Source organism: Caulobacter sp. DWR1-3-2b1, assembly GCF_049895765.1.
Classification (GTDB): Bacteria; Pseudomonadota; Alphaproteobacteria; order Caulobacterales; family Caulobacteraceae; genus Caulobacter.
The window spans coordinates 1-54,413 of sequence record NZ_JAFCSZ010000025.1; the positions used below are offsets into that span (position 1 = coordinate 1).

Annotated in this window: 57 protein-coding genes, 2 tRNA genes and 2 pseudogenes; 37 read left to right on the forward strand and 24 right to left on the reverse strand. The window is 65.8% G+C overall.

The window, feature by feature from the left end; all coding sequences use genetic code 11:
- Positions 1-118 (forward strand): annotated as a pseudogene (locus tag ACP69S_RS17560) (IS481 family transposase); the annotation flags it as partial.
- On the opposite strand, the gene ACP69S_RS17565 reads toward ACP69S_RS17560, so the two are convergent.
- The 3 genes from ACP69S_RS17565 to ACP69S_RS17575 form a co-directional block, all read right to left on the reverse strand.
- The gene (locus ACP69S_RS17565; RefSeq protein WP_425999438.1) at positions 115-657 is read right to left on the reverse strand and encodes a lipocalin family protein; all 543 of its coding nucleotides are present in this window, start codon (positions 655-657) and stop codon (positions 115-117) included. The pseudogene ACP69S_RS17560 and the gene ACP69S_RS17565 overlap by 4 nt on opposite strands.
- Before the next feature lie 86 nt (positions 658-743).
- On the reverse strand, positions 744-1,043 hold the full coding sequence (locus ACP69S_RS17570; protein ID WP_425999439.1) for a TonB family protein: 300 nt from the start codon (positions 1,041-1,043) through the stop codon (positions 744-746).
- A gap of 114 nt (positions 1,044-1,157) precedes the next feature.
- Positions 1,158-2,531 (reverse strand): hypothetical protein, encoded by a 1,374-nt coding sequence (locus ACP69S_RS17575; protein WP_425999441.1) that lies wholly within the window; start codon positions 2,529-2,531, stop codon positions 1,158-1,160.
- A 439-nt stretch (positions 2,532-2,970) separates the two neighbouring features.
- Between ACP69S_RS17575 and ACP69S_RS17580 the strand changes: the two genes are divergently transcribed.
- Complete coding sequence (locus ACP69S_RS17580; protein WP_425999443.1) at positions 2,971-3,447, forward strand: ribonuclease H; 477 nt, start codon at positions 2,971-2,973, stop codon at positions 3,445-3,447.
- A gap of 224 nt (positions 3,448-3,671) precedes the next feature.
- Positions 3,672-4,439 carry a class I SAM-dependent methyltransferase gene (locus ACP69S_RS17585; RefSeq protein ID WP_425999445.1) on the forward strand — a complete coding sequence of 256 codons (768 nt, stop codon included), beginning with the start codon at positions 3,672-3,674 and terminating at the stop codon, positions 4,437-4,439.
- Positions 4,440-4,543: 104 nt separating this feature from the next.
- On the opposite strand, the gene ACP69S_RS17590 is transcribed toward ACP69S_RS17585, so the two are convergent.
- Positions 4,544-6,163 carry a peptide chain release factor 3 gene (locus tag ACP69S_RS17590; RefSeq protein WP_425999447.1) on the reverse strand — a complete coding sequence of 540 codons (1,620 nt, stop codon included), beginning with the start codon at positions 6,161-6,163 and terminating at the stop codon, positions 4,544-4,546.
- A 153-nt stretch (positions 6,164-6,316) separates the two neighbouring features.
- On the opposite strand from ACP69S_RS17590, the gene ACP69S_RS17595 reads away from it, so the two are divergent.
- Complete coding sequence (locus tag ACP69S_RS17595) at positions 6,317-6,448, forward strand: hypothetical protein (protein ID WP_425999449.1); 132 nt, start codon at positions 6,317-6,319, stop codon at positions 6,446-6,448.
- A gap of 9 nt (positions 6,449-6,457) precedes the next feature.
- Here the strand turns inward: ACP69S_RS17595 and ACP69S_RS17600 are convergent, their stop codons facing one another.
- The gene (locus tag ACP69S_RS17600) at positions 6,458-6,838 is read right to left on the reverse strand and encodes a hypothetical protein (protein WP_425999451.1); all 381 of its coding nucleotides are present in this window, start codon (positions 6,836-6,838) and stop codon (positions 6,458-6,460) included.
- A 142-nt stretch (positions 6,839-6,980) separates the two neighbouring features.
- Positions 6,981-7,310 carry a DUF1491 family protein gene (locus tag ACP69S_RS17605; RefSeq protein WP_425999453.1) on the reverse strand — a complete coding sequence of 110 codons (330 nt, stop codon included), beginning with the start codon at positions 7,308-7,310 and terminating at the stop codon, positions 6,981-6,983.
- A 123-nt stretch (positions 7,311-7,433) separates the two neighbouring features.
- Here ACP69S_RS17605 and ACP69S_RS17610 point away from each other — a divergent pair, with 123 nt between their 5' ends.
- Positions 7,434-8,360, forward strand: coding sequence for a hypothetical protein (locus ACP69S_RS17610; RefSeq protein ID WP_425999455.1), 927 nt, complete (start codon positions 7,434-7,436; stop codon positions 8,358-8,360).
- Between the two features lie 262 nt (positions 8,361-8,622).
- Here ACP69S_RS17610 and ACP69S_RS17615 read toward each other — a convergent pair whose 3' ends face one another.
- Positions 8,623-10,383 carry a sensor histidine kinase gene (locus tag ACP69S_RS17615; protein WP_425999457.1) on the reverse strand — a complete coding sequence of 587 codons (1,761 nt, stop codon included), beginning with the start codon at positions 10,381-10,383 and terminating at the stop codon, positions 8,623-8,625.
- A gap of 199 nt (positions 10,384-10,582) precedes the next feature.
- On the opposite strand from ACP69S_RS17615, the gene ACP69S_RS17620 reads away from it, so the two are divergent.
- On the forward strand, positions 10,583-11,368 hold the full coding sequence (locus ACP69S_RS17620) for a sensor histidine kinase (RefSeq protein ID WP_425999458.1): 786 nt from the start codon (positions 10,583-10,585) through the stop codon (positions 11,366-11,368).
- A 38-nt stretch (positions 11,369-11,406) separates the two neighbouring features.
- A complete protein-coding gene (locus ACP69S_RS17625; RefSeq protein WP_425999460.1) occupies positions 11,407-11,832 on the forward strand; it encodes a SufE family protein in 426 nt (141 codons plus the stop codon).
- 29 nt (positions 11,833-11,861) lie between these two features.
- Here ACP69S_RS17625 and ACP69S_RS17630 read toward each other — a convergent pair whose 3' ends face one another.
- On the reverse strand, positions 11,862-12,023 hold the full coding sequence (locus ACP69S_RS17630) for a hypothetical protein (RefSeq protein ID WP_425999462.1): 162 nt from the start codon (positions 12,021-12,023) through the stop codon (positions 11,862-11,864).
- Between the two features lie 103 nt (positions 12,024-12,126).
- On the opposite strand from ACP69S_RS17630, the gene ACP69S_RS17635 reads away from it, so the two are divergent.
- The 3 genes from ACP69S_RS17635 (at position 12,127) to ACP69S_RS17645 (ending at position 13,969) form a co-directional block, all read left to right on the forward strand.
- The gene (locus ACP69S_RS17635; RefSeq protein ID WP_425999538.1) at positions 12,127-13,080 is read left to right on the forward strand and encodes a rhodanese-related sulfurtransferase; all 954 of its coding nucleotides are present in this window, start codon (positions 12,127-12,129) and stop codon (positions 13,078-13,080) included.
- Between the two features lie 66 nt (positions 13,081-13,146).
- Complete coding sequence (locus tag ACP69S_RS17640) at positions 13,147-13,461, forward strand: hypothetical protein (protein WP_425999464.1); 315 nt, start codon at positions 13,147-13,149, stop codon at positions 13,459-13,461.
- 55 nt (positions 13,462-13,516) lie between these two features.
- The gene (locus ACP69S_RS17645; RefSeq protein WP_425999466.1) at positions 13,517-13,969 is read left to right on the forward strand and encodes a PA2169 family four-helix-bundle protein; all 453 of its coding nucleotides are present in this window, start codon (positions 13,517-13,519) and stop codon (positions 13,967-13,969) included.
- A gap of 54 nt (positions 13,970-14,023) precedes the next feature.
- On the opposite strand, the gene ACP69S_RS17650 is transcribed toward ACP69S_RS17645, so the two are convergent.
- The 3 genes from ACP69S_RS17650 to ACP69S_RS17660 all read right to left on the reverse strand — a co-directional run bounded on the left by ACP69S_RS17650 (position 14,024) and on the right by ACP69S_RS17660 (position 16,193).
- Positions 14,024-14,758 (reverse strand): DUF6456 domain-containing protein, encoded by a 735-nt coding sequence (locus ACP69S_RS17650; RefSeq protein WP_425999468.1) that lies wholly within the window; start codon positions 14,756-14,758, stop codon positions 14,024-14,026.
- Complete coding sequence (locus ACP69S_RS17655; protein WP_425999470.1) at positions 14,755-15,126, reverse strand: helix-turn-helix domain-containing protein; 372 nt, start codon at positions 15,124-15,126, stop codon at positions 14,755-14,757. The genes ACP69S_RS17650 and ACP69S_RS17655 overlap by 4 nt, the downstream gene beginning before the upstream one ends.
- A gap of 134 nt (positions 15,127-15,260) precedes the next feature.
- Entirely contained in the window at positions 15,261-16,193 is a 933-nt protein-coding gene (locus ACP69S_RS17660; RefSeq protein WP_425999472.1) for a sugar kinase, read from the reverse strand.
- A 196-nt stretch (positions 16,194-16,389) separates the two neighbouring features.
- Here ACP69S_RS17660 and ACP69S_RS17665 point away from each other — a divergent pair, with 196 nt between their 5' ends.
- Complete coding sequence (locus ACP69S_RS17665) at positions 16,390-16,815, forward strand: VOC family protein (RefSeq protein ID WP_425999473.1); 426 nt, start codon at positions 16,390-16,392, stop codon at positions 16,813-16,815.
- A gap of 138 nt (positions 16,816-16,953) precedes the next feature.
- Here the strand turns inward: ACP69S_RS17665 and ACP69S_RS17670 are convergent, their stop codons facing one another.
- From ACP69S_RS17670 to ACP69S_RS17680, 3 genes are all read right to left on the reverse strand, one after another.
- Entirely contained in the window at positions 16,954-18,720 is a 1,767-nt protein-coding gene (locus ACP69S_RS17670; RefSeq protein WP_425999475.1) for a DUF885 domain-containing protein, read from the reverse strand.
- A gap of 119 nt (positions 18,721-18,839) precedes the next feature.
- Positions 18,840-18,914 (reverse strand) — tRNA-Gly (locus tag ACP69S_RS17675).
- A gap of 45 nt (positions 18,915-18,959) precedes the next feature.
- Positions 18,960-19,034, reverse strand: a tRNA-Gly gene (locus tag ACP69S_RS17680).
- 148 nt (positions 19,035-19,182) lie between these two features.
- Here ACP69S_RS17680 and ACP69S_RS17685 point away from each other — a divergent pair.
- Positions 19,183-20,043, forward strand: a complete 861-nt coding sequence (locus ACP69S_RS17685; RefSeq protein ID WP_425999477.1) for an SDR family oxidoreductase — start codon at positions 19,183-19,185, stop codon at positions 20,041-20,043.
- Here the strand turns inward: ACP69S_RS17685 and ACP69S_RS17690 are convergent.
- Positions 20,040-21,134, reverse strand: coding sequence for an extracellular catalytic domain type 1 short-chain-length polyhydroxyalkanoate depolymerase (locus ACP69S_RS17690; RefSeq protein WP_425999479.1), 1,095 nt, complete (start codon positions 21,132-21,134; stop codon positions 20,040-20,042). The two genes, ACP69S_RS17685 and ACP69S_RS17690, sit on opposite strands and share 4 nt — an antisense overlap.
- A gap of 343 nt (positions 21,135-21,477) precedes the next feature.
- Between ACP69S_RS17690 and ACP69S_RS17695 the strand changes: the two genes are divergently transcribed.
- Entirely contained in the window at positions 21,478-21,873 is a 396-nt protein-coding gene (locus tag ACP69S_RS17695; protein ID WP_425999481.1) for a winged helix-turn-helix transcriptional regulator, read from the forward strand.
- Positions 21,874-21,958: 85 nt separating this feature from the next.
- On the opposite strand, the gene ACP69S_RS17700 is transcribed toward ACP69S_RS17695, so the two are convergent.
- Positions 21,959-22,828, reverse strand: coding sequence for an alpha/beta fold hydrolase (locus tag ACP69S_RS17700; protein ID WP_425999483.1), 870 nt, complete (start codon positions 22,826-22,828; stop codon positions 21,959-21,961).
- A 54-nt stretch (positions 22,829-22,882) separates the two neighbouring features.
- Here ACP69S_RS17700 and ACP69S_RS17705 point away from each other — a divergent pair, with 54 nt between their 5' ends.
- The 15 genes from ACP69S_RS17705 (at position 22,883) to msrA (ending at position 38,064) form a co-directional block, all read left to right on the forward strand.
- Positions 22,883-24,064: a glycosyltransferase family 4 protein gene (locus ACP69S_RS17705; protein WP_425999485.1), complete on the forward strand. Its 1,182-nt coding sequence runs from the start codon at positions 22,883-22,885 to the stop codon at positions 24,062-24,064.
- A complete protein-coding gene (locus ACP69S_RS17710) occupies positions 24,061-25,029 on the forward strand; it encodes a glycosyltransferase family 9 protein (protein ID WP_425999487.1) in 969 nt (322 codons plus the stop codon). Before ACP69S_RS17705 ends, ACP69S_RS17710 begins: the two co-directional genes overlap by 4 nt.
- Positions 25,030-25,157: 128 nt before the next feature.
- Complete coding sequence (locus ACP69S_RS17715) at positions 25,158-25,517, forward strand: GIY-YIG nuclease family protein (RefSeq protein WP_425999489.1); 360 nt, start codon at positions 25,158-25,160, stop codon at positions 25,515-25,517.
- Between the two features lie 177 nt (positions 25,518-25,694).
- On the forward strand, positions 25,695-26,216 hold the full coding sequence (infC, locus tag ACP69S_RS17720) for a translation initiation factor IF-3 (RefSeq protein WP_425999491.1): 522 nt from the start codon (positions 25,695-25,697) through the stop codon (positions 26,214-26,216).
- Positions 26,217-26,367: 151 nt separating this feature from the next.
- Positions 26,368-28,305, forward strand: coding sequence for an alpha/beta hydrolase family protein (locus ACP69S_RS17725; RefSeq protein WP_425999493.1), 1,938 nt, complete (start codon positions 26,368-26,370; stop codon positions 28,303-28,305).
- A gap of 95 nt (positions 28,306-28,400) precedes the next feature.
- Positions 28,401-29,612, forward strand: a complete 1,212-nt coding sequence (locus ACP69S_RS17730) for an MFS transporter (RefSeq protein ID WP_425999494.1) — start codon at positions 28,401-28,403, stop codon at positions 29,610-29,612.
- Between the two features lie 67 nt (positions 29,613-29,679).
- Positions 29,680-29,859 (forward strand): hypothetical protein, encoded by a 180-nt coding sequence (locus ACP69S_RS17735; RefSeq protein ID WP_425999496.1) that lies wholly within the window; start codon positions 29,680-29,682, stop codon positions 29,857-29,859.
- Between the two features lie 33 nt (positions 29,860-29,892).
- Entirely contained in the window at positions 29,893-31,698 is a 1,806-nt protein-coding gene (locus ACP69S_RS17740; RefSeq protein WP_425999498.1) for an alpha/beta hydrolase family protein, read from the forward strand.
- Positions 31,699-31,760: 62 nt separating this feature from the next.
- Positions 31,761-31,961: a 50S ribosomal protein L35 gene (rpmI, locus tag ACP69S_RS17745; RefSeq protein WP_012285249.1), complete on the forward strand. Its 201-nt coding sequence runs from the start codon at positions 31,761-31,763 to the stop codon at positions 31,959-31,961.
- A 15-nt stretch (positions 31,962-31,976) separates the two neighbouring features.
- Positions 31,977-32,336: a 50S ribosomal protein L20 gene (rplT, locus tag ACP69S_RS17750; protein ID WP_425999500.1), complete on the forward strand. Its 360-nt coding sequence runs from the start codon at positions 31,977-31,979 to the stop codon at positions 32,334-32,336.
- Between the two features lie 278 nt (positions 32,337-32,614).
- Positions 32,615-33,703: a phenylalanine--tRNA ligase subunit alpha gene (gene pheS / locus ACP69S_RS17755; RefSeq protein ID WP_425999502.1), complete on the forward strand. Its 1,089-nt coding sequence runs from the start codon at positions 32,615-32,617 to the stop codon at positions 33,701-33,703.
- A gap of 166 nt (positions 33,704-33,869) precedes the next feature.
- Complete coding sequence (gene pheT / locus ACP69S_RS17760; protein WP_425999504.1) at positions 33,870-36,305, forward strand: phenylalanine--tRNA ligase subunit beta; 2,436 nt, start codon at positions 33,870-33,872, stop codon at positions 36,303-36,305.
- A gap of 506 nt (positions 36,306-36,811) precedes the next feature.
- Positions 36,812-37,108 carry a hypothetical protein gene (locus ACP69S_RS17765; protein ID WP_425999505.1) on the forward strand — a complete coding sequence of 99 codons (297 nt, stop codon included), beginning with the start codon at positions 36,812-36,814 and terminating at the stop codon, positions 37,106-37,108.
- On the forward strand, positions 37,105-37,386 hold the full coding sequence (locus tag ACP69S_RS17770; RefSeq protein WP_425999507.1) for a hypothetical protein: 282 nt from the start codon (positions 37,105-37,107) through the stop codon (positions 37,384-37,386). The genes ACP69S_RS17765 and ACP69S_RS17770 overlap by 4 nt, the downstream gene beginning before the upstream one ends.
- A 66-nt stretch (positions 37,387-37,452) precedes the next feature.
- On the forward strand, positions 37,453-38,064 hold the full coding sequence (gene msrA / locus ACP69S_RS17775; protein ID WP_425999509.1) for a peptide-methionine (S)-S-oxide reductase MsrA: 612 nt from the start codon (positions 37,453-37,455) through the stop codon (positions 38,062-38,064).
- 42 nt (positions 38,065-38,106) lie between these two features.
- Here msrA and ACP69S_RS17780 read toward each other — a convergent pair.
- Positions 38,107-38,243, reverse strand: a pseudogene (locus ACP69S_RS17780) (hypothetical protein).
- Positions 38,244-38,302: 59 nt separating this feature from the next.
- Between ACP69S_RS17780 and ACP69S_RS17785 the strand changes: the two are divergent.
- Positions 38,303-39,676 (forward strand): DUF4139 domain-containing protein, encoded by a 1,374-nt coding sequence (locus ACP69S_RS17785; protein ID WP_425999511.1) that lies wholly within the window; start codon positions 38,303-38,305, stop codon positions 39,674-39,676.
- A 140-nt stretch (positions 39,677-39,816) separates the two neighbouring features.
- Positions 39,817-41,364, forward strand: a complete 1,548-nt coding sequence (locus tag ACP69S_RS17790) for a DUF4139 domain-containing protein (RefSeq protein ID WP_425999513.1) — start codon at positions 39,817-39,819, stop codon at positions 41,362-41,364.
- Between the two features lie 223 nt (positions 41,365-41,587).
- Here ACP69S_RS17790 and ACP69S_RS17795 read toward each other — a convergent pair whose 3' ends face one another.
- A complete protein-coding gene (locus tag ACP69S_RS17795) occupies positions 41,588-42,160 on the reverse strand; it encodes a DUF1134 domain-containing protein (protein ID WP_425999540.1) in 573 nt (190 codons plus the stop codon).
- A 244-nt stretch (positions 42,161-42,404) separates the two neighbouring features.
- Between ACP69S_RS17795 and lepA the strand changes: the two genes are divergently transcribed.
- Together lepA and ACP69S_RS17805 are read left to right on the forward strand one after the other, a co-directional pair.
- On the forward strand, positions 42,405-44,213 hold the full coding sequence (lepA, locus tag ACP69S_RS17800) for a translation elongation factor 4 (protein WP_425999515.1): 1,809 nt from the start codon (positions 42,405-42,407) through the stop codon (positions 44,211-44,213).
- 205 nt (positions 44,214-44,418) lie between these two features.
- The gene (locus ACP69S_RS17805; RefSeq protein ID WP_425999517.1) at positions 44,419-46,101 is read left to right on the forward strand and encodes an AIPR family protein; all 1,683 of its coding nucleotides are present in this window, start codon (positions 44,419-44,421) and stop codon (positions 46,099-46,101) included.
- Between the two features lie 50 nt (positions 46,102-46,151).
- On the opposite strand, the gene ACP69S_RS17810 is transcribed toward ACP69S_RS17805, so the two are convergent.
- Both ACP69S_RS17810 and ACP69S_RS17815 read right to left on the reverse strand, forming a co-directional pair.
- Complete coding sequence (locus tag ACP69S_RS17810) at positions 46,152-46,616, reverse strand: retroviral-like aspartic protease family protein (protein WP_425999519.1); 465 nt, start codon at positions 46,614-46,616, stop codon at positions 46,152-46,154.
- Positions 46,591-46,851, reverse strand: coding sequence for a hypothetical protein (locus tag ACP69S_RS17815; RefSeq protein WP_425999520.1), 261 nt, complete (start codon positions 46,849-46,851; stop codon positions 46,591-46,593). The genes ACP69S_RS17810 and ACP69S_RS17815 overlap by 26 nt, the downstream gene beginning before the upstream one ends.
- A gap of 282 nt (positions 46,852-47,133) precedes the next feature.
- On the opposite strand from ACP69S_RS17815, the gene ACP69S_RS17820 reads away from it, so the two are divergent.
- Positions 47,134-48,036 (forward strand): hypothetical protein, encoded by a 903-nt coding sequence (locus ACP69S_RS17820; protein WP_425999521.1) that lies wholly within the window; start codon positions 47,134-47,136, stop codon positions 48,034-48,036.
- 65 nt (positions 48,037-48,101) lie between these two features.
- The gene (locus ACP69S_RS17825; protein WP_425999523.1) at positions 48,102-49,709 is read left to right on the forward strand and encodes a GMC family oxidoreductase; all 1,608 of its coding nucleotides are present in this window, start codon (positions 48,102-48,104) and stop codon (positions 49,707-49,709) included.
- Here ACP69S_RS17825 and ACP69S_RS17830 read toward each other — a convergent pair.
- Both ACP69S_RS17830 and ACP69S_RS17835 read right to left on the reverse strand, forming a co-directional pair.
- Positions 49,706-50,533 (reverse strand): DUF3883 domain-containing protein, encoded by an 828-nt coding sequence (locus ACP69S_RS17830; protein ID WP_425999525.1) that lies wholly within the window; start codon positions 50,531-50,533, stop codon positions 49,706-49,708. The genes ACP69S_RS17825 and ACP69S_RS17830 overlap by 4 nt on opposite strands.
- Positions 50,534-50,585: 52 nt before the next feature.
- Entirely contained in the window at positions 50,586-51,122 is a 537-nt protein-coding gene (locus ACP69S_RS17835) for a hypothetical protein (protein ID WP_425999527.1), read from the reverse strand.
- A gap of 81 nt (positions 51,123-51,203) precedes the next feature.
- On the opposite strand from ACP69S_RS17835, the gene ACP69S_RS17840 reads away from it, so the two are divergent.
- On the forward strand, positions 51,204-51,362 hold the full coding sequence (locus tag ACP69S_RS17840; protein ID WP_425999528.1) for a hypothetical protein: 159 nt from the start codon (positions 51,204-51,206) through the stop codon (positions 51,360-51,362).
- Positions 51,363-51,494: 132 nt separating this feature from the next.
- Positions 51,495-52,118: a glutathione S-transferase family protein gene (locus tag ACP69S_RS17845; protein WP_425999530.1), complete on the forward strand. Its 624-nt coding sequence runs from the start codon at positions 51,495-51,497 to the stop codon at positions 52,116-52,118.
- A 146-nt stretch (positions 52,119-52,264) separates the two neighbouring features.
- Here the strand turns inward: ACP69S_RS17845 and ACP69S_RS17850 are convergent, their stop codons facing one another.
- Together ACP69S_RS17850 and ACP69S_RS17855 are read right to left on the reverse strand one after the other, a co-directional pair.
- Complete coding sequence (locus ACP69S_RS17850) at positions 52,265-53,020, reverse strand: class I SAM-dependent methyltransferase (RefSeq protein WP_425999532.1); 756 nt, start codon at positions 53,018-53,020, stop codon at positions 52,265-52,267.
- Between the two features lie 113 nt (positions 53,021-53,133).
- The gene (locus ACP69S_RS17855) at positions 53,134-54,018 is read right to left on the reverse strand and encodes a LysR family transcriptional regulator (RefSeq protein ID WP_425999534.1); all 885 of its coding nucleotides are present in this window, start codon (positions 54,016-54,018) and stop codon (positions 53,134-53,136) included.
- A 99-nt stretch (positions 54,019-54,117) separates the two neighbouring features.
- Here ACP69S_RS17855 and ACP69S_RS17860 point away from each other — a divergent pair.
- The coding region (locus ACP69S_RS17860; RefSeq protein ID WP_425999536.1) for an aldehyde dehydrogenase family protein at positions 54,118-54,413 on the forward strand (296 nt) is incomplete at its 3' end.

The following is a 54,413-nucleotide window of genomic DNA, read 5'->3' on the forward strand; positions in this document are numbered from 1 at the left end:
CCGTCTGAAGACCCTCAACGGCCTGACCCCATACGAATACATCTGCAAAATCTGGACAAAAGAGCCCGACAGATTCAACGTCGATCCAACCCATCAAAGTCCGGGACCAAACATCTAGGACCCCGTGGCTGGGAATTCCAGCAGGCTGGTGTCATAGCCCAACGCCTTGGCTCGCGCGACCAGCGGAGCGATCTCGGCCTGACTGGGCCGCGGGTTGCGCGTGTAGATCCACAGGTCATGGAAGCTCGGGTCGGCCGAGATGAACCAGCTGTAGTCCTCCGCCCGCTCCAGCACCCAGTAGTCGCGCGGGATGCGGATAACGCCGAAGACGCGGTAGCTGACATGGAGCTTGGCGTTTGTCCCCGGATCGACGATGTGCGCCGGGCCGCCGATCGTCTTGAGCTTGCCCGTTGGCGAGCCATCGCGGCAGAAGTCCAGCACCTTCACCTTGACGCCGCCTTGGGGCGTGTAGGTGGTGCCGCCCGCAACGCAGCCGTCCGTGAGCGACATGGGTCGCCGGCCAATCTCATACCATGTGCCGGTGTAGAACCGTCCTGCGTCGATCATCGTGGCGGGATGCAGGAGACTGGTTTTGGCGCCGGTCGTGGCGCAGCCTGCGAGGGCGAACAGGCTCGAAGCGATTAGCAAGGCGCGCATGGACATCTCCGTCTGGTACTACAGATACGGCTCAATGCGCTTGATGGATGCTCGGCCGGCTGGGGGCCGTCCGCCGGCTTGGCGCCTTAACGGATACGGATACGCACCGGCACCTGCACATACGAGCCCGCGCGGCTCTTGCCGTCGGGACCCAGCAGGTCGACCTGAAACTGGGCGGCCATCTTCAGGGCGGCGTCGCCGACGCCAAGTTCCGGCGAGCTTTCGCCTTCGACGGTGCAGGCCGTCAGGTGGCCGTCGGCCTTGACCAGGCAGTTGAGGATGGCGACGGCATCGCGCGGCTGTGAGGCCGGGACCAGCAGGTTGGAAGCGGCTTGGGCCGGAGCGGCGTTGGAGAGAGCGGCGGCGAGAACAAGCGAAGCAATCACGATTTCGTCCCTGTTATTACTGACCGGCTGCCTCGCCTTGGCGATGCGCCGACCTTTGTTTCGACGGGCGACCCTGCCCCCCCTTCTTGAGGTGGATCGGTGTCCCGATCCGGGTCAGTGGGCGTGAGCCGCCTTCAACCGATGCAGCCCCTGTGCCGCCAGGTCGGTCAGCGACCGCAGGCCCAGTTCGGAGAACACGTCGAACGCGCAGGCCAGCGCCACGGCGGCACGGTCCAGCCGTCCGTCGTCGCGACCGGTGATCTCGACCCGGGCTTCGTAAAGTCGCGCCAGGTTCATCTGGGCCACAGCCCACGAGGCTGGATCGCGCGCGCCGGGCTGGGCTGACAGCTCGGTCTTGAAGGCCATTTCGGCGGCGTCGAGCACCGCCAGATCGGCGGTCAGTTCGGCGCAGCGCGCCAGGCTGAGGGCGCGGTTGTTGGCGACCACGGCGCGCAGGGCCAAGGCCGGCTGGACCTTCAACACCTGAGTGGCGCGATCGTAGCAGGTAACGGCCTGTTCGAAGGCGCGGTCGGAGGTGGTGGCCTCGCCGATCGCCTGCAGGCCCATTCCGAGCGACGCCTGGGCGCGCGCCCAGTCCATCGGGCTGTGGTCCATCGCCAGCGGCTCCAGCGCCGAGGTCAGGGCCTCGACGCCCTCGGCGATCAGGGCCAGTTCGCCGTCCAGCTCGCCCAGCTGCACCAGGGCCGAGCCGCGCAGGCCTTCCAGCCGCGACCAGGCCAGAGGCTCGAAATCGGGATCGAGAGCGGCGGCGGCCGTGGTCGCCTCGGTGACCGCCAGCTGGGTCAGGGCGCGATCCTTCAGACGCGCGCCACAGGTCAGGATCAGTTCGATGCGCGCGGCGCGCTGGTCGGCCAGCAGCAGCCGGGCCGGGCCGCCCTTGATCTGCTTGGCGGCGGCCAGGGCCTTCAGCGGCGCGTCATAGCCCTGCACGGCGGCCAGAGCCCGGTCGATATTGTTCTCGGCCAGGCCCGCGCGGCCGTCGAGACCGGCCACCAGGGCCATGGCCAAACCGCAGCGCTGTCCCGGGACGGTGCGCGCCAGGGTCAGTGCGGCGCCGGCGGCGGCGTTCAGGCCCTCGTCTCCGAACAGGTCAGCGCCCAGGATGGCCAGGACGGCTTGCTCGCAGCGGGTCGAGGCCAGGGCCTCCAGCCGGCGTTCGCTTTCGAAGATCTTGCCCGCAGCCTCGGCGTGCGAAGCAGCCTTGCGCAGGGCGGCGGCGTCGCCGGACCGGCGGGCCAGTTCGCGCCAGACCACGGCGGCTTCCAGAAGGCGCGCGCCACGATCCTTGGTCCCGATCCGGCCTGCGGCCACATCGGCCGAGCGGGCTTCGTTGGTCAGCAGCCTGATGTCGAGAAGCTCGAGCAGCGAGGTGTCGCCGCCGGTCAGGCCTTCGCGATGCGCGGACTTGGAGTCAGCGCCGGTGTCGACACCAAAGAGACGTTTCAGATCACGACCGAACTCGAACATCGACGCGTATCTCCGCACACGGACCGTCCCAGACCGGGACGTCCGGCAGGGGTTCAACGCATCAGGAGCAAAGCCGGAGCCAACGGACTTAACAAGTGGTTAATAGGTGTTTACGGCGCGTTAACCATAAATATTTCCGGCGCCCTAAGAAAGTGAGCGTCGCGCAGCCAAATCGAGGAGTTCCGACCCGATTTGGCACAGTTCTTGCCTTCGTGGCTTCGCTTTTGGGGTCGCCATAAACCAACGTTGTTAGAACAACGTTCATCAATACGAAAATGACGTTAACCATTAAATTTAAGACCCGGTTTACCATTCGTTCCGAAATCGTCTCCTGCGAGGTTGTACTTTCGGCGCCTTGCGCTTGCGAGGACGTGGCGCACGCCACTCCCCTCGCCCGCGAAACAGGCTAGAAGTCGAACCCGCCACGAGGGACCCCGCCATGACCGTCATCGTTTGGACCGCCAGCCTGTGCCGTCCGGATCCGGGCTATGGCGGCTGGTGTTTCGTGCGGCGAAACCAGAGCCAGCCCGGTCCCGAGGGGATCAAGGGCGCAGCCGGCGGCGAGCGCCGGACAAGCGCCGCGCGGATGTCCCTGACGGCGCTGACCGAGGCTTTGGCCAGCCTGGCGGGCCTGCCCGCCGACACCGCTGTGACCCTGTATTTCGAAGATCCCGCGCTGGCGTCCGAACTGGTCGCCGCCGACGGCGCCTATGCGACGGCCGAGCCGGAGGTCTGGGCGGCGGCCCGCGCCGCCGTCGCCGCACGCCCCGTACTGAACCTCGCGCCCCTGCCCGCCAACGCCCCGGCCGCCGGCTTCCTGGCCGCCTGGGCCGACTTCGGTCTGGACACGTCCAAGACCCGCGGCAGCTTCAAGGCCGCCATCCCCAAGCCGAACCTGCTGAAGTTCCCGAGCTAGAACCAGGGCGAAGGTTTGCGCCTTCGCCGTTTTGACCGGCAAGTGGAGAGGATAGCCACAATCCGGCGTCGCGCGCCGAAGCTTCGAACGCCGGCCTGCCGCCAGCTCGACCTCGAATACCTTTTGGCCCGAACGGGAGCCCGACGTTAACCTCTAGAAAACGATGTTTGCCAGCGATCTGGCAAGTAATTCTAATGCACAAGGTTCCGGAAAAGGGGACCGCTATGCTTCAGGACCACCAGAACTTTGACGTCGACGAGGCTTTCGAAATTGGTCTGTCGGCAACCGGCAACCTGTGGCGGCGCCTAGGCATGAAGCCCGACTTCACCGGCCTCGACGTGCTCGAGGTCGGCTCTGGTCTCGGCTTCCTGACCGCCGACATTGCACTGGCGGGCGCAAAAAGCGTGCTGGGCGTCGATATCTGGCAGCCTCGCGTCGAGTGGGGTGCGAAGAAGCTGGCCCAGCGTTTCCCGCAGCTGACCAACGCCACGTTCGACTCGACCCCAACCAATGAGATGACCGGCCAAGCTCGTTTTGATGTCATCGTCTCGCAGAACACCTTCGAGCACATAACCGATATCCAGGGCGTGCTAGAGTCGTTTCATCGCCTGCTGCGCCCGGGCGGCAAGGCCTATATCGGCTTTTCCCCGCTGTATCACAGCCCGTTCGGCGACCACGGCGAGCTGCGCGCCAAGGTGCGCCTCCCTTGGCTGCATCTGATCGCCGGCCGCGAGCGCGTGATCGCGGCCTTCAACCAAGCCAACGACGAGAACGTCACCACCCTGGCCGAGTGTGGCTACAACGGCTTTAAGCCGGCCGACTTCCGCCACGCCTTCGCCAACTCGGGCCTGGTGGCGGAAAGCCTGCGCATTAATCCGACCGAAGGCGGGCTGAGACAGCGCGCCATGGACGTCTTTGCCCTGCTGTCGAAGATCCCGGGGCTGGAGCCCTACTTCACTACCGGCATGTACGTGGTGTTACGCAAGCCATAAGTCCGTGGCCTGACGCCCGCCCGACCTAGCGCAGCGGGGGGATCCTGGTCATTGACGACAGGGCGGCGATCAGCGCGCCCAGCTGCTGGTGGCGAGGGTGGCGGTCACCCCCGTTCGCGTGTCCGCTCGAACCGGATCTTGGAGAACTTCTCGGCGACATAGCCGATCTCCCAGGACGACTTGCCCAGGAACACCGGCTGGTCGTCGATGTCGGTGGCCATGGCGGTCTTGTGCTTGTCCTGGAAGTCCTCGACGTCGGCGCGGGTCCCGCTCATCCAGCGGGCCTCAGCATAGGGCGAGGCTTCGAAGATCACGTCCAGGGCGTATTCGCCGCCCAGCCGGTCGGCCATGACCTCGAACTGCAGCTGGCCCACGGCGCCGACGATGAAGTCGGAGCTGCCCAGCATCGGGCGGAACAGCTGGGTGACGCCTTCCTCGGCCAGACCCTCCAGCGCCTTCTTCAAGTGCTTGGCCTTCAGCGGATCCTTGACCCGCACGCGGCGCAGGATTTCGGGCGCGAAGTTGGGCAAGCCGGCGAAGCGCAGCAGGCCGGCTTCCGACAGGCTGTCGCCCACCCGCAACACGCCGTGGTTGGGAATGCCGATCACGTCGCCGGCATAGGCGTCCTCGGCCAGTTCGCGGTCGCTGGCAAAGAACATCACCGGCGCGTTGACGCTCATCGACTTGCCGGTGTTCTGGGCTTTCAGCTTCATGCCGCGCGTGAAGCGGCCGCTGGTCAGGCGCAGGAAGGCGATCCGGTCACGGTGATTGGGGTCCATGTTCGCCTGGACCTTGAACACGAAACCCGAAACCTCGGCGTCACCGGGGGCGACGTGGGTCTCGACGCCCGCGCGCATGGCCCGGGCCGGATGTGGCGGCGGGGCGTAGGCGCCGATGCCGGCCAGCAGCTCCGAAACGCCGAAATGGCGCAGGGCCGAGCCGAAGAACACCGGCGTCATGTGGCCTTCCAGGAACGACTTCACATCGAACGGCTTGGCGGCCTCGGAAACCAGCATGGCGCCCTCCTCGACCTCGGCCTGCTCCTCGGGGTCGAGAAAGCGGCTGATGGCGTTGGAGTTCAGGGCTATTGGGGCCGGATGGCCGTCATCGTCGGTCGAGCTCTTCTTGGCGTAGGGGATGAAAGTCTGCTTGCGCAGGTCCAGCATGCCCTTGAACCGCCCGCCCGAACCGGCCGGCCAATAAAGCGGCGCGGGGTCGAGGGCCAGCTTGGACGAGACCTCGTCCAGAAGCTCGAACGGGTCCTGGGCCTCGCGGTCCATCTTGTTGATGAAGGTGATGATCGGGATGTCGCGCAGGCGGCACACCTCGAAAAGCTTCAGGGTCTGGGGCTCGATGCCCTTGGCGGCGTCCAGCACCATGATCGCCGCGTCGGCGGCCGTCAGGGTGCGATAGGTGTCTTCCGAAAAGTCTTCGTGGCCTGGCGTGTCGAGCAGGTTGAACATCAGACCGTCGTGGTCGAACGTCATCACCGAGGCCGAGACCGAGATCCCCCGCTCGCGCTCGATCTTCATCCAGTCCGACTGGGTGCGGCGGGTCTGGCCGCGCGCGCGCACCGCGCCGGCCGCGCGGATCGCGCCCCCGGCCAGCAGCAGGTTCTCGGTCAGGGTCGTCTTGCCGGCGTCAGGATGGCTGATGATGGCGAAGGTGCGCCGACGGGCGGCCTGAAAGGCTGGAGAGAGGGGGGCTGCGGGGGAAGTGCTCATCCGGGGGACCTATCCCCCCTCGCCGTTTTTGTCACCTTCGGCGTCTTGTCAGCGACCAAAATACCCCTGTGCGAGCCACGGAAATGGAGGCATGCTCATTTCTGTCATGAACGCGACGCCCTTGAGAGCGCCGCGCATGTCGAGGAAACGAAGATGGCTCTCTGGGACGATCATCGCGGTTCGCGCGCCCCCAGCGCCGAAGGCAGCGCCCTTTGCATGACGATCACCATCGCCGGTCTGATCGCCACGGCGGTCGCCCTCAAATGGCTGATTGCGCTGATCTAGAACGGTTTCTCAAGCCGCGAGGCGACGCCAGACTTGGCGGTCGGCCTCGATATTGGTCAGCGACCCGGCCTTCTGGCGCGTCAGCAGAGCGCCCATGACTTCCAGCCCGATCTGGGCGTAGCGCACCTGAACCTGATCGACCAGGCAGCCGCGACCTGGCGCAATGAACAGAGCCGCATTGATATCCGGAGCCTTGGAGAGGATGAGCGAGGCCAGACGCATGGCGCGCTCGACATCTTTCATGTGCAGTAGCGGCTCTTGCGCATAGAGTTCCCGCCCCAGCTCGCTCACATAGTTCAGCGACAGTTTCGCGAAGCGGTCACGCGCTATCGGCGGGGCCAGTTCGCCCGCGTCAAAGCTGAAAACGACATCGTTCATCAGGAAAAGCATGGCGGTCGGGCAAAAACTCTGGAGACGCTTGGAAGCCCAGAGATTGCCGCAACGAGCTTTAATTCCGGTGTAGGAGCGCGGTTAACGCAACGTAGAAGTAGAGCTTTCCACAGGAAGCTCGCGGCGCGGTAAGCGCCTGGACCTATTCCTCGACCGCCTCGGTCAGGAAGTGACGGCCATCGCGGTCCTCGATCTCGATGACCCAGATGTCCGGATCAATGCGGGCGGCGCGTTCGGCATAGGCGTCCAGGTCGGGCTCGAAATCCGACTTGGTCGGCTGCATCCAGAAGCGTTCGCCATCGCCCCGCGTCGCTTCGGCGAACAGGCGGGCCTTGTTCTCGCGGCGGTCGACGGCCTTGACCAGAACCGCCCCGGCCTTGGCGTCGCCCTTGCGGGCCACGGTGGCGAAGCCGCCTGCCAGTTCCGCCCGGCGGATCAGCGCGCCCACCCAGATATCCGTCGACAGAAGCATGCTAACCGAACCGCAACCACGAGGCCTTTACGGTGGCCCTCCAAGTCTCGAAGCATACAAGAAAACGACTGCCCCGAGCCTGTTCTTTTCGAACAGGCTCAGCTTCCAAGAGAGAAAAGCGCGATGGCCGCCGAAACCGGCTTCCACTTTCGGCTATCGCGCTTTGCGACCGCCCTTAAAGGTCGCTCGGCGCGGTGGATGGGACTCTTGGCCGGCGCGGCGTGTCTTGCGTCGCCCGGCGTTCTGTTCGCCGCCAACGCCGCCGACCAACTCTACGAGCGCACCCTGATGACGGCCGCCGACGGCCGCTGCCGGCTGTTTGCGCCCACCATCGGCTCGGCGCTCGATGCGTCACGGGCCCAGGCGCGCGGCGCGACCCTGCGCTCGGGCGCGACCCAAACCCAGGTCGAAGCGCTGGAAGGCCGAGCGCGCGCCAAGGCCGGCGCCGCATCGTGCAATTCAAAGGATCTGACCACCGCCGCCGACAGGGTTCGCAAGGCCTTCGAGGCCTATGCGACCCTGCAGAAAATGACCTATCCGGGCGATGTGGCGACCTGGCAGGCCGAGCGTGCGGTTTCGGCGACCATTCCGTTCTGGCGGCTGTCGCAGCCCAGCAGCTTTGGCGCCGACCGCCTGATCTTCGGCCTCGCCGGCCGCAGCAAGGCCGTCACCGCCGTGGTGACCTTCTCCGACGGCGTCCAACCCTATGCGGCCCGGGTGGTGATGCGCGATCCCGCCCGCACCCAGGGCCCCTATATCGACGCGCGCGGCGGCCGCAGCCTGTCGGCCAAGGTCGCACCGCGCTCGGCCAGTCAGGTGTTCAACGCCGAGACCCGCGAACAGGCGGCGCTTACCCTGCTGCCTACCGGCGCGAAGACAGGGCTGGGCTTTCGCTTCCCGGTCGCGACTGCCGACGCCATGTCGAGGTTGGATCCGCGCGAGGCGGTGACCATCGAATTCACGTTCGCCGGCCGCAATGGCGGCGACGTGGTGCGCAAGGCCTATGTCGAGGTCGGGGATTTCGCGGCGGGGCGGGCGTTCCTGCGGTAGCTGCAGGCGGGCCTGAACAACAGCGCGAAAACCCCCCTCTCTTTGAAAGAGGGGTTTTTAGGTCCGGGAAGGGTCGAAGTTCACCATCGGCGCCGCAGCCGCAACCGGACTTTCAGTCGCGAGCGTTTTGCAAAGGGCCGAGCCAACCCTAGAGCATTTTCCGATAAGTGTGAAACGGTTATCGGATCGAAAAATGCTCTAAACTTTTGATTTAGCGCCGTTTTCGCCCGACCCTGATGAAGCCATCAGGTCGGAAAGGGCTCTAGCGCGGCGCGAAGGCGATGACGTTGTCGCCCAGACTGGCCGGCGGCTCGGCCTCCGGCGCGGGCGTCGCAGCTTCCGATTCGGCCGGGGGCTCAACCGGCGGGGTCGGCGCCTTCAGCGGGGCCAGCAGCACCGGCAGGCGCACCGAAACGCTGGTGCCCGCGCCCATCCGGCTTTCGATATGCATCTCGCCGCCATGCAGCTTGGCGAAGGCCCGCACCAGCGACAGGCCCAGCCCCGTGCCCATGGCGCGTTGATCGGCGCCGCCAGCCTGTTCGTAGGGCCGGCCCAGGCGCTCCAGGTCTTCGGGGCTAATGCCGACGCCGGTGTCGGCGACCACAATCTCAAGCACGCCGTCATAGCCGTCGGCCGTAACCGTCACCTGACCGCCGCGCGGGGTGAACTTCAGGGCGTTGGAGATCAGGTTCAGCACGATCTGCTTCAGCGCCCGGCGGTCGGCGTCGACCTCCAGGTCGTTGGGCGGCAGCACGCCGCGGAGTTGCACGCCGGCCCCGTCGGCCTGGACACGCATCAGCCGCATGGCCGCCGTCATCGCCTCGCGGGCGTCGAACACGCCTCGCGACAGCTCGAAGCGCTCGGCTTCGATCTTGGACATGTCGAGCACGTCGTTGATCAAGTCCAGCAGGTGACCGCCGCTCTCGTGGATCAGCTCCGCATACTCGCCATACCGGTCGGTCAGCGGGCCAAACATCCGCGAGCGCATGATATCCGAGAAGCCCATGATGGCGTTCAGCGGCGTGCGCAGCTCGTGGCTCATATTGGCCAGGAAGCGGGCTCGACCGGCGGCCAAGGCCTCGGCGTCGGCGCGGGCGCGGTCCAGCGAGGTCTCGCGGTTGCGCTCGACGGTGACGTCGCGGAGCAGGCCCACCAGCATCACCGGCGAGACCCGGTGCAGGTCCAGGGCGACAATCCGCTCCAAGCCAAGCGCGGGATTGAAGGTCAGGCTGACCTGGCCCTCGCGGAAGGCCTGGGCGATGGCGCCGCCCACCTTCTGGCGATCATTCGGCGCGGCGGCGCCGGCCAGACCGCGATTGACGATGTCGGCGATGGTCACACCAAGAGGCGGCGCGCCACGGACGGCGGTGACCTGGCCCTTGGTCGTCACAGCGATGGCCAGTTGCGGCAGGCCGTCGAGCATGACGTCCAGCGAGGCCATCTCGGCGCTATGGCGAACGTCACGCGCGCCAAAGCGGCGGTGGCCGATCAGCAGGCCCGAAGCCAAGCCAAGCCCGGTGGTGGTCAGGGCCAGGAAGCCCAGAATGAAAGCCAGCGCGCCGGTCGGCGCCGCCGGGGCCAGGCCCGAAAGCTGGGTCAGAGCCGCCACGCAGCCGCCGATCAGCGACAGGGCGGCGCCTTCGGCGAGGCGACGGGACGAAACCAAGGTCGAGGCGGCGGCGACAGGCGCCAGGCACCAGGCGGCCATGGCGCCGGACACTCCGCCGGTCAGCACGGCTGCGACAGATCCGCCCACGGCCCACAAAACCAGCAGGATCGACTGCACGCGGTCGTCCTCGCGGACGTTTTCGCCTGACAGGGGTAGAGACAGCAGGGCCGGCGCCGCGCCGGCCAGGAACGCCGCCCAGACAGGCCAGCTGAACTCGCCCGGTAGAAAAGCCGTCGCGAAAGCCGCCATGCCGATCGCCGACAGCCAGCCCATACGCCATACGCGTGCTGGGTTTAGCCCCTGCGCGGCGCGCACGGGCGGCTTGAACGGGTCCGGTAGCAATTCGAATTCCAAACCGGGCGACTTCTTTCAATGCAGCGACGGGCAGCGCCGTCGTCAAACCTTAACGCGCCTGAGCCCATCCCTCCAGACCGCTCAATCGTCGAGCGATCATTCGTGGTGGAGGGGCTGTGGACGGAAACGGAATCGTAAGCGCCTTGGGGGCAAGGTCGAGGCTGCACAAACGCGGACAGAACGTCCGGGAGCTTATCGCATGCCTGAACCGGCGTCCCAATACGCATCGCCCGACTACGACGCATCGACCGCGCGACGCGCAGCGGCCCATGAACGTCGACGGGCCGCGCTGGACGACCGCAAGCGCTCTTTCCTGCGCATGGTCAGCCACGAACTCCGCACGCCGCTAAACGCCGTCATCGGCTTTTCCGAGATCCTGTCGCGCGAGCTCTACGGTCCGCTGGGTTCGCCCCAGTACCGCGAATATGCCGAGATCGTGCATGACAGCGGCCTGAAGCTGCTGAAGCTGGTCAACCAGATCGTCGAGATCGCTCGGCTTGAAGGCCACGTCACCGACCTGGATCTCGCCCCTGAAGGTCTGGATGAGGCCATCGACGACACCATCGAACAGCTGAAGAGCGAAATCGCCCAGCGCCAGGTGATCGTCACGGTTCCGGGCCGCGGCGTTTTGCCCGCGGTTCTGGCCGACAGCCGGGGTTTGCGGACCATGCTGGGCAATCTTCTGCAGAACGCCATCACGCATTCGCCGGTCGGGGGAGAGGTCTGCATCTTCGCCCAGACGCTGCCGGGCGGGCTGGTCGAGATTTCCATCGCCGATCAGGGACCCGGCGTCGAGCCCGATGACTTGCCGCGCCTGCTGCGCCCTTTCGAACAGGGCGGCTGCACGCTTACGCGGGCGTGTGAAGGTGCGGGTCTTGGCCTGCCGATCGTCGATCTGCTGGCTCGGGCCATGAACGGCGCCCTGCGCCTGAACTCGAGGCGGGGCTCTGGCCTGACCGCGCAAGTCACCCTGCCCGAAGGCTGACGCTTGCAAGCGGCTGGCCGCGCCCCTAAGTGGCGGCCATGACACGCCCCATCGACGCCGCCCTTGAGGAACTCGCCGACGAGTTCGAACTGCTGGGGGACTGGGAAGAGCGCTATCGCTATGTGATCGAGCTTGGTCGCGACCTGGCGCCGCTCAGCGACGCGGAACGGTCGGAAACCAACAAGGTGCGCGGCTGCGCTAGCCAAGTTTGGCTAGTGACCGAACCGCAGGGTGACCAAACGATCCGCTTCAGGGGCGACAGCGACGCTCACATCGTAAGCGGGCTGATCGCGATCCTGCTGCGGCTCTATTCGGGCCGGCCGGCGGGCGATATAGCGGCCTTCGACGCCAAGGCGGCCCTCGACAGGCTGGGCCTGTCGGAGGCGCTGTCCTCGCAGCGCTCGAACGGGCTCAAGGCCATGGTCGCCCGCATCCAGCGCGACGCCCAGGCCTTGACGGCCTAGGCACGCGCTTTAGCGGGCTAAGCCAAAGCCTAGAAGAAGCCCGCGCGATTACCGATGAATAGGATCGCGACCACCACCAGAAGGAGCTGGATGATCCAGTTCACTGGCGACGGAATCGGCGACCGCTGTACGACGTAAAGGGCAAGTCCGAGAAGGACCAGGGCGATGATGATGACGATCAGGATGCTCATGCCAGCTTAACCACCAACGCGGGTGTTGGTTCCCCGACAGTTTGAGGCGAATACTTGAGACCCGTCGTGGAAGCGCCTATGGCCTCGCTCGATGACGCTCGACATCCAGGCCTTCCGCGTGGCCGCACTCTACAGGTTCACGCAACTTCCCGACCCGGCGGCCCTGCAAGGCCCGCTGGCCAAGGCCTGCTGCGCGGTGGGCGTCAGAGGCACCCTGCTGCTGGCGCGCGAGGGGATCAACGGCACCATCGCCGGAACCGACGCCGCTATCGAGACGGTGCTGGCCCACATCCGCGCGCTGCCCGGCTGCGCCGATCTTCAGCCCAAGACCGCCTGGTCCGACCACATGCCCTTCCACCGCATGAAAGTGCGCGTGAAGAAGGAGATCGTCACCCTTGGCCTGCCGGATCTGGATCCCGCCGCCAATGCCGGGACCTATGTCGAGCCCGCCGACTGGAACGCCCTGATCGCCGATCCCGACGTCGTGGTGATCGACACGCGTAACGATTACGAGGTGGCCATCGGCGCCTTCGAGCGGGCGGTCGATCCGAAGACCTCCAGCTTTTCGGCCTTTCCGGATTGGTTTCGCGATTATCGCGCCGGGCTGGAGCAAGCGCGAGGTCCGGGCGCACCGCCACTGAAGGTGGCCATGTACTGCACCGGCGGCATTCGCTGCGAGAAGTCTACGGCCTTCCTGAAATCTGAAGGCGTTCAGGACGTCTTCCACCTGAAGGGCGGTATCCTCGACTATCTGGAACAGGTCGCCGAACCCGAAAGCCGGTGGCGCGGCGAATGCTTCGTGTTCGACGAGCGCGTAGCCGTTGGCCACGGACTGTCGCCGGGAACACACGGACTGTGCCGGGGCTGTCGCCGTCCCGTCAGCCCCGCCGAGATGACCTCGCCGCTCTATGTTGAAGGCGTCGCGTGCCCGGCCTGTCACGACCAGCGCGACGAAAGCAGCAAGGCTCGCTACGCCGAGCGGCACAGGCAGGTCGCCCGCGCGCGGCAACTGGGCATCGCCCATGTGGGAGCGAAACACGAAACCGGCGAAGACTGACGGCGACGAGGGATCGCCTCGCCGTTGTTCGCGTTATCGGAGGCAACCCCAGCAAGGAGCCTCCCCATGGTCGCCTATGACTCCATCTATGGCGCGCCGCCCGTCGCCCCCAAGCGTCCGAGCGCCGCCGACAAGATCTCGAACTTCCTGGGCCGCAAAACTCATGGCGCCAGCACCGATCCCACCGCCCCGGCGCCCGACTACGCCCTGGCCCCGGATCAGCACGGCAAGATCACCCTTGCAGGCAAGAAGATCCCCTTGGGCCTAGCCTTGGTCGGCGCCGGCGTCGCCGCCGTTCTGCTGGTCAATCCGCGCACCCGCGGCCCGGTCATCGCCGCGGCAACCACGGCCTGGGGCTTCTTGGCCAAGAAGGTCGCCTAGCGCAACCTGTCCTGCCCCACCGCCCTTAGCTGACCCCTCTTCCAAAGGAGCCTCCATGCCCCATACCAATGAAGACCATATCCATCTGGTCAACGGCCTCGTCGAAACCACCATCGACAGCGCCGACGGATATGCCGAAGCCGCCAAGGACGCCAATAGCGCCCGCTACAAGGACCTGTTCGAAAAGCGGGCCCAAGAACGCCGCAGCGTCGCCTCCGAGCTGCAGGACGAGGTTCGTCGTCTCGGCGGCGACCCCAAGGACGACGGCACCATCCTGGCCGCCGCTCACCGCGTGTTCGTCAATCTCCGCGACAGCCTCTCGAAGGGCGACGAGGCGGTGATCAACGAGGTTGAGTCCGGCGAGGACTTCATCAAGGCGAAATACGAAAAGGCCATGGGCGACACCGACGTCGACGCCCAGACCCGCGCTGTCATCGAAAAGGCCTGGACCTCGGTGAAGTCCGGTCACGACCAGATGCGCGATATCAAGAACATGCAAAAGCACTAGTCTTCCCTCCGGGAAGATCGGAAGGGCGGGACCGAGGTCCCGCCCTTTTCGCGTTCAGGCCATGCGGTAATGCAAAGCCAGTCGCTGCAGGGCCAGCTTCAGCACTGTCTTGCCCGCGCGGCGCGGCAGGCCCAGCGAACGCTCTGCCGCCTCCAGCGCCGTGCCTGCCAGGCACACATGTTCCAGGATCTCGCGCAGGCCGGGGCCCGCCGCCTCCAGCGCGGCGGCGATACGCTCCTTGGCGGCTCGGGCGCGTTCGGCGGGCTCGAGACGACGCCCGCCCCCGCCATCGACGCGCCCTCCGGCGTCCCAGTTCATGGTCAGCCGGCCAATCGTGCCCGCGCGGTGGAAATCCTCGCGCAGGCGCTCCCCTGCCGCCGCCTCGACGGGCATGAGCCACGGCCTGCCCTGGCCATCGCGACGGCGCGCCAGCCAAGCCAGCGGCGACTCTCCCAGATTGGCCTTGAAGGCCGTGCGTCCGACGCCTGGTTCTTCGATGACCACCTCGCCCTCGATGACGCTCGGCTTCCCCGGCGGCGGCGCGGGCTTGGCGGGTGGCGTGAACACCAGCGACCAGCCACCCTGTTTCCGCTGCGTCAGGCTGGCCAGACGAACGAGAGCCTGAAAGGCGGTCTCGTCGATCACCAGCATGGGTCGCCGCCTGCGGTTGGGCCCGAAGCGCACCGCGTAGCCCATGGGCGCCGCCTCGATCACCGCGCCCGGTCGGGCCAGCAGCCGGGCGGCGCGCAGGGCCAGATGCTCGACGGCCAGGTCAGTCGTCTCGCTCATCGCGCGCCCTCCAGGATCTGGCGCGGCGCCTGGCGAAGACAGTCTTCCAGCGAGCCCAGCTTGGCGTCGAAACCAGCGTCCTCTCGCAGGTCCTCGATCCTGTGGCAGGCATGGGCGCAGGTCGTTCGATCGCGCCCGAAGGCGAAGGCCACCCGGGCCAGCGGCCAGTGGAAGGTGACGTGGGTCAGGTAGATGGCTATCTGCCGGGCTCGCGCCGCAGCGACGCTGGTGCGCTTGTGAGCGGAGATGTCGCCGGGCGAGACATCGGTCGCCATGGCGACCAGATGGGTGACGAAGGCGACCGTCAAACGGTCGCGACGGGGATCGGGCGTGATCGCCCAGATATCCTCAAGAGCTTGAACCAACATGGCGTCCTCCAATCGGTGTCGCGATCCAGCGACGACTCGAATTTAGGCTTAATTTCTGTTGGTGAGGATAATTTTCCTATCGTGACGCACAAGTAGGAAAATAAGCCTTTGAAAAACCTACGTCCGAATCTGTCCTATCCCCGTTCGAGCACGGGCATAGAGGCCTTCGGAACGATGGCGCCCTTGCAGGTCACCACGGCCGCGGCAAGGGCGTGGGCGTGAGCCACGGCCCTCTCGATCGACAGGCCAGCCAGCCGCGACGACAGGTAGGCGGCGTTGAAACTGTCGCCGGCGCCGGTGGTGTCGACCGCCTTCACCCGGCCCGGCGCAGGGGTGGCGGTACGGACATCCGGACGATGGACATTGACGGCGTGGCTCTCGTCGCGGGCCACGACCTCAGCGCCCGCCGCCGCCCATTCGGCGGCCAGGTCCTCGGCCTCGCGGCCATACAGCGGGCGGGAGTCCTCGCTGCTCAGCGAGATATAGCGGCAGGACGGAACCACGCCGTCGAGGGCGCTACGCGCCGCTTCGGGACTGGGCCACAGGGCTGGCCGATAGTTGAAATCCAGCGCCACGGCGACGCCCAGCGAATGGACATAGGCCAGGATGTCCTTCAGCCGCGCCCGGCCGATGTCGCCGATCACCGCCAGGGTGACGCCGGACAGATAGACGAGATCACTGGCCTTGGCCGCCTCGATCAGCAGGTCGGCGGTGTGTTCGGAAAAGAGGTCGCGGATCGGAGCCCGCTCGCGCCAGTAGTGGAATTTCCGCTCGCCGCTGTCGTCCAGCACGATGGCGTAGAGACCCGGCAGGCGGTTCTGCGCCTCGCGCACCAGACGGGTGTCCAGCCCCTCGCGGCGCATGGCGGCCAGAACGCCCTCGCTGAACGGGTCGCCCTGCCCCAGCGCCGTGCAGTAGGCGACCTCGTCGCCCAGCCGCGCCATGTAGACGGCGGTGTTGAAGGTGTCGCCGGCGAAGCCCATCCGGTAGCGCGGTGCGCCGTCATCGAAATGCCCCTCCGGCGACATCTCGACCATGCACTCGCCCAGCACGGTGATCCTGGCCATGAGCGCCTCTCCCCCAACGTCGCGCGGGGTTTAGGCGGTTTTGGCGACGAGGGCGAGGGCCGAGACCATGCCGCCAGTTTTGGGCCAATGTCGTCGTATGGTCGTGTGCGCCGCCTATCGTCGGACCGCCAGGCACGACCGATCCTGTCGCCGCCGGGGAACATCGTCTGTTTCGAAACACATCAGGGAGAACGCCATGAAGATCGTCACCAGCCTGAGCTTCCAGGGCGAATGCCGCCAAGCCTTCGATTTCTACGCCCAGGTTCTGGGCGGGACCGTCACCGCCGCCTTTCCTTACGGCGAAGGCCCGGCCGACATGCCGGTCGATCCCAAGTACAAGGACTGGCTGATGCACTGCTGGCTGGACGTTGGCGATCAGTCCCTGATGGGAGCCGACATGCCGTCCGAATTCGCACCCAACATCGACAAGCCCAAGAACGGCTTCGACGTCGGCTTCCACACCGGGGACGCCGCCGAGACCCGCCGCGTGTTCGACGCCCTGTCCGAAGGCGGCAAGGTCGGCATGCCCTTCGCCGAGACCTTCTGGTCGCCCGGCTATGGCAGCTTCACGGACAAGTTCGGCATTCCGTGGATGGTCAACACCATTCCTGCGCAGCCTTGAAGGCGAAAAGCCATCCGCCGGACTTGCCCCCACCGGGTCGTTTCGCGATCGTCCGCCCCCATAGGGGGCGGATAAGTTCATCTTCCCCCTCCGGGGGAGGAGCGCGCAGCGCGGAGGGGGCAAGTGCGGTGAAGACCCCTACTTCCCCTGCCCCGCCACCCACGCGTCGATCCGCTGCTCCAGCACCGCCATCGGCACGGAGCCCTGCAGCAGCACCGCGTCATGGAACTTGCGCTCGTCGAACCGATCCCCCAGCGCCGTCTCGGCCCGCTTGCGCAGTTCCAGGATCTTCAGCTCGCCGATCTTGTAGGCCAGGGCCTGACCGGGCCACGACACATAGCGCGCCAGCTCGACCTCGATATTGACCGGCGACAGAGCGGTGTTGTCGGTGAAACAGACGCGGGCCTGATCGATGCTCCAGCGCTTCCAGTGCATGCCGGTGTCGGCCACCAGCCGGCAGGCGCGCCACATCTCGTAGGACAGGCGGCCAAACAGCTCATAGGGATCGCGATAGATGCCCATCTCCTCGCCCAGCCATTCCGAGTAGAGACCCCAGCCTTCACCGAAGGCGTTGAAGGACAGGTTCTTGCGGAACTCCGGCGTGTCGGTCTGCTCCTGGGCCAGGGCGTTCTGGGTGTGGTGGCCGGGCGCGCCTTCGTGCAACACCAGGGCCGGCAGCTCGTAGAGCGCTCGCTGGTCCAGCTCCGAGGTGTTGATCATCAGCCCACCAGCCCGGCCGATCTTGGGATCGCCACCGAAATAGCGGCCGGTGGTGTAGCCCTTCTCGATACTGGCCGGCACGGGACGCACGCCATAGCTCAGGCGCGGTAGCACGCCGAAATGGGCCGGCAATTGGTCGTCGGCGCGCTTGGCGATCTCGCTGGCCTTTTCCAGCAGTTGCTGGCGGCTGGTGGCGTAGAACTTTGGGTCCTTGCGCAGATAGCCGATGAACTCCGGCAGGGTCCCCTTAAAGCCGGTGTCCTTCATCACCGTCTGCATCCGGGCCCGGATTCGCGCCACTTCGCTGCGGCCGATGTCGTGGATCTGATCTGGCGTCATGGCCGTGGTCGTGTGGCGACGGGCCAGGAACGCGTAGTAGCGCTGGCCATCGGGCAGATCGACGGCGGCCAGACTCTTGGCGGCCTTGGGCAGGTATTCGGTTTCCATGAAGGTGACAAAGCCTGCCCGGGCCGGAGCCACCTTTTCGGCCAAGACCTTCTCGCCCTGCGCGATCAGGGCCGCCTTGCGGCCGGCCGGCACGCTGGCTGGGAGGGCTCGCAGCGGGGCCAGCAAGGGCTCCTGCGCCACCGGCGTGGCGGCGGCGCGCCTGGCGCGGTCCAGCACTGACTGGGCGGTGAGCGCGGCCTGGACGAAGCCGGTGGCGATCCCGCGGCGGGCATTGGCGATGTTGGCGGCGTACCAATCCGGGGTCTTGGCCAACAGCTCCAGCCACTTGACGGCTTCGGCCTCGGTCTTCAGCCGCATGCCGTTGGCGCGATAAAGCAAGGTTACGTCAAAGCCGCCGTCGCTGCTGAACGGCATGCGCGACTCGTCAAACGACAGCCCCTCAATCCGCTCGTCGAGGGTGAAGTTCAGAAGCTGGGCGGTCAGTTGCTGATCGGGCGTCAGGGCTTTGACGTCCAGGCCTTCCAACAGTCCCCGCGCCTCGACCAGCTTGGCCTTGCGCCTAGCGTCGGCTTCGGGTCCCACGGGCGGCAGACGCCAGCGCTGGGCTTCGCTGCCGCCACCGTCGTCATCTTCGCCGCCGGCGCTGCTGGACTCGTAGGCCTTGATCGCCTGGGTCAGCCGATCGCCGGCAACCGGCGCGGCCTGGGCGGCGCTGGCCAGCACTAGGGCGGCGATCAGGCTGCCAGCGGCCCAGCGGCAAAAACGATGATCAAGCATGAGAGACCCCGAACAATAAGACGGGGAAGGGTTAGATCAGGAATCCGCCCGGCGCCAAACCCTGTCGGGCCGGCGCGGCGTTCGCTGACGAAACTGACCTGTGGAGCTTTAAGAGAAATTGGAGCGGGCGAAGAGATTCGAACTCTCGACCCCAACCTTGGCAAGGTTGTGCTCTACCACTGAGCTACGCCCGCATCCGGATTTCTCGGGTCTCGTTCCATCCTCCGAGAGTGGAGGAATGGAGCGGGCGAAGAGATTCGAACTCTCGACCCCAACCTTGGCAAGGTTGTGCTCTACCACTGAGCTACGCCCGCATCGTGGAAGCGAAAAGAACGCCCCGCGACGAGGAGGCGGCTTATGGCAGAGCGCTCCGGCCTTGGCAAGCGCCCTTTGAGGGGTTGCGAAGTCCGGTCTTTCGGGGGCTCATTCGCTCCCTGATTTTCGGGGTGGCGGAGCTGCATCTTGCGTCTGTTCGTGTTCGGTCTGGGCTATGTGGGGGCGGCGTTTGCCGACGCTCTGCGGGCTCGGGGCTGGGATATCGCCGCCTCGGCTCGCTCGTCGGAGCAGGCGGCGGCGCTGCGCGCGGCTGGGATCGAGCCGGCCGATCCGAACGACCGCGACGCCATGGCCGCGGCCCTCAAGGGGGTCAATGCGGTGCTGGTCTCCTCCCCGCCCGGCGAAGACGGCTGCCCGGCGTTGGAATCGGTGATCCCCGCCTTGGCTCAGGCAGAGGCCTTCCCCGACTGGATCGGCTATCTGTCGACCACCGGCGTCTATGGCGATTTCGAGGGCCGCTGGGTGTTCGAGACCTCGCCCCTGAAGGCCCAGTCGGTCGAGGGCGCCCGGCGGGTCGGGGCCGAGCGCGACTGGCGTCAGGTCGGGCGCGGCATGGGCCTGACCGTCACCGCCTTCCGCCTGCCCGGTATCTACGGCCCCGGTCGCAGCGCGCTTGATCGCCTGCGGGCCGGCGAAGGCCGCCGCCTGGTCAAGCCCGGCCAGGTGTTCAGCCGCATCCACCTGGACGACATCGTCTCGGGCTTGCTGGCCTCGCTGGACCGCCCCCGGGCTGGCGGAATCTACAATCTCTGCGACGATGAGCCTGCCCCGCCACAGGACGTCATGGAGTATGCGGCCAAGCTGCTGGGCGTCCCCGTACCGCCCGACCTTCCGTTCAACGCCCTGGGAATGTCGTCGGCCACGCGGCGTTTTTATGCGGAGAACAAGCGGGTCTCGAATGCCCGAGCCAAGGCCGAGCTGGGCTGGCGGTTGAAGTATCCGACTTATCGCGAAGGCTTGGCGGCGATCCTGAAGGCAGACGGCTAGGCGCCGGTTTTGGGCCGCCGACGCGCGAGGAAGAAGCGCGCTATCGCCCGGGAGGCGTCCGGTCCCGCCGGATCGGTGTAGGAGGCGAACGCCCGGCCGCCGGACCAGCCGTGGCCACCGCCATGCACCGTCCAGTCCTCCAGACGCACGTCCGCGGGGCCGTGGCGATAGATCGAGCGGGTAAAGCTGCGCCCTCCCGGCGACTGCCCCTGCTCCGCCCGGCTGAGAAGCGGAACCGCGCTGGACCGCTGGAGATGCAGCAGGAAGCCGCCCGCGTTGCTGGGATGCACGACGTTGTCCTGATCGCCATGGAAGACGATGGTCGGGAGCGGACGAGGCGTCTTGCCACCGCTGCTCGCCCCGACGCCGTTGCGCATCGCGGCCATCGCTCCGCGCAGGGTGCCGATGTCGCCCCTGGCCAGCCCGGAATGGACCCCTACCGCGGCATAGAGATCGGGATAGGCGGCCCCGACGATAGCCGCAGCGGCGCCGCCGGCGGAGAGGCCGGCGATATAGACGCGATCGGGATTGGCCTTGCAGAGGGCGATGATGTGCCGCGTCAGGGCGGCGATCGCGGCGGGTTCGCCGGCCCCGCGCTCCTGATCGCCGCGCCGGTGCCAGTTCCAGCAGCGCCCGAGGTTGGCCGAGGTCGATTGCTGCGGATAGAGCACCAGGAAGCCCATCTCGTCGGCGACGGGGTTCATACCGCTGCCCGCCGCGAAATCGCCGGCCGACTGGGTGCAGCCGTGGAGCATGACCACCAGCGGCAAGCGCCGACGGGTCGAGCCCACGGGCGTGTAGAGCTTGTAATCCAGGGGGGCCTGCGAGCCGCTGAACCGCCCATCGACGAAACTGCCCGCTGACGGCCGACGCACCTTGGCGGCCGTCGCTTTCGGCGAGCTGGCGGCCTTGGGTTTCGCCTTCGGCTTCGGCTTCGGCTGAGGTTTGGCGCGCTTGGGCTTGGGCTTGGGCTTGGGCTTGGGCTTGGGCGCGGACTTAAGCGCCAGGCGCTGCAGGGCGACGGCGGTCGCGAGCGGTCCCTTTCGGGCGGCTGCGGACAATTTCATCAAGGCAAGAAAGGGGCGCTTCATGCCGACGCTCCGCCGGCGACCACGCGCGCCTGGAACCACTAACGCGCCGGCGGACACGCCGATCCCGCAGTGCAGCATACGGCGCGGAGATGCTGAAGAGTTCGCCGCCCGTCATGAGCAGGCTGATAGCTCATCTGCAAGCCGATAGCCTCACTGCAGCTGACCGCAAGCGGACCACCCCGAAGTTCGACCACCGTGGAAAACCGTCATTCGCGCCCGGTGATCACGGCGCCAAGGGCGGCGAGAGCGGACGTGATAGGCGCAACGATCATGCGGACTCCCCCTTGCTGGCAGCAATATCTGGCGTTAAGTTGCATTTTGCAAGCCTTAGGTTCACCGATCAATGGATCGCCCATTCCGCTCCGATTGCCCCATCGCGTCGGCGCTCGACATCGTCGGAGATCGATGGTCGCTGCTCGTCATTCGTAATCTGATGCTCGGCGCGCGGAGCTTTCGGCAGATGCAGGCCGCGCCTGAGCGGATCGCTACGAATATTCTTTCCGACCGGCTCAAGCGCCTGGTCGAAGCGGGCTTGGCCGTTGAGCAGCGCGCCATCGCCGGTTCGGGCTCGCGCGGAGGTTATGTCCTGACGCCTGCCGGAGCGGATCTGTTGCCGGTGCTTCAAGAGATCGCCAAGTGGGGCGTCGCCCACCTGACCGACCGCCGCCCCATTCCCGAAGCCTTCCTGGCGACGACTCCCGCGCTGTTGCTGAACAGCGCGGACAAGCCGCTCTCGTAGCGAACATCTTGGAAGCGCACCGCAGTGGTGTCCGCTTCAGGGCCGCAAGCTGACCAACGCAAACGCGCCATAGCTCGAAGCGGCCCTACTCCTCGTCCGGCCCGATGTCCGCCGCCGCCCAGGCCGCCGCCGAAGCCAAGCTCGCACCCCGCGCCCGAGCCGCGCGGGCCAGACGCCGAGCGACCGGATCATCGTCGATTTCGACCAGCGACCGGGCTTCGATCACCGCCGCGACCAGCCGCTCCAGGTCCTGGGGTCGCGACAGCCTATGGTCGCCGTCCTTGATCAGGGTGAAGATCACGTCGTCGCTCTTCAGCGCGTTTGCCAGTTCCAGGGCGTGGGTCCAAGGAACGTCCGGATCGGCGCCGCCCTGCAGCACGCGGATCGGAACCTCAATGGGCACGTCGCCCTGCAGGATCGACCACCGCGCGCCGTCCTCCAGCAGTTCGCGGGTGATCGCATAGCCGCCGTCGCCATACGCCGAGGGCCGGATCCAGAACCCGTCGCTGGCGATGGCGGCCTTGGCCTCGTCGGGAAGCCCGGGCTCCATCAGCTTTTCGGTGAAGTCCGGAGCCGGGGCGATCAGCACCATGGCCTTGACGCGCTGAGGCCGGGCGATGGCCGCCAGGCAGGCGATCCAGCCGCCCATCGACGAGCCCACCAGCACCAGCGGTCCCTTGGTCAGGTCGTCGATCACCGCCAGGGCGTCCTCGCGCCAGCGGCTGATCGTGCCATCTCGGAACGCGCCGTCCGACTCGCCGTGGCCGAAATAGTCGAAGCGCAGATAGGCGCCGCCGGTGGCTTGAGCCTGGTCGGCCAGAACCTGAGCCTTTGTCCCGGTCATGTCGGAATGGAACCCGCCTAGCCAGACGACGGTCGGCCCTTCGCCATCCACGCGTCGATAGGCGATGCGCTGATTGTCGGCGCGAACCAGAAACTCCGGGGATTCGGTCATGGCGCGGCCTTGATCCTTTCGCTAACTAAATGCGGTATCTCAGCCGAGAGTCGCGTGCCCGACCTTCCCGACGATTTCATTCTTCTGCAGGTAACGCCCGAACTCGAAACGGGCGGCGCTGAGCAGACGACGATAGATGTCGCCCACGCCGTCGTGAGGCAAGGCGGCAAGGCGCTGGTCGCGACCAAGGGCGGACGCATGGCCTCGCGGCTGGAGGCCGACGGCGGCCGTCTGGCCCACATGCCGGCCCAGTCCAAGAACCCGCTGGTCATGCTGGGCAACGCCGCCCGGCTGATCGACCTGATCCGCCGCGAAAAGGTCAGCCTGGTCCACGCCCGCTCGCGCGCCCCGGCTTTCAGCGCCCTGTGGGCCGCGCACGCGACCAAGACGCCGTTCGTGGCCACCTATCACGGCGTCTATAACGCGAGGTCCAACCTGAAGCGCTGGTACAATGCGGTGATGACCAAGGGCGACCTGGTGATCGCCAATTCCGAATACACCCGCGCCCACGTGATCAAGGAGCATGGGATCGATCCGGCCCGGGTGGTGGCCATCCCGCGGGGCGTGGACCTGACGAGGTTTGAGCCCGACATGGTGAGCGCCGAGCGGATCGACGCCCTGCGCAGGGCCTGGGGCGTCGCCGCCGACGACCGACGGCTGAAGGTGCTGTTGGCCGGCCGGCTGACGCGCTGGAAGGGTCAGGCCCTGCTCATAGAGGCCATGGCGAAACTGAAGGCCTCGGGCGACGCCCGGATACTGTTGCTGCTGGTCGGCGACGATCAGGGCCGCAAGGCCTATCGCGCTGAACTTGAAGCCCGGATCACCGCGGCCAATCTGCAGGACGACGTCAGGATCGTCGGCCATTGCGAAGACATGCCGGCTGCCTATCTCATTGCCGATTTGGCCATTGCGCCCTCGCTCGAACCCGAGGCCTTCGGCCGCACGGCGGTCGAGCCGCAGGTGATGGGCAAGCCAGTGCTGGCCTCCGACCACGGAGCGGCGCGCGAGACCGTGCTGCCCGGCGAAACCGGCTGGCTGGTCGCGCCGGGCGACGCCGAGGCCTGGGCCGACGCCCTCGCCATAGCCTGCAACGTGGGAGCCGCGACGCGCCAGACCATGGGTCAGGCCGCCAGGGCTCGCGCTCGGCGGTTGTATTCGGTGGACGCCATGTGCGAAGCCACTCTGCAAGTTTATGCGCGCGTGCTGGAAGCCAGAGTTTTGGAGCGGAGACCTTGAGCAAGGAGATCAAAAAGGTCCTGGTGATCAAGCTGGGGGCCCTTGGCGATTTCGTTCTCGCTCTGGCGGCGATGAAGAAGATCCGCGAGGCTCATCCCAAGGCCAAGATCACTCTGCTCACCACCCCGCCGTTCGAGGCCTTGGCCAAGCTCAGCCCCTACTTCAACACGGTCGAGACCGATGGGCGCCCGGAAGACTTCGGCGACTTGACCAAGATGCTGGGCCGCCTGCGCTCAGCTCGCTACGATCGCGTCTACGACCTCCAGACCAGCAGTCGCACCAACTGGTACTTCCAGGCCCTGCGGCCCTTCCCGCCGCAATGGAGCGGCGTCGCTACCGGATGCGCCCTGCCCCAGCGCGGCAAGGCACGGCAGAACATGCACACGCTCGAGCGCCAGGCAGACCAACTCAGGGCCGCCGGCATCTGGCCCGACGCCCCCACCGAACACGGCAGCGCGCCCCCGCCGGATCTCTCGTGGATCCTGCGCCGCCACAAGGAAGCCCGCCCCGTGGCCGGCGCCGCCGCGCCGCGTCCCTACGTGCTGTTCGTGCCCGGCGGCTCGGCCCATCGGATGGAAAAGCGCTGGCCGGTTGAGGCCTTCGCCCAATTGGGCTCGCTGCTGAAGGCGCGGGGCCTCGACATCGTCATCATCGGCGGACCGCAGGAAAGCGCCATGGCGCGCGCTATCCAGAAGTCCGTCGGCCAAGCGCGCGACCTCACCGGCCGCACCGACTTCGCCCAATTAGCCGTGCTCGGGGCCAAGGCGGCCCTGGTCGTCGGCAACGACACGGGCCCCACCCACCTGCTGGCGGCATCGGGCGCGCCGACCATCGCGCTGTTTTCGGACGCCTCCGATCCCGAGCTCTGCGGCCCGCGCGGCCATGTGGCAGTGATCAAGTCGCCAGACCTCAAGGCTCTGCCCGTCTCGACGGTGGCCAGCGCGGCGATGTCGCTGCTGCCGTAATTTTCTGTCATCCGGGGCAGAGCGCAGCGCAGACCCGGGACCACCCGGTCCAAGCAGTCACTATACTTTTACGATATTTTCCTCATAAAATCCCTCTTTGAGGGATCACTCCTACGCCGTCTATCTGGATGACCAACACGCGCCGTGGCGTCCTCTACGTCGGTGTCACATCGGACTTGGCCTCTCGCGCAACTCAACATCGCGACGGCGCGACGCAGGGCTTCACCCGTCGATACGGATGCAGAAATCTTGTCTGGTTCGAAATCCACACAGACATCGAAGCCGCAATCCGTCGCGAGAAACTCATTAAGCGCTGGCGCAGGCTCTGGAAGTTCGAACTGGTCGAAGCGCGCAATCCGGAATGGATCGACCTTCTGCCCGCTTTGCTCGGCGAAACCGAGTTTCCTTGGCCTGAACCGGCTGCGGTTCCCGGTTTTGACGGTCCCAGATCTTCGCTGCGCTACGCCCGGGATGACAAGCCGTTTTAGCGTCCTGGCAGGTCTTCATTCGTCCCGCGCCCAAAAGGATTGACCGCTACGACGCCTGTTTGGCTCGCGCCGCTTGATAGGGGGCGCCCGACAGGTCATATATCATCTTCTCGCAGCGCGTCTCCGCGCAGCGCGACTACCTTCAACTGTACCGGAGCCGCCCCTATTCGCCGTCCTATGCAAACGCCGCCCGTCAAAGACGGACCGCGTATAAACGATGAAATCCGCGTCCCGCGCGTCCTGCTGATCGACCAAAACGGCGAGAAGCAAGGCGAAATGCCGACCACGTCCGCCATGGAAGCGGCCGAGGAAGCTGGCCTGGACCTGGTGGAAATCGTTCCGAACGCCAATCCTCCCGTCTGCAAGATCCTGGACTACGGTAAGTTCAAGTTCCAGGAGCAGAAGAAGAAGAACGAGGCGCGCAAGCGGCAGAAGATCGTCGAGCTTAAGGAAATCAAGCTGCGGCCTAATATCGACATCCACGATTACGAAGTGAAGACCAAGGCCATGACCCGGTTCTTCGAGGAGGGCGACAAGGTCAAGGTGACCCTGCGCTTCCGCGGTCGTGAAATGGCTCACCCCGAACTGGGCATGAAGCTGCTGATCAAGGTCAAGACCGACTTCGAGGAAATCGCCAAGGTCGAATACGAGCCGCGCATGGAAGGCCGGCAGATGATTATGATCCTGGCGCCGCGCTAAAGCGCGCGCAGGACCAGATCCCGCATCAACGCCCTGGCCTCGGCCGGGGCGTTTTTCGTTTGAGCTCTTGGAAATCAAGAGTTCAACCCACAAGACCCCTCGACACAAATGCCCGCCTTGATAGATTGCCCCGGGGTCGGGGGATAACGACGTGTTCAAGGTGAGTGTGGCCGCTGTTGCGGCCTTCGTGGCGCTGTTTGCAATAACGGCGCGCGCCGCTGAATTGGCTCCGCTTTCCGCCTATGGGCGGCTTCCCGGCATCGAAGGCGTGGATATCTCGCCAGACGGCAAGCTACTGGCGATCACAGTCACCGATGGCGAACGTCGGCTATTGGCTGTCCGAAAGACCGACACGACTGCCTTGGTCACCGGCATAAACATGGATGCGGTCAAGGTGCGCAGCGTGCAATGGGCCGGGCCCGAGCACCTGCTCGTGATCACCTCGTCGACGGCCGACGTCTATGGCCTGAGAGGCCCTGCGCAAGAATACTTCCAGGCCATCGACTTCAATATCGTCACAGGCAAGCAGACGCAGCTCCTGAAGGGGCAGGTCGATTCGATGAACGTGGTCATCGGTGCGCCCATGGTGCGCATCGTCCATGGCGTTCCTTTCGTCTACCTGGAAGGCGTTCATTTCGTCGACAACACCGGTTGGGACACGCTCTACCGCGTCAATCTGAAAACAGGCATCACCACCATGCTGGACCATGGCGGCAACGAGAACACCGACGGCTGGCTGGTCGACGACGACGGCGCCGCCATCGCCCAGTCGCTCTACGATCAGAAGAAGGGCCTCTGGTCGCTGAAGCTCAGGATCAACAAGGCCTGGAAGACGGTCGACCAGACCTCCGCCCCGATGGGCTCCTACGGAATCTCCGGCTTCGGCCGCGACGGCAAGTCGGTGCTGGTCTGGAAAAGGGACGCGGAGGCCAACACCATCCTTCGCGAATACAGCCTCGATGGAACCCATCTCGATCTCCCCAAGGGCGTCGAGATGGACGGCCTCGTGCATGATCCGGGCAATCTTGGCCTGTTGGGTGGCGTGAGTCTGGTGGGAGACGACCTGCGCTACACCTTCTTCGACCCCAAGAGTCAGGCCACCTGGAACGCCGTCGTCAAGGCGTTCCAGGGCGAACGGGTGAGCTTGGCGTCCTGGTCGGAGGACCGGCGCAAGGTGGTGGTTATGGTCGACTCGCCTGCGGAGGGAGCCGCCTACGCCCTCGTCGATCTCGACGCCAAGAATGCCCGATATGTTGGTGAGGTCTATCGGAGCCTGAAGCCCGAGCATATCTCGCCAGTGCGCTCGATCAGCTACAAGGCCAAGGACGGTCTGACGATCAGCGGCTACCTCACCCTGCCCCAGGGCAGGGATCCCAAGAAGTTGCCGCTCGTGGTCTTGCCGCACGGTGGCCCGGAAGGGCGCGACGCGCCCGGCTTCGACTGGTGGAGCCAGGCCCTGGCCTCGCACGGCTATGCGGTCCTGCAACCCAATTTTCGCGGCTCGGAAGGCTTTGGCTGGGACTTCGTCAAGGCGGGCTTTGGCCAGTGGGGCAAGGCGATGCAGACCGATCTTTCGGACGGCGTGCGCGACCTGGCAGCCCAAGGCCTGATCGATCCCAAGCGAGTGTGCATTGTCGGCGCCTCTTACGGCGGCTATGCAGCCCTTGCCGGTGCCACGCTCGACAAGGGCGTCTATCGCTGCGCCGCATCCGTGGCCGGGCCGTCCGACCTAAAGCGTATGCTGATCGACAACCAGCGACGCTACATGACCAACAGCAATTCGGCTCTTCGCTATTGGCTGCGGTTCATGGGGGCGGACGGCCTGAAGGATCCCGATCTCGCCGCGATCTCGCCCGCCAAGCTGGCCGACGCAGTGGAAATCCCGATCCTGCTGATCCACGGCAAGGACGACACGGTCGTGCCGTATGTGCAGAGCCAGATCATGGCCTCCGCCCTGAAGAAGGCGGGCAAGCCCGTGGAGCTGGTAACCTTGGAGGGCGAGGATCACTGGCTTTCGAGCGGCGCGACGCGCCTCATCATGCTGACCTCGACGGTCGACTTCCTGCAAAAGCACAACCCGCCCAACTGACGAAGGGTGGGTCTGGATGACGCCGTCGCGGAAGCTTTTTGGGTCGCCCGCCACCGGTAAAAAGCGTATTGGAGCGGCCCTTCGAAAGCGTCGCCATGTCCGAGATCGCCCCCGCCGCGCCGTCCGCCCATAGTCCCCGGGCGCTCTATGTCCTGCTGCTGGTCGTGTTCATCAACCTGGTGGGCTTCGGGCTGGTCATTCCGCTACTGCCCTTCTATGCGCAGTCGCTGAACGCCGAGCCCTGGCAGATCACAGCGCTGTTCTCGGCCTACAGCCTGGGACAGTTCTTCGCCGAACCGTTCTGGGGAAGGCTGTCGGACCGTATCGGCCGGCGGCCGGTGCTGATCGTCACCATCCTGGCCAACACCTTGGCCTATGTGGCGCTGGCCTTCGCGCCGACCCTGTGGATCGCCTTCACCATTCGCCTGGTGGGCGGTTTCGCCACCGGCAATATCTCGACCATCCAGGGCTATATGGCCGACGTCACCCCGCCGGAAAAGCGGGCGGGACGCATGGGCCTGCTCGGCTCGGCCTTCGGGGCCGGCTTCGTGGTCGGGCCCGCCCTTGGCGGCCTGCTGGCCCATCCCGAGGCCGGGCCTCTGGGTTTCCAGATCCCGCTCTTCGTGGCGGCGGGACTGTCCGCCATCGCCTCGCTGGGCGTCTTCCTGTTCGTGGTCGAGAGCCGCTCGCCCAGCGCGCCCGATACGCCGCGTCCGCATCGACGCGAAGCGCTGCTGGCCGCCAGAGCCAATCCCGTGCTGTCGCGGGTGCTGCTGATCACCCTGGTCTCGACCATGGCCTTCGCCGGCATGGAGTCGATCTTCGGCCTGTGGACCCACGCCCGATTCGACTGGGGTCCGCGTCAGGTCGGCCTGTGCTTTGCGGTGATCGGCGTGATCGCCTCGATCGGTCAGGGCGCGGTGACCGGGCGCCTGGCCCGCCGCTTTGGCGAGCCACGGGTGCTGACGGTCGGCCTGTCGATCATCGCCGTGAGCCTGGCCGTGACCCCCTTTGCGCCCAGCGGCGCCGTCGTGCCGCTGTTCGTGGGCCTGACCGCCTTTGGCCAGTCGCTGGTCTTCCCCTGCATCGCCGCCCTGATCTCGCGCGCTACCTCGCCGCATCAGCAGGGCGAGATGCTGGGGCTGAACATGGCTGGTGGCTCCCTGGCCCGCATGGGCGGTCCCCTGCTGGCTGGTCCGCTGTTTGGCCTGAACATCGGCGGCCCCTACTGGTTCGGCGCTCTGCTGACGCTTCCGGCGATCTGGCTTGCCGTGACGATCACTCAGAACGCGAAAAGCCAGGCCTGACGCCTCTGCACCTCGACAGTTCCGGGGCGGCGGACTAATCTCAAGGCTGTCTTTTTCGGGGTCTTTCATGCTCAAGTTGCTGGCCGGAGTTTTGGCCGCTTTCGCGTTCGGACTGGGCGCCGTCAACGCTGCGCCCGTCGAGGCCTATGGCCGCCTGCCCGCCATGAGCGGCGTGGACATCTCGGCCAGCGGCGAACAGCTGGCCTATATCGTCCAGGAGGGCGGCGCGGCCCATGTGGTGGTGTAGAGTGTCGATGGCACTGTCCATCACTCGCTCAACATGGGCGACCGCAAGGTTCGCGCCGTGTCCTGGATCGGTGACAGCCACGTTGTCATTCAAGTGTCCTCGACCGTCGGCATTTCTGGCGTCGCCTTCGTGGGAGAATATTTCCAGGCGTTGAGCCTCAACGCCAAGACCGGCGCGATCGTGCAGCTGCCCAACGGCTCTCAGGACAGCGTCCTCAACGTTATGTGGGAAACGCCCTACGGCGGCGTCTTCGATGGCAAGCCGGCGATCTGGGCCGGCCTCTTCGCCAAAGAGGCATTCGCCGACGAGGACGGTCACTACGACCTCTACCGGATGGATCCCGACACCGGCATCGGCCGCCGACACCAGATGGGCGACAAGGATACCGGCAGCTATCTGGCAAGGTCCGACGGCACGGTTCTGGCGCGCACCAAGTTCCGGTTGCGCGACGGCCGCTGGAGCCTTGACCTGCGTCGCGACGGCAGCTGGACGGAAGCCTATTCGACGATCGCCCCGCTGGATCAGCCGTCAATCGCGGGCCTGACCTATGACGAAACAGCGGTCATGCTGTCGATCTGGGACGCAAGCGCAAAGAACTGGAGCATGGCGCCGGTTTCGTCGGCCGACGGCAAGCTGGGGGCCGCCACCACACCCAAGGGTCCGTACTCTATGATCACCGACCGCGAGAGCCGGATCATCGGTTCAAGCTATGAAGATGTCTATCGCGAGTACGACTTTACCGAACCCCGGATCAAGGCGGCTTGGCCCCAGGTACGTCAAGTGTTCGTCGGTCGGCAGGTCATGTTGTCGGCGCACACCCACGACTTCGCCAAGCTGGTAGTCTATGTCGAGGGCACGGGTGAGCCCGGTGGCTACTATCTCGTCGATCTGGGCGCCAAGAAGGTCAAGCGGATCGGCGCGGCCTATCCGGGCCTGACCGGCGCCGACATCGCCCAAGTGCAGGCCGTTACGTACAGGGCCGCTGATGGCCTGGAGATCGAGGGCTATCTGACCCTGCCCAGTGGCAAGGCTGCCAAGGACCTTCCCCTGATCGTCGTGCCTCACGGCGGCCCGCAGGCTCGCGACAGTGCCGGGTTCGACTGGTGGGCCCAGGCCCCGGCCTCGCGCGGCTATGCCGTGCTGCAACCCAACTTCCGCGGCTCCAGCGGCTATGGTCGCGCCTTCACCGAGGCTGGCTACGGCGAGTGGGGCGGCAAGATGCAGACCGACCTATCGGATGGCGTGCGGATGCTGGCCAAGGCCGGCACCATAGATCCCAAGCGGGTCTGTATCGTCGGCGCCAGCTATGGCGGATATGCCGCCCTGGCCGGCATCACCCTGGACAAGGGCGTCTATCGTTGCTCGGTCGCAGTGGCAGGCGTGTCAGACATGAGTAAGATGCTGGCCCGAGAAGTCAGCCAGGGGGGGCACCAGCTCGGCGGTGCGCTACTGGAAGCGCTATATGGGCGTAGCCTCGCCCTCCGATCCAAAGCTGGTTCAAAAATCGCCGGTAAACTTCGCCGCCCAGGCGGACGGTCCGGTGCTGCTGATCCACGGCAAGGACGACACCGTCGTCTATTACGACCAGAGCACCGATATGAGGCGCGCGTTGGAGCGGGCTGGCAAGCCTGTCGAGTTCGTGACGCTAAAGTCCGAGGACCATTGGCTTTCCCGGGAGGCGACCCGCCAGCAAATGCTGACCGCAACCGTGACCTTCCTGGAACGGAACAATCCGCCGAACTGATCCAAAGCTGCGGGCGGGCGCGATTGCCCCCTCCGCCCTTGCCTTACCCGACTCTTTCCCGTACTAACCCCGCCTTTCCGGAACCGCCTGGCTAATTGGCATGCCATGGCGGTTCGTCTTGCTATCCCAGAGGACGGGGCGAAAGCTCCGACGCGAAATGCCTAAGTTGAAAACCAAGTCAGGCGCCAAAAAGCGCTTCAAGATCACGGCCACGGGCCTGCTGAAAGCCGGCGTCGCCGGCAAGCGTCACCGTTTGATCGGCCATAATGGCAAGTACATCCGCCAAAACCGCGGAACGAAGGTCATGAGTGCTTCGGACACCAAGACCATTCGTTCGTACATGCCCTACGGCCTTTAAGAGGAGCGCTGACACATGGCTCGCGTCAAACGGGGCGTTACCGCCCACGCCAAGCACAAGAAGGTTCTTGAGCAGGCAAAAGGCTTCTACGGTCGCCGCAAGAACACCATCCGCACCGCCAAGGCCGCCGTCGATAAGGCCGGTCAATACGCGTACCGCGACCGCAAGGTGCGCAAGCGCGCCTTCCGCTCGCTGTGGATCCAACGCATCAACGCCGGCGCCCGCACCGAGGGCTTCACCTACTCGCAATTTATCCACGGCTTGGACGTGGCGGGTATCGTGATGGACCGCAAGGTTCTGTCGGATATCGCGGGTCAAGACCCTGCCGCGTTCAAGGCCATTGCTGACAAGGTCCGCACCGCCCTGGCCGCCTAAGGTCTTTTTCGGGTTCGTCCCGATTGCGATCTAAGAAAAGCCCTCCGGTGCGAGCCGGGGGGCTTTTTGCCATCCTCCCCCCAGCGGGAGAGGTGGCCCGAAGGGCCGGAGGGGGAAGTCTCCACGGCCGGGGATCCGCTTCCCCCTCCGTCGGCTGAGTTTATCCTCGGGCGCGCGCTTCGCGCGACCCGGGGGCCGACACCTCCCCCGCTGGGGGGAGGATCTGGTGCGCACCGCCCTCGCCAGTTCCACTGAAACCGCCTAGACGGAAGCCCGTCATGACCGATCTCAAAACACTCGAATCCGATGTGCTGGCGCAAGTCGCCGCAGCCGCCGATCTTTCCGCCCTCGACGCTGTGCGTGTCGCGGCGCTGGGCAAGACCGGCTCGATCTCCGGCCTGCTGAAAACCCTGGGCGCGATGAGCCCCGAGGAGCGCAAGACGCAGGGCGCGGCGATCAACGCCCTGCGCGACGCCGCCGCCGCATCCATCGCCGACCGCAAGGCGACGCTGGAGACCGCCGAGCTGGACGCGCGTCTGGCCAGTGAGACCCTGGACCTCACCCTGCCGGCCCCGCCTCGCCGCAAGGGGTCCGTTCATCCGACCATGCAGACCATGGACGAGATGATCGCCATCTTCGCCGAGATGGGCTTTGCAGTGGCCGAAGGGCCGGACATCGACGACGACTTCCACAATTTCACGGCCCTGAACTTCCCGCCCAAGCACCCGGCGCGGGAGATGCACGACACCTTCTTCTTCAATCCCAAGAAGAACGAGGACGGGTCGGACGCTGAGCGCATGCTGCTGCGCACCCACACCTCGACGGTGCAGGTGCGGACCATGATGTCGCAAAAGCCGCCGATCCGGATCATCGCTCCGGGCCGCACCTATCGCTGCGACAACGACGCCACCCACACGCCGGTGTTCCACCAGGTCGAGGGCCTAGTGATCGACAAGGGCATCCATATGGGCCACCTGAAATGGACCCTGGAAACCTTCCTGGCGCGGTTCTTCGAGACTGATGCGGTGACCACCCAGTTCCGCCCGCATCACTTCCCGTTCACCGAGCCCTCGGCAGAGATGGACGTGCAGTGCGACCGCTCGGGTGGGGAAATCAAGATCGGTCAGGGGACGTCGTGGCTCGAGATCCTGGGCTGCGGGATGGTTCATCCCAACGTCCTGCGCGCCTGCGGCATCGATCCGGACGAGTACCAGGGCTTTGCCTTCGGCATGGGCGTCGACCGTCTGGGGATGCTGAAATACGGCATGCCCGACCTGCGCGACATGTGGTCGTCCGACAGCCGCTGGCTGGCGCATTACGGCTTTAGCGCATTTGCCGCGCCGAATGCAGCCAGTGGACTGAGCTGATGCAGGCCGCGCTCCTCCTCCCTTCTCCCCCTGCGGGAGAAGGTGCCGTCTATAGGCGACGGATGAGGGGTTGCGCCGGACTCGCCGAGAAACCCCTCATCCGACCCCGGATCAAGTCCGGGGCCACCTTCTCCCGCAAGGGGAGAAGGAACCCTGAGTTCGAACCATGAAATTCACCCTCTCCTGGCTCAAGGATCACCTCGACACCGAGGCCTCCGCCACCGACATCGTCGCCGCCATGACCATGGCCGGCCTCGAGGTCGAACACGTCACCGATCCCGCAACCAAGCTGGCCGCCTTCACGGTCGCCAGGATCGTCGAGGCCGTGCAGCATCCCAATGCCGACCGCCTGCGCGTCTGCCAGGTCGATACCGTCGATGGCATGAAGGAGATCGTCTGCGGCGCGCCCAACGCCCGCGCGGGCCTGACCACCATCTATGCCCCCATCGGCGCATATGTGCCGGGCCTGGGCGTGACCCTGGTCGAGAAGCCAGTGCGCGGCGTCGTCTCCAACGGCATGCTGTGCTCGGCCTCCGAGCTTGAAGCCGCCAGCGAGAGCGACGGCATCATGGAGCTGTCCGACAGCCTGGCCGTCGGGACACCCGCCGCCGACGCCTTGGGCATGGAAGCTGTCGTCGACTTCGAAGTGACCCCCAACCGCCCCGACTGGCTGGGCGTCGCCGGCATCGCCCGCGACCTGGCCGCCGCCGGAGTCGGTACGCTGAAGGACCTGTCCATTGCACCCGTGCCGGGGACCTTCCCCTGCCCGATCACCGTCACGGTCGATGGCGAGGCTTGCCCGGTGTTTGCCGGCCGCCTGATCAAGGGCGTCAAGAACGGCCCGTCGCCCAAGTGGCTGCAGGATCGCCTGCTGGCCATCGGCCTGCGCCCGATCAGCGCCCTGGTCGATATCACCAACCTGATCACCTACGATCGCGCCCGGCCGCTGCACGTCTATGACGTCGCCAAGCTGGTGGGCACGACCATCGAGGCGCGCCTGGGTCGCGGCAAGGCGCAGGTCACGCCCGGCGACCAGCCGTCGCCCGCGCCGCATCAGGACGAGCAACTGATTGCTCTGGACGGCAAGACCTATGACATCACGCCCGAGATGTCTGTGATCGCCGACGCCGGCGGCAATCGTCCGATCGGCCTGGGCGGCGTCATGGGCGGCGAAAGCACCGGCTGCTCCGAAGCGACGACGGACGTGTTCCTTGAGAGCGCCTGGTTCGAACCGATCCGCACCGCCCAGACGGGTCGCACGACCGGCATCAACAGCGACGCCCAGTACCGCTTCGCCCGCACGGTCGACACCCACTCGCTGGTTCCCGGTATCGAACTGGCCACCAAGCTGATCCTCGACCTCTGTGGCGGCGAGCCGTCGGAGATTGTGGTGGCGGGGCAGGCGCCGGCCGCGCCGACCGGCTTTGCGTTCGAGCCCGACTTTGTCGAGCAGCTGTCGGGCCTGGCCGTGACGCCCGACCAGACACACCGGATCCTGGCCGACCTGGGCTTCGACGTCGTGCTGGGCTCGCCCTGGACCGTGACCCCGCCGACCTTCCGCCGCGACGTCGAAGGCAAGGCCGATCTCGTCGAAGAGGTCGCCCGCATCGCCGGCTATGGCACGCTGCCGTCGACGGCTCTACCCGAGGTTGCGCGCGCCGTCGGCGGCGTGTTGACCGCCAAGCAGGCGCGCGGCCGCGTCGCCCGTCGCGCCCTGGCCGCGGCCGGCTATGCCGAGGCCCTGACCTGGAGCTTCACCAACCAGAAAACCGCGACCCTGTTCGGTGGCGGCGCGGCCGAGCTGATCCTGGCCAACCCGATCGCCTCGGACCTGGACTGCATGCGCCCATCCTTGCTGCCCAACCTGATCGAGGCCGCCGGCCGCAATGCCCGCAAGGGCTTTGCCGACGCGGCCCTGTTCGAGATCGGTCCCACCTTCCATGGCGATCGGCCGGCTGACCAGCGTACGGTGATCGCGGCTATCCTCGCGCCTCACGCCCCGCGCAATTGGGATAAGGCGGCGCAAGACGACCTGTTCTCCGTCAAGGCCGACCTGCTGGCCCTGCTGGAGGAACTTGGCGCGCCGGTCGACAAGCTGCAGACCGCCCAAGGCTCGGCCTCGTCCTGGTGGCACCCGGGCCGTTCGGCGCGCCTGCAGCTGGGCCCCAAGGCGGTGATGGCCGAGTTTGGCGAACTGCACCCGGCGGTGCTCAAGGCGCTGGATGTGGCTGGTCCCGTCTATGGCTTCGAGATCAGTCTGGAAGCGATCCCGGAACCCAAGAAGAAGGCCCACAAGTCAAAGGCCGCCTTCTCGCCCTCGCCCTTGATGCCCCTGACCCGCGACTTCGCGTTTCTGGTCGAGAAGACCAAGGCGGCCGGCGATCTCGTGAAAGCCGTGGCGGGCGCCGACAAGGCGCTGATCGCGGCCGTCCGGGTGTTCGACGTCTATGAAGGCCCCGGCGTGCCGGACGGCTTTAAGTCGGTGGCGCTGGAGGTGGTCGTTCAGCCGCGCGAGGCTACCCTGACCGACGCGGATATCGAGGCTCTGTCGGGTCGGATCGTGGCGGCGGCGGAGAAGGCCGGCGGCAAGCTTAGGTCGTAATCTAAAGTCCTCCCCATAGTGGGAGAGGTGTCGCCGTAGGCGATGGAGGGGAAGTGCTGCCGACTGGTGCGGTCTTCCCCCTCCGACCTTCGGTCGCCTCCCCCTTCAGGAGGAGGGCCTACTACGCCTTGCTCAAATCCCGGGCGCCCGCCCGTCCGGTAACCAAAACCGCGACCGATCGCCCATACGCGAGGCAAGGCCTTGCGCACCTCGCAGACCCACGCTACGTCTAGGTGGAACGCAGGGAGTCACTGGTCCTCATGGTTTCGCAACTCGCCATCAACATCGCTCTCGTGACCGGCTTTACCGCCGTCGCGGCGACGTCGTGCGCCGCGACCATGATGTGGAACCAGATTAAAACCGTTCCTATTCGGACGGGGCACAGGCGCGCGAGATAACCAAACGCCGACGGATCGCAAGATCTCCAAAAGCCCCGCTTCCGAAAGGAGCGGGGCTTTTTGTTGTGCGTTTCGTCGGTCTTTCCACCATCCAGAGGGGACTGACCCATGAGCTACCTGCCTTCACCACCCGCCTTCCATAGCGACTCCGACGGTGTCACCGTTCACCAGTTGCTGCTGGCCGCCCAGGACGCGCACAGCGCGCTTGACGCCGTGCGTCAGGGCTTGGCCGACAGCGGCGCCGAGCTGTGCGGCTTGACCCTCAAGCCCGTGGGCCAGATCGTCGAGGCTTCCTTGCGCGTCCGCCACTTGGGCGAACAGGCCGCTCGCCTGCTGGCGCGTGATCTGGCCGCCTGGCCCGGCGTCAACTCGGCCAGTGTCGAGCACCAGTGGGTGCGACCTTGAAACCGCCCTCGCAACCGGACGAGGACACACCCGGCGAGGAACGGCGGCGCCTGTTCCTCGTCACCACCGACGACACGCCCGACGCCCTGATGCGGGTGTTGGGCGTGGCCAGCGTCCAGCAGGCCCGCTTGCGCGCGCTGACCGCCACACCTGAGGGCCAAACACTGGCCATCCGACTGGAGATTGAGGATCAGGGCGACCAGCGCGCCGAAGCCCTGGCCGCCCGATTGACGGCCTGTCTGTCGGTGCGCGGCGTCGGATTTGGCTGGCAGGCGTAACAAAACTGCCAGCTGGTGCGTATCTGAAGGTGGGGCCCTCTTCCGAGCCCTCCAGGAAAGAGATCAATGCGCCGCCTATTGACCCTGATCGTCGCCCTTGTCGCCCTGACGGGCCTGCCCGCCTTGGCCGCGACGCCCGCCAAGCCCCAGAGTCCCGGGAAGACCGCCACCGCCGTGTTCGCCGGCGGCTGCTTCTGGTGCATGGAGCACGACATGCAGGGCGTGCCCGGCGTGATCAAGGTCGAGAGCGGCTACACGGGCGGCCACGTCAACAAGCCGACCTATCGCGATGTCACCAGCGAGAAGAGCGGCCATTATGAAGCCGTCCGGGTCACCTATGACCCCGCTAAGCTGGACTATGGCTTCCTGCTTCATCGCTATTGGAAGCTGGTCGACCCCACCGACGACGACGGCCAGTTCTGCGATCGCGGCTCGTCCTATCGCACCGCTGTCTTCGTCAGCAGCGCCTCGCAACGCGGCGCCGCCGAAAAGTCCCGCGCCGAGGCCGCAAAGCGCCTGAAGATCGGCAAGATGGTCACCCCGGTCCTCGATCTGAAGACCTTCTGGCCGGCCGAGGACTACCACCGCGACTACGCCAAACGGAACGCCCTGCGCTATCAGGCCTATCGCACCGGCTGCGGCCGGGATCTGCGGCTAAAGCAGGTCTGGGGCGGCTGAGCCCTTTCCGGCCAACGCTGGACGCCCCCTCCGTCACGTCGCCTATCGGCGCCGCGCCACCTCCCCCGCAAGCGGGGCAGGAGAAGATCGCATCTCCTCACCCGTAAAACGGGGGAGGTAGCGCGCTGCGAATACGCGGCGTGACGGAGGGGGCGTCCCAGCGTCGGACAAAGCTCCACCGCCTCGACATCGCCCCAATCCCATGTAGGTTTAAGCCTGTAAAATGGGGAGAACGTCGATGAACCGTTACGCGCTGTTGGCGACCGCTGCTGTCGTGCTGGCCATGGGCGCCGCCGCCCATGCCGCCCAAGCTCCGGAACTCTCGGTCACCATCTACAATTCCGACCTGGCCCTGGTGGAAGACGCCCGCGATCTGGACCTGAAGGCTGGCCGCCAACGCCTGGAGTTCAAAGACGTCTCGGCCGCCATCCGGCCCGAAACCGTCAGCCTGTCGGCGGCGGGCGTGACGATCATCGAGCAGAACTTCGACTACGACCTGCTTACCCCCGACAAGCTGATGGAAAAGGCGGTCGGTCAGCAGGTAAAGATCGTCCGCACCAATCCAGGCGACGGCAAGGAAACCATCGAGACCGCCACGGTCCTGGCGGCCAACCAGGGCGTGGTTCTGCGGATCGGCGATCGCATCGAGGTGCTGCGCGACGACGGCGTGCCCACCCGCGTGATCTTCGACAAGGTGCCTGAGACCCTGCGCGCCCGCCCGACCCTGTCGGTGACGGTCGACGCCGACAAGGCCGGCCCTCGCGCCTCCAAGCTCAGCTACCTGACCTCGGGCCTGGGCTGGAAGGCCGACTATGTGGCCCTGTTCGACGAGAAGAAGGGCGCGCTGGACCTGCAGGGCTGGATCACCCTGACCAACAGTTCCGGCACCCCGTTCGACAACGCCCGCACCCAGCTGGTGGCCGGCGAGGTCAACCAGCTCAACAATGGCGGCTATCGTCGGCCCAGCAATGCGATGCAATCGGCGGGGACCGAGAGTGGCGACGCCCAACGCCTGGCTGACTACTACGTCTATCCCCTGCCTCAGCGCACCACGATCCTGGCCAATCAGAGCAAGCAGGTCGGCTTTCTCAGCGCCCAAGGTGTGACCGCCAAGAAGGTCTATGAGATCCGCACGGGCGCGTTCAACAGCGATCAGAACCCTTCGTCTGCGACGGTGGCGATCCAGTTCAGCAACGCCAGACTGGCCGGGCTGGGCAGCCAACTGCCGGCCGGCGTGATGCGCGTCTATATGCGCGACCAGGCGGGCGATCCAAAGTTCGTCGGCGAAAACAGCATCGACCACACGCCGGCAGGCTCGGAGCTGTCGATCAAGATCGGCGACGCCTTCGACGTCACCAGCCAAGCCACTTTGGTCAGCCAGGAGAAGGTCTCCAAGACCCGCTCGCGCTATTCGATGAAGTATCTGGTTCGCAACGCGAGGCCTGAGGCCGTGACGGTGGAACTGCGCCAGGGCGGCCTGTGGCGCGACGGCGAGGTCAAGGCCGAGAGCCTCAAGAGCCGCCGCATCGACGCCCGCACCCTGGGCTGGAGCGTCCCGGTGCCCGCCAATGGCGAAACCACCCTGACCTTCACGGTCGAGACCGGCTGGTGATGCCCAGATCCTCCCCCCAGGGGGGGGGTGTCGCCGCAGGCGACGGAGGGGGAAGACCTCTCCGGCCCGGCCACCGCCCCCTCCGGCCCCCGATCAAGTCGGGGACCACCTCCCCCGTCAGGGGGAGGATCTTGGCTTGCGTGCTCGTCATCGCCGCGGCCTCTCCCGCCGTCGCCGAGGTGATCGCCTCGCCCGCCGCCGAAAAGACGGCGGTGACGCTCTATCGGGCGGGCTCGGAGCCGTTCCAGACCCTGCAACCGTGGCAGCGCGAACAGGCCCTGAAGAAGGGCCTGATCCTGGTCACCGAGACCCGGACCGTGACCTTGCCCGCCGGTCGCCACACCCTGCGCTTCGACGCGGTCGCCGACGGCTTGATACCCCAGAGCACGGCGGTCGATGGCCTGCCGGGCGGCATGATCGAGCGCAACTACGACTACGCCCTGCTCAGCCTAGGAACCCTGCTGGAGCGGTCGCTGAACCAGCAGGTCGGCATTGTCCGCACCAACGCGAAAACGGGCCGCCAGACTGCCGAGAGCGCCATCGTGCGTCAGGGTCCGAATGGGGTCGTGCTGCAGACGGCGAACGGGGTTGAAGCCCTGGGCTGCTCCGGCGGCGCCGAGCGGCTGGTGTTCGACCAGATCCCCGCCGGCCTGTCAAACAAGCCGTCGCTATCGACCCTGATCGACGTTCCGACCGCGACGACCGTTAAACTCACCCTGTCCTACCTCGCCATCGGCGTGAACTGGCAGGCGGACTACGTCGCTCGCATCGCGCCTGACGGCAAAACCCTGGACCTCACCGGCTGGCTGACCCTGGTCAACAGCAGCGGAACCAGCTTCGTCGACGCTCCTACCCAGACCGTGGCCGGCGCGCTGTCGCGCGTGCCGGTCAATATTCCAAAGGCTGACACCAAGGCGATCAACCGCGCCTGCTGGCCGATGGACACCACCACCCACGGCCGATCCCCGCCGCCGCCCGCACCGCCGCCTCCTCCGCCGATGATGGCCATGGCCGCGCCGGCTGGAGCCGCGCGGGAGGAAATCGTCGTCACCGCCCAGCGCACCAAGTTGGCCGAGCAGTCCGACCTCGGCGACTACAAGCTCTACACCCTGCCCGAGCCCGTAACCGTGGCCGCGCGCCAGACCAAGCAGGTGGCGTTCCTCGACCAGAAGGGCGTGGCGTTCCAGCGGCTGTACGTTGTCTCCGTCGACCCCTGGAACGATTACGAGGACGGCTCCGATCCGGTCCGGCCCGACGTCATGCTGCGTCTGGAGAACAAGATCGCCAACGGCCTGGGCAAGTCCCTCCCCGCCGGCGCGCTGTCGGTCATGGAGACCATCGGCGGTCGCCCGGCCTTCGCCGGCGAACAGGCCGTGCGCGACGTGCCGGTCGGCGAGCCCCTGGATCTGACCATCGGCCAAGCCATGGATGTCCGGGCCCGCCCGCGCCTGGTCGAAGACGCAAGGCCAGGCAAGAACCGCGTGAGGCGTACCTACGAGGTCGATCTGTCGAACGCCAAAACCATCCCGGTGACCGTCGAGCTACGCCAGAACCCGGACGTCCCGATGTTCAAGGTGGTGGCCGAGCCCGCGCGCCACGACATCCGCCAGGGCCAGGTCGCCTGGCGCATCACCCTGGCCCCGGGCGAGACCCGGACGTTCCGCTACGCCATCGAGTACGGCGGCTAGGCGAATTGGCGCGGATAGCTGCTCTCCCAAAAGGACAGGGCTATCGCCTATGGAGTTGCGCGGAAAAGGCTGTCATCCCGGACAAGCGAAGCGCCGATCCGGGACCACCGGGAGCGCTGAGTTCAGGCGTCGGTCCCGGATCTGCGCGCTGCGCGCTCGTCCGGGATGACAATCGTTTTTGGTCATATGCGATCGCCCTGCCCAAAAAGGGGGACCTTCAATGTCAGAACGGCATGATCCGGCGCTTACGGCTGTAACCCAGGTAGCCGACGTTGGCGCCCAGGCGCAGGCCTACGCCGGCGCGGATCGGGGCCAGGACGATGTCGTCGGCCTTCTGATAGTTCACGCCCAGGCCGCCGATTAGATAGGCGACGCCCTCGACACCGGGGAAGCGGCGGAAGATCGCGTCCGGGTATTGCAGGTTGTAGCAAAGGGTGAAGACCCGGCTGGCGTTGCCGCCCCAGTCCCAGCCGATCGAGGGGCCCTGCCAGAACGTCTCAATGGTGGGACGGCCCTTCATGTAAAGCAGACCACGGCCATAACGCAGGCCGATGGCAATGGCGCCCGCGCCTTCTTCGCCGGCGATATAGCCTGTAGGCTGGCCCTTCTCGCGGAACACCTTCTCGATCGCCGCCCCGGCGCTTTCGGCGGTGACGCCCAGGAAATCGGAGGTCGCGCGGATCATCTCGTCGGCCGAATAGGTCTGGGCCGAGCCGGTGTCATAGGTGGGGGTGGTGGTCCCGCCGGCCGCCGCATCCTGAGCCATAGTGTCCTGGGCCATTGTGTCTTGGGCCATTGTGTCTTGGGCGAAGACGCTGGAGGCGCCCGACGCGGCGCCGAGCGTGGCCACGCCCGAGAGGATCAACTTGCGACGGTCCATGACGGCCCCTTCAGAAATATCGTTGCGCCACTCTCGCAGCCCATTAGGACCGGTTTGCGGCGGCCGGCTTTAAGGTTCGGTTAAGCATGAGGAAATCCGGCGACCGCCGTGACAGGATCGCCCCCTCGCGAAGCGGCCCAAATGTGCTAGACGCACGCGCATGACTTCGACGCCTCTCGACAAAATCCGCAATTTTTCCATCGTGGCCCATATCGACCACGGCAAGTCCACGCTGTCGGATCGCTTGATCCAGGAGACCGGCGGCCTGACCGCGCGCGAGATGACCGCGCAGGTTCTCGACAACATGGACATCGAGAAGGAACGCGGGATCACCATCAAGGCCCAGACCGTGCGTCTGGAGTACAAGGCCGACGACGGCGAGACCTATATCCTCAACCTGATGGACACCCCCGGCCACGTCGACTTCGCCTATGAGGTCAGCCGCAGCCTGGCCGCCTGCGAAGGCTCGATCCTGGTCGTCGACGCCAGCCAGGGCGTGGAAGCCCAGACCCTGGCCAACGTCTATTCGGCCATCGACAACAATCACGAGATCGTCCCGGTCCTCAACAAGATCGACCTGCCCGCCGCCGAGCCCGAGCGCGTGCGCGCCCAGATCGAGGACCTGATCGGCCTGGACGCCAGCAACGCCGTCCTGGCCAGCGCCAAGTCCGGTATCGGCATCCACGACGTGCTGGAAGCCATCGTCACCCGCCTGCCACCGCCCAAGGGCGACGAGAACGCGCCGCTCAAGGCCCTGCTGGTCGACGCCTGGTACGACGCCTATCTGGGCGTCGTGGTGCTGGTGCGCATCATCGACGGCCGCCTGCGCGCCGGCCAGAAGATCAAGATGATGCAGCACGGCTCGACCCACCTGGTCGACCGCGTTGGCGTCTTCAAGCCCAAAAATACCCCCGTCGAGAGCCTCGGCCCCGGCGAGATCGGCTTCTTCACCGCCCAGATCAAGGAAGTGGGCGACGCCGCCGTCGGCGACACCCTGACCGACGAGAAGAGGCCTACTGAACACGCCCTGCCCGGCTTCAAGGACGTGCAACCCGTCGTGTTCTGCGGGCTCTTCCCGGTCGACGCCGCCGATTTCGAGGACCTGCGCGCCGCCGTCGGCCGCCTGCGCCTGAACGACGGCAGCTTCACCTACGAGATGGAAAGCAGCGCCGCCCTGGGATTTGGCTTCCGCTGTGGGTTCCTGGGCCTGCTGCACCTGGAAATCATCCAGGAGCGCCTGTCGCGCGAGTTCGACCTCGACCTGATCGCGACCGCCCCCTCGGTGGTCTACAAGATCCACATGCGCGACGGCTCGGAGACCGAGCTGCACAACCCCGCCGACCTGCCCGACCCGATGCACATCGAGAGCATCAGCGAGCCCTGGATCAAGGCCACCATCTTCACCCCCGACGACTACCTCGGCGGCGTGATCAAGCTGTGCCAGGACCGCCGCGGCCAGCAGCGCGAGCTTTCATACGTCGGCAACCGCGCCATGGTCGTCTACGATCTGCCGCTCAACGAGGTGGTGTTCGACTTCTACGACCGTCTGAAATCGATCTCGAAGGGCTATGCCAGCTTCGACTACCAGGTCGAGGACTACCGCCAGGGCGACCTGGTGAAGATGTCGATCCTGGTCAATGCCGAGCCCGTCGACGCCCTCTCCATGCTGGTCCACCGCGACCGCGCCGAGGGCCGCGGCCGGGGCATGTGCGAGAAGATGAAAGAGCTCATCCCGCCGCACATGTTCGTCATCCCCATCCAGGCGGCCATCGGCGGCAAGATCATCGCCCGCGAAACCGTCCGCGCCCTGCGCAAGGACGTCACCGCCAAGTGCTACGGCGGCGACGCCAGCCGCAAGCGCAAGCTGCTGGACAAGCAAAAGGCCGGCAAGAAGCGCATGCGCCAGTTCGGCAAGGTCGAAATCCCGCAGGAAGCGTTCATCGCGGCGCTGAAGATGGACGAGGATTGATCGGCTTCTGAACTAGCCTGTCGAAGTGTTCTGGACGCCCTCGTCAGCGGAAGCTGGCGGGGGCGTTTTGATTCCCTCCGCCGACCAACGATGGATGGAGCGGTTCAATTTCTCTGGCAATGGTTGAGCGCGCATCGCTAGAGTGGCGCTCCGTTTCCAATGCCTCACTGGTGAATAGCCAGGAGCGCTGTCTTATCGAGGTCGCATGTCTGCCACGGACACCACAATCTTGATGCACCTCTTTGGAGAGGCCAAGAAGGCGGACTACCCCAAACTACCCGAGGCAGATTTCTTTGAAATCTATGTTCCGTATCACCACCTGAAGCATTTTGATCTCGACTACGCGGACATCGAAAACGGTATCGTTGACGGTGCCAAGGATGGCGGAATCGATTCAGTCTATTGTCTCTGTGACGGTCGACTGATTTCTGATTTCGACAATTCGGCGGTTCGAAAAAATCCGGACCTAGACCTCTTCATATTCACGAACAAGTTCCAAGAATCTTTTCCAACGTCGGCGCTCAACGACTTAAGGGTTACTCTTTCCGACCTAATGGATTTTGATAAAGCTAAGCTTTCTCAGGTATTCAAAAACTACAATGACGAGGTCTGGGAGGCGTTTTTATCCTTCAGGACATTTTACATCTCCGTCGCATCAAAATTTCCCTCCCTATCGATCCACGTTATCTACGCGACCAAATCACCAAAGGCTGCTGAGGCAGAGGTTCTAAGTCGGCTCGCACAGATCGCGGACGACTTAAAGACGCGCTTCTCGGGCGCAACAGTCGAGGCCACGGCGTCGGATGCTCGATCCCTCTTATCCGTTGTGCGGGAACCGCCGGATGAAGTGCGATCACTTCAAATCAGCGGAAATTCTGTAAACCTGTCGAAAGGACCATCTTACGTAGCGTTGGCCAAGCTTCACGATTACTATGCATTTATCTCTAAATCGGGCGGCGGGCTGGAACAACGCCTGTTCGACGACAACGTTCGCGACTACGAAGGCGACGTCTTAGTAAATAAGGAAATTGGCGCGACCCTCGCAGATGGCGGAGATATAGATTTTTGGTGGCTTAATAACGGCGCTTCGATCATCTGCGACTCCGCCACCTTGTCTGGAAGTATGCTCCAGATGAAAAATCCAAAAATTGTCAACGGCCTACAAACTAGCCGAAGAATTTACGAGCACTTTTCTGGCATATCTGGCGGCCTGATCGGTCTAGGCTTAAAAGATGATAGGCTTGTATTAGTTAGAGTTATTACCGCCGAAGATGATGACGTACGAGCGGAAATCATCCGGGCCACTAATAGGCAGACCCCAATTTCACCAGCTCAGTTGATTGCAACTTCGGCCATTCACAAAGACATAGAGCTTCACCTTCGCGCGGAAGGGAAATATTATGAGCGCCGGAAAAATTTCTGGAAGAATCAGGGAAAAACAAAGGCTGAGATCATAACCGTCACAGATATGGCTCAAGCCGTGATGACGGTAGTTTCAGGACGCCCTCACACTGCCAGGGCGCGGCCCGGTTCACTATTGAAAGAATCTAATAATGACGTTTTCGACGCCAGCTATGACATCCGCGTTTATGCCAAAGCTATAGATCTGGTTCGAGGTACAGAAGCACTCATCAATGAGGAACTTCCTGATTGCGGAGTCAGAGATAGGAACAATCTCAAATACCATATCGTTGCCAGGATCGTTTATGATTCTTGTGGCGGAAAGTTTTCCGCTAAGAGGTTCCTGGCAAATGATTTGATTGAGCCAGATCGGCGCCGCAAAGTTATCGCTAAAGCGAACTCTATATACCTCAAGCGTGGCGCCAGCGATCGCGTAGCCAAGTCGGAAGAGTTTTGGGAAGCTGTGAGGGACGCAAGGATCAACTAGACACAGGAATATACTTTCCGCCTAGGGGTAAGGTCGGCAAGCCCGTTACCTTACTCGGCCCCGTGCTCCGCGAGCTCGACCTGCCCCGTGCCGCCCTCATAGATCAGCCGATACCCGCGAAGAAACGACCGCCCCAGGATCACGCGGTGCCATTGCTCACCTTCGTGCAGCTTCACACCCGTGAAGGGCTGGAACAGCAGCTTGTTCAATTGCGGAATGTAGAGACGCGCTGTGTAGACGAACGCGCGGTGGCGTCCGCCGACGCCGCTGATCTCGCCCTCGTCGGTGATGGGCAGGCCCAGCCGTTGGGCCAGTTCATCGTCGATGCAGTCACCGCCGGCGCCGGTGTCGATCAGTGTCCTGACCTTCTTTTCCGGGAGGTTCGGGGTTTCGCCGGCAAGCGATAGCGACTTCAGGCCGATATCGACCTGGATCGTCGGCCCTAGCCGAACGAGCAAATCCGCCGTGGTTTCGCCGGGCGCGCCGGACTTAAAGCCCGCTTGTATCGAGCGCATGCGCCGGTCGGAAAATCATCCCGCCAGGAAGCTGAACAGGACCGGCCCCGACCTGACGAATGAGGTACGGACCATTGCCGAACCGATCAACAGCCAGGGTCGCCGCCGCCTCGAAATCGGAAAAGGCGTCGATGAACCTACCGCAGTGGAAAACCACCCATTCATGGAAGTGCGAGGCTTCGAGCTCAGCCTTCATCTGGCCGAAGGCGGCGATATCTTCTCTAAGACTGGCCATCAGACGACTCCCTATGTTGGCTGTTGAACCACAGCCAGCGAGACACTGCCAATCACAACAAGTCTGTCGGCAAAATGTGGACCGAGTCGGCGGGATCAGGGTTAATCTTCATTAACTAATTCGCCGTTGGTGTCGATGTTCCGCCTGCCGCAAGCAGCCGCCATGGGCATAGCCGCCCCTCTATCCCCGCACTTCGGCAAAACTTCCAGAGCCCCTTTAAACACTTACCAAAAAACCCACCGCCCCAATCCCCGGCGCTCACCCCGGCCGCATAATGTGGCCATGACCGAACACAGCTCAGAAACCCCACCCACCTATTTCCGTCTGTCCGAGGCCTCGTGGGCCGAGATCGGGGAGGCCTATCGCAACGGCGCGACCGCCAAGGAGCTGTCGGCGCTGTGGCGGGTCGCGCCCGGCAGCATCTATCGCCATGCCTGCAAGGAGGGCTGGACCAAGAAGGCCAGCACCGATGCGGTGGCGCGGGCCCATGTGGCGGCGCGGCGGGCCGAGGCTGACGAGCGGCGCACGGCGGGGGCGTCACCGGCGCGAGCGCGGCGCACGGGCGGCGTGGCGGCCTGCGGTCCGCCGCCGTCGTCCGATCCAGCCGACCTGAGGGCGGCGGCTCTGGCGCGGCTGGCCGGCGCGATCCATGACGGGCGCGACCACGAGGCCCTGCGGCTATCGGCGCTGGTCCAGCGGCTGGACAAGCTGGACGGGCCGGGCGGCGGCGCGAGACCGGGCCTCGTCGATCCGGGTCCGTCGTGTCCGCCCGATGGCGGCTGGCCGGACGACGGCGGCTTCTTCGTCGACTGGCGGCCGACCCGCGAGGCGGTGGAGCGCGAGACCGAGACGATGTTCCGCGAGATCGCCCTGATCAGTCTGGCGCTCCTGCTCGCGCCCGAGCGCGTGCCGGCGATCTTCCAGCGGCGGGTCTATCGGTTCCGTCGCGACTTTCTGGGCCAGGACGAGCCAGAGGCCCTGGAGGCGGCGGAGCTGACGACCGAGCGGGTTCTGCGGCCACTGGAAAAGACGATCATGGACTTCAACGGGCCGGAGCCGAAGCTGGCGGTGCGCAGGCCGGCCCGAAACTGGCCGCCGGCCAAGCCGCCCTTCCCCGACCCGGGCCACGCGCCCCGGCGCGCGACGCTGCCGCCGCCGACCTTGATCGATGGACGTCGCCTCTAGCCATCGACCGCTGGCGCCCAGCCTCAAATCGCGGCACGACTGCCGCGAAGGCGAGGGGCAAGTCCGTGACGGTCGAGACCTACGACTATATCATCGTCGGCGCCGGGTCGGCGGGCTGCGTGCTGGCCAACCGGCTGTCGGCGGATGCGGCCAAGCGGGTGCTGGTGCTGGAGGCCGGGGGGCGGGACGACTGGATCTGGTTTCACATCCCGGTCGGCTATCTGTTTGCGATCGGCAATCCGCGTTCGGACTGGATGTATCGCACCCAGGCCGTGCCGGGGCTGGACGGGCGAAGTCTGGCCTATCCCCGGGGCAAGGTGATCGGCGGGTCGTCGGCGATCAACGCCATGATCTATATGCGCGGCCAGGCGGCCGACTATGACGGCTGGCGCCAGCAGGGTCTGGCCGGCTGGGGGTGGGACGATGTCCTGCCGCTGTTCAAGGCCCAGCAGGACCACATCGCGCCGCCGTCGGAGCATCACAGCTCGGGCGGCGAGTGGCGGGTGGAGCATCCGCGCATGCGCTGGAAGGTGCTGGACGCCTTCGCCCAGGCCGCGGTGCTGGAGGGCATTCCCGTGAGCCCTGACTTCAATGGCGGGGACAATACCGGCTCCGGCTATTTCAACGTCAACCAGCGGGCCGGCCTGCGCTGGAGCGCCGCGCGGGGCTTTCTCAAACCCGTGCTGTCGCGGCCTAATCTGCAGCTGCGGACCGGGGCGCGGGTGGATCGCGTGATCCTCGAGGACGGCCGGGCCGTGGGCGTGGCCTGGACCGAGAAGGGGGAGGCTCGCGAGGCGCGGTGTCGCGGCGAGGTGGCGCTGACCGCCGGGGCGGTGAACACCCCTCACCTGCTGGAGCTGTCGGGGATCGGCGATGGCGAGCGGCTGGCGGCTCTGGGCCTGCCAGTCCATCGCCACCTGCCGGGCGTGGGCGAGAACCTGCAGGACCATCTGCAGATCCGGCCGATCTACCGGGTGTCGGGCGTGCCGACGCTGAACGCCCATTACGCCTCGGTATGGCGGCGGCCGTTGATGGCGCTGGAATATGCGTTCCTGCGGCGCGGGCCGATGTCGATGGCGCCGTCGCACATGGGGGCCTTCGCCAAGACCTCGCCGGACTATGCGACGCCCAATGTGCAGTTCCACGTCCAGCCGCTGTCGCTGGACCGGTTCGGCGAGCCGCTGCATTCGTTTCCGGCCATCACGATCAGCGTCTGCAACCTGCGGCCCTCCAGCCGGGGGAGCATCCACGCCGCCAGCCCCGATCCGGCGGACGCGCCGCTGATCCAGCCCAACTATCTTTCGACAGCCGAGGACGAGCGGGTGGCCATCGACTCCCTGCGCCTGATCCGCCGCATCGTCGCCCGGCCGCCTCTGGCCCGCTATGGCCCGGGCGAGATGGCGCCGGGTCTGGCCGTCGACGACGACGCGGGCCTGCTGGCGTCCGCGCGCCTGCTGGGAACCACCATCTTTCACCCCGTGGGCACGGCGAAGATGGGCCGGGCCGACGATCCGGCGGCCGTGGTCGATGAGCGCCTGCGGGTGTTCGGCGTGAAGGGCCTGCGGGTCGCAGACGCTTCGGTGATGCCGACCATCGTCTCGGGCAACACCAACTCGCCCACCCTGATGATCGCCGAGAAGGCCGCGCGGATGATGATCGGGGACGCTCGTTAGACCGCTTCGGCTTCGGCTTCGGCTTCGGCGACCCGGGGTGGCCGTAGCTTGTAGAACCGCAGGTCGCCGCCCAGGTCGTACAGGCGATACAGGCGGAAGACGTCGGGACGAGTGGTCCACAGGCCGTCTTCGTCGTCGGTCAGGGCCATGGGGGTGCCGACCCCGCCGGTGGTGGTCTTGACCACGATCAGGCGCTCCTCGCCGGTGGGCTTGAAGCTGAGGATATCGTGACCCGGAATATCGCCTGGGGCCTTGGCGAAGCGGACCTGGTCGGCCAGGTCGGCGCGGCCGTGGTCGCGCAGTCGGCGCTGCTCGAACGCCAGGACGGCGGCGCGGCCCGCCTCGGCCAGCAGGGTGTTGGCATGGTCGCGGGCGGCGGGGTCGAATTTGGCGATCAGCCGTTCAGCGCGGGGGCTGGGCTGCAATTGTTCGGCGTCGAAGGCCGGCGGCGGCCCCTCGATCAGATGCAGGGGCTCGCGGGCGGCGAACAGCAGCGGTGGGCGCATGGCGGCGGCGATCAGGGTGGGGCGGGATGACAGCTGGCGGTCGATGGCGTCGAGCAGCTCGTCGTGCAGTTTCCAGCGCGGGGCGAAGTCCTTCAGGACCGGTACGCCGATCAGCATCAGGGCGGCCGAGATGTTGCGCTGGCGAAACTCGATGGCCCCGCCGGGACGGCCGGTGACGAATCGCAGGGCGCGCTGGTGGCTGGCGGGATTGACAGGCTGGCCGGCCAACTGTTTGGCCAGCATGACGAAATAGTCGCCTACGACGAGGTCCAGATCGGCCTCGGTCCAGTCTCCGGACTTGTGTGTTTCCTCGCTCACGGCGCGACGATGCCTCAGGCGCGGCCGTCGCGCCACCAAAGCTTGGCCTGATCTAGGGCGCGGGACGAACCGCGGGCTCGGGGGCTTTCTCGATCGGCTGGTCCTCGCTCTTCAGACCCGCCGCCTTCAAGGCCCCGGCGACCGTGGTGACCAGCTCGCCGCGCACCACCTGGAAGGTCAGGACATGGGTCTCCGCCGGGTTGTCGCCGAGATTGGCGAAGCCGCCCGCCGGCTGGGCGTTTAGGGCGACCTTGTAGGTGCGGTTCGACAGCACCCGGCACAGCAGCACGAAGGTCTTCTGGTCGTTGAGCAGGCGGGGCGTCTTCACGCATTCGGGCTGCTCGCTGTCGGGCGCCGCGCCGTAGTTCCAGGCCCTGGGGTTCATCTTCTGGTCGAAGGCGACTTTCACGATCAGCACGCCGGGGGCGATGGTCTCGCCCTGGGCCGGATAGGTGGCGACCACCTTGGGCGACGGCGTGGGCGGCATCACCGTGACCGGCGAGACGGCCGTCGGCTCGTCGCGGACCTGGGCGGTCGCGGCGCCGGCGGCGGCGAGGAGCAAGGTCAGGGCGAGGCTGCGAAGGATCATCCCCGCAGCTTGGCCGGCAAGCTGGGCGTTCTCAAGGCGGATCCGCGCCCTACCGCCCCGGATCGTGCTATAGGCGCCGTCATGACCGATGCTCCCGAAGAAACTCCGATCCAGCGCGCCCTGCGCCTGAAGAAGGCCGCCATCGACGCCAAGCCCAAGCCCCCGCGCGGCGGCAAGTTCCAGCGCGAGCAGGCCGCTGGCGTTCAGGCCGGCAAATCCAAGCCCTGGATGGCCCGCTAGAGCATTTTCTGATAAGTGTGAAACGGTTATCGGATCGAAAAATGCTCTAAACTTCTGATTTAGAGCCCTTTTCGCCCGACCCTGATGAAGCCATCAGGTCGGAAAGGGCTCTAGACGCATGAAGGTCCCCTCTTGCTGAAGATTCTGGGCCGCACCTCGTCGATGAACGTCCGCAAGGTGTTGTGGACGCTGGACGAGCTGGGCTTGGCCTACGACCGCGAAGACTGGGGCATGGGCTACACGCCCACCGACCGGCCCGAATTCCTGGCGCTCAATCCCAACGGCCTGGTGCCGGTGCTGATCGACGACCAGGGCCCGCTGTGGGAGAGCAACACCATCTGCCGCTACCTGGCGCATCGCCATGGCGGCGGCGCCCTGCTGCCGGCCGATCCGCGCGGCCGCGCGCGGGTGGAGCAGTGGATGGACTGGCAGGCCACCGAGCTCAACGGCACCTGGCGCTTTGCCTTCCTGGCCCTGGCCCGCAAGACGCCGGGCTTCGACGATCCGGCAAGGATCGAGGCCAGCGCAGCGGCCTGGAACAAGGCCATGGGCATACTGGAACGCCAGCTTGAGACCACCGGCGCCTACGCGGCCGGCGAGACCTTCAGCCTGGCCGATGTGGTGCTGGGCCTCTCGACCCACCGCTGGGTGGCGACGCCGATCGATCACGCCGACCTTCCGGCCGTGCGCGCCTATTACGACCGCCTGCGCGAGCGCGGAGCGTTCCTGCCGCATGCGTTGGTGAGCGTACCCTAATTTTTCCGCTCTTCCCGGCGAAAGCCGGGATCCAGATCGAGCCCGAAAGCGCCTGACGGTCCAACACCGCGAAATGGCGCACCATCCCCAGACGCTCTTGATGAATCTGGGCCCAGGCCTTCGCCGGGGAGAGCGGATGATTGGGGCTATTTCGGCTTCCTGAACTTCAGGATGAACTGGTCGGTCTTGCCGCGAATGGCGGGGTCGAAGACGCTGGCGGTGTGCGGATCGGTGGCGTCGCGCAGCAGGGGGCTTTCGGCTTCCAGCTTGAAACCGGCGGCCTCGACCTCGGCCTTCACGGCGGCGACCTCGATGCGGTGCAGGTCGTGGGCGACCGTGGTGCCGGCGCCGGCGGCGGCGGCGTGGTCGACGATCACGAACAGGCCGCCCGGCTTCAGCGACTTGAAGATCTCGGCATTTACCCCGGCGGCCGTGGCGGCCGGGAACGGCTTCAGGTGCAGGTCGTGATAGTTCTGGACCGTGAACACCAGGTCCAGACCATCGGGCAGGTCCAGGGCCAGCAGGCTGCCGTCCAGCGGTTTGGCGTTGGGCAAGGCGGCCGAGACCGTCTTGAGGTTCTCGCCATACTTGGCCGAGAACTGGATGAACTCGGCGGGTTGATAGGCATAGACCGTCCCGGTGGAGCCCACCGCGCCCGACAGGATGCGGGTGAAATAGCCGCCGCCCATGATGAAATCGACCACGCTCGCGCCGGGCTTTACGTCGGCGAAGGCCAGGATCTCGCCCGGATGGCGGGCCGCGTCGCGGGCGCTGTCCTCGGCGGGACGGGCCGGATTGGCTACAGCGGCGGTGATGTTGGCGGGAACCTGGGCGAAGGCGGCGCCGCTGACGGTACAGACGGCGAGCACCGCGAGGGCGGAAGCCATGGACTTGCGGATCATGCGTCGATCTCCCCTGATTTTCCTCAACGGGTAACAGCTTTTCAGGTTTCAACGAACGTCGTTCTCGTGAATTCCCGGTAACCTGAGTGCTCGGCCTTGCTCCCTTCCGCGCCTCAATCGCCCGCGAATGGGTTGAGCTCCTCCGCGCGCGCCGCGGCGATGTCCTGCAGCCAGGCGCGCACCGCGCGAACACGGGCCGTGGCGGCGACGTCGCGCAGCGTGCTGACCCAGAAGCGGCGCTTTAGAAGCACCTCCGGCGTGATCCGCGTCAGGCCCTGCGCCAGAAAGCACGGCAGGACGCCTATCCCGCCGCCGGCCAGGATGATGTCGCGCTGGGCCAGGATCGACGAGCTCGACAGCGCGGTTTCCAGTCCTGGCGCGACTTCATCGAGATAGCGCAGTTCCGGGGTCTGGAGCAGATCGTCGATATAGCCGACGATCTGGCCACGTCGCAGGTCATGCGCCGTCTCGAACGGGCCTTCCTGTTTCAGATAGGCGGGCGAGGCGTAGACGGCCAACTGGTAGTCGGTCAGGGGTTCGACCAGCAAACGGCTGTCGGTCGGGGCGCTCAAGGTGACCGCCAGATCCACTTCGCGGCGTGTGGGCGACAGCAGGCCGGCAGTGGTCGCCAGCTCGATCCGCAAGGTCGGCCGGCTGCGGCGGAAGGTCGGCAAAGCCCGCGCCAGCACGTGACCGCCAAACCCCTCGGCGGCGCTGATCCTGACCGTGCCGCCGCTGACTTCCGGATCGGCCGCCCCCGTCACCGACTGCATGGCGGCCTCCGCCTTCAGCCCGGCCTCCATCAGGCGAGCACCGGCGCTGGTCAGTTGCAGCCCTGCCGCCGAGCGCATGAACAGCGTGGCCTTCAGCGCTGTTTCCAGCCGCGCCACCCGGCGGCTCACCGTGGCCGTGTCGACGCCAGTTCGCTGCGCGCCGCCGCTGAACGATCCGGCGCGCGCGGCCGCGAGGAAATAGCGGAGGTCGTCCCACTCGAACACGGCGCTGAATCCTTGCTGCCTTGGCTTGCATATTTGCAATGGCTATTTTGCATGAATATCAAGCATTCTCTTCTGCGAGATTTGAACGGAGACGCACCGATGCGGGCCATTGACCATTTCATAGCGGGGGCGAGCGCGCCCGGCGCTTCTGGCCGTTTCGGCGACGTCTTCAATCCCAACACCGGCGAGGTGCAGGCCCGGGTTCAGCTGGCGACCGACGCCGAGCTGGACGCGGCGGTGCAGAACGCGGCCATGGCCCAGATCGGCTGGGCCTCGACCAATCCCCAGCGCCGCGCGCGGGTGATGTTCGAGTTCAAGCGCCTGATCGAGCGCGACATGAACTTGCTGGCCGAGATCCTGTCGTCCGAGCACGGCAAGGTCATCGCCGACAGCAA

Excerpts from the sequence above, each read along its gene's own strand:
- ACP69S_RS17565 (WP_425999438.1), bottom strand. The coding sequence starts at position 657 with ATGCGCGCCTTGCTAATCGCTTCGAGCCTGTTCGCCCTCGCAGGCTGC.
- ACP69S_RS17575 (WP_425999441.1), bottom strand. The coding sequence starts at position 2,531 with ATGTTCGAGTTCGGTCGTGATCTGAAACGTCTCTTTGGTGTCGACACC.
- ACP69S_RS17580 (WP_425999443.1), top strand. The coding sequence starts at position 2,971 with ATGACCGTCATCGTTTGGACCGCCAGCCTGTGCCGTCCGGATCCGGGC.
- ACP69S_RS17585 (WP_425999445.1), top strand. The coding sequence starts at position 3,672 with ATGCTTCAGGACCACCAGAACTTTGACGTCGACGAGGCTTTCGAAATT.
- ACP69S_RS17590 (WP_425999447.1), bottom strand. The coding sequence starts at position 6,163 with ATGAGCACTTCCCCCGCAGCCCCCCTCTCTCCAGCCTTTCAGGCCGCC.
- ACP69S_RS17595 (WP_425999449.1), top strand. The coding sequence starts at position 6,317 with ATGGCTCTCTGGGACGATCATCGCGGTTCGCGCGCCCCCAGCGCCGAA.
- ACP69S_RS17600 (WP_425999451.1), bottom strand. The coding sequence starts at position 6,838 with ATGCTTTTCCTGATGAACGATGTCGTTTTCAGCTTTGACGCGGGCGAA.
- ACP69S_RS17605 (WP_425999453.1), bottom strand. The coding sequence starts at position 7,310 with ATGCTTCTGTCGACGGATATCTGGGTGGGCGCGCTGATCCGCCGGGCG.
- ACP69S_RS17610 (WP_425999455.1), top strand. The coding sequence starts at position 7,434 with ATGGCCGCCGAAACCGGCTTCCACTTTCGGCTATCGCGCTTTGCGACC.
- ACP69S_RS17620 (WP_425999458.1), top strand. The coding sequence starts at position 10,583 with ATGCCTGAACCGGCGTCCCAATACGCATCGCCCGACTACGACGCATCG.
- ACP69S_RS17625 (WP_425999460.1), top strand. The coding sequence starts at position 11,407 with ATGACACGCCCCATCGACGCCGCCCTTGAGGAACTCGCCGACGAGTTC.
- ACP69S_RS17630 (WP_425999462.1), bottom strand. The coding sequence starts at position 12,023 with ATGAGCATCCTGATCGTCATCATCATCGCCCTGGTCCTTCTCGGACTT.
- ACP69S_RS17640 (WP_425999464.1), top strand. The coding sequence starts at position 13,147 with ATGGTCGCCTATGACTCCATCTATGGCGCGCCGCCCGTCGCCCCCAAG.
- ACP69S_RS17645 (WP_425999466.1), top strand. The coding sequence starts at position 13,517 with ATGCCCCATACCAATGAAGACCATATCCATCTGGTCAACGGCCTCGTC.
- ACP69S_RS17650 (WP_425999468.1), bottom strand. The coding sequence starts at position 14,758 with ATGAGCGAGACGACTGACCTGGCCGTCGAGCATCTGGCCCTGCGCGCC.
- ACP69S_RS17655 (WP_425999470.1), bottom strand. The coding sequence starts at position 15,126 with ATGTTGGTTCAAGCTCTTGAGGATATCTGGGCGATCACGCCCGATCCC.
- ACP69S_RS17660 (WP_425999472.1), bottom strand. The coding sequence starts at position 16,193 with ATGGCCAGGATCACCGTGCTGGGCGAGTGCATGGTCGAGATGTCGCCG.
- ACP69S_RS17665 (WP_425999473.1), top strand. The coding sequence starts at position 16,390 with ATGAAGATCGTCACCAGCCTGAGCTTCCAGGGCGAATGCCGCCAAGCC.
- ACP69S_RS17670 (WP_425999475.1), bottom strand. The coding sequence starts at position 18,720 with ATGCTTGATCATCGTTTTTGCCGCTGGGCCGCTGGCAGCCTGATCGCC.
- ACP69S_RS17690 (WP_425999479.1), bottom strand. The coding sequence starts at position 21,134 with ATGAAGCGCCCCTTTCTTGCCTTGATGAAATTGTCCGCAGCCGCCCGA.
- ACP69S_RS17695 (WP_425999481.1), top strand. The coding sequence starts at position 21,478 with ATGGATCGCCCATTCCGCTCCGATTGCCCCATCGCGTCGGCGCTCGAC.
- ACP69S_RS17700 (WP_425999483.1), bottom strand. The coding sequence starts at position 22,828 with ATGACCGAATCCCCGGAGTTTCTGGTTCGCGCCGACAATCAGCGCATC.
- ACP69S_RS17715 (WP_425999489.1), top strand. The coding sequence starts at position 25,158 with ATGACCAACACGCGCCGTGGCGTCCTCTACGTCGGTGTCACATCGGAC.
- infC (WP_425999491.1), top strand. The coding sequence starts at position 25,695 with ATGCAAACGCCGCCCGTCAAAGACGGACCGCGTATAAACGATGAAATC.
- ACP69S_RS17730 (WP_425999494.1), top strand. The coding sequence starts at position 28,401 with ATGTCCGAGATCGCCCCCGCCGCGCCGTCCGCCCATAGTCCCCGGGCG.
- ACP69S_RS17735 (WP_425999496.1), top strand. The coding sequence starts at position 29,680 with ATGCTCAAGTTGCTGGCCGGAGTTTTGGCCGCTTTCGCGTTCGGACTG.
- ACP69S_RS17740 (WP_425999498.1), top strand. The coding sequence starts at position 29,893 with ATGGGCGACCGCAAGGTTCGCGCCGTGTCCTGGATCGGTGACAGCCAC.
- rpmI (WP_012285249.1), top strand. The coding sequence starts at position 31,761 with ATGCCTAAGTTGAAAACCAAGTCAGGCGCCAAAAAGCGCTTCAAGATC.
- rplT (WP_425999500.1), top strand. The coding sequence starts at position 31,977 with ATGGCTCGCGTCAAACGGGGCGTTACCGCCCACGCCAAGCACAAGAAG.
- pheS (WP_425999502.1), top strand. The coding sequence starts at position 32,615 with ATGACCGATCTCAAAACACTCGAATCCGATGTGCTGGCGCAAGTCGCC.
- pheT (WP_425999504.1), top strand. The coding sequence starts at position 33,870 with ATGAAATTCACCCTCTCCTGGCTCAAGGATCACCTCGACACCGAGGCC.
- ACP69S_RS17765 (WP_425999505.1), top strand. The coding sequence starts at position 36,812 with ATGAGCTACCTGCCTTCACCACCCGCCTTCCATAGCGACTCCGACGGT.
- msrA (WP_425999509.1), top strand. The coding sequence starts at position 37,453 with ATGCGCCGCCTATTGACCCTGATCGTCGCCCTTGTCGCCCTGACGGGC.
- ACP69S_RS17785 (WP_425999511.1), top strand. The coding sequence starts at position 38,303 with ATGAACCGTTACGCGCTGTTGGCGACCGCTGCTGTCGTGCTGGCCATG.
- ACP69S_RS17795 (WP_425999540.1), bottom strand. The coding sequence starts at position 42,160 with ATGGCCCAAGACACAATGGCCCAGGACACTATGGCTCAGGATGCGGCG.
- lepA (WP_425999515.1), top strand. The coding sequence starts at position 42,405 with ATGACTTCGACGCCTCTCGACAAAATCCGCAATTTTTCCATCGTGGCC.
- ACP69S_RS17805 (WP_425999517.1), top strand. The coding sequence starts at position 44,419 with ATGTCTGCCACGGACACCACAATCTTGATGCACCTCTTTGGAGAGGCC.
- ACP69S_RS17810 (WP_425999519.1), bottom strand. The coding sequence starts at position 46,616 with ATGCGCTCGATACAAGCGGGCTTTAAGTCCGGCGCGCCCGGCGAAACC.
- ACP69S_RS17815 (WP_425999520.1), bottom strand. The coding sequence starts at position 46,851 with ATGGCCAGTCTTAGAGAAGATATCGCCGCCTTCGGCCAGATGAAGGCT.
- ACP69S_RS17820 (WP_425999521.1), top strand. The coding sequence starts at position 47,134 with ATGACCGAACACAGCTCAGAAACCCCACCCACCTATTTCCGTCTGTCC.
- ACP69S_RS17835 (WP_425999527.1), bottom strand. The coding sequence starts at position 51,122 with ATGATCCTTCGCAGCCTCGCCCTGACCTTGCTCCTCGCCGCCGCCGGC.
- ACP69S_RS17840 (WP_425999528.1), top strand. The coding sequence starts at position 51,204 with ATGACCGATGCTCCCGAAGAAACTCCGATCCAGCGCGCCCTGCGCCTG.
- ACP69S_RS17850 (WP_425999532.1), bottom strand. The coding sequence starts at position 53,020 with ATGATCCGCAAGTCCATGGCTTCCGCCCTCGCGGTGCTCGCCGTCTGT.